Origin of the sequence: Anaeromyxobacter sp. SG64 (assembly GCF_022690745.1) — a bacterium.
In the GTDB taxonomy this organism is placed as follows: domain Bacteria; phylum Myxococcota; class Myxococcia; order Myxococcales; family Anaeromyxobacteraceae; genus Anaeromyxobacter; species Anaeromyxobacter soli.
In genome coordinates this window covers 1-57671 of the sequence record NZ_JALCZB010000018.1, presented here as the reverse complement: position 1 = coordinate 57671, position 57671 = coordinate 1, and the positions used below count along the sequence as shown (strand labels likewise).

Sequence of the window (57671 nt, the reverse complement as noted above, 5' to 3'; positions counted from 1 at the left end):
CGTACCGCTGGGCCGAGGCCGACCTCGGCGACGGCGCCTCGGTCGAGCGGGTTCTCCGCGAGTTCGGCGCCGAGGCGGTGCTTCACGCGGGGGCCGCGACCGACGTGGACGCCTGCGAGCGCGACCCGGAGCTCGCCTGGCGCGTGAACGTCGGGGGCAGCGAGCAGGTGGCCCGCGCCTGCCGCGCCCTGGGCGCGCGGCTCGTGGCGGTCTCGACCGACTACGTCTTCGACGGCACCGCCGGCCCGTACTCCGAGGACGACGTGCCGAACCCGCGCGGCGTCTACGCGCGCACGAAGCGCTGCGGCGAGGAGGCGGCGCTCGTGCTCGTGCCGGACTGCGCCGTTGCGCGCGTCGCGGTCGTGTACAGCGGTCGGCCGGGGGCGAAGGCCACCTTTGCGACACAGGTGGTGGAGAAGCTCTCCCGCGGGGAGAAGGTCCACGCGTTCTCGGACCAGCTCGTCTCCACCACGCTCGCCGCGAACGGGTCGGCGATGTGCCTCGAGCTGCTGCTCGAGACGACCTACCGGGGCGTCCTGCACACGAGCGACGCCACCGTGCTCGATCGGGTGGAGTTCGCGCGGCGGGTGGCGAGCGAGTTCGGCCTCTCGGGCGAGATCGTCCCGGTGAGGACTGCAGACGTGAAGCTGCTCGCCCCGCGGCCCTTGCGCGGGGGCCTGCGCACGGAGCGCGCGGCGGCGCTGCTCCGGACGAAGCCCCTCATGATCGACGAGGCGCTGCGGCGCTTCCACGAGGAGTGGCGGCGGCGCGGCTTGGCCTGAGCGGCCCTCCCGCTACCCGTGTCTCGACACCGCCGGCCCGGCTCCCGCGCGCTGCTCGCGCGCGGCGAGCTCCAGGTCCGACACCATCATGAGCCGGACGAGCTCCTTGAAGGTCGTCCGGGGCTTCCAGCCGAGGTTCTTCTCGGCCTTGGAGGCGTCGGCGAGTAGGAAGTCCACCTCGGTGGGTCGGTGGTAGCGCGGGTCGATCTCGACGAACTCGCGGTAGTCGAGGCCCACGTGCCCGAACGCCTCCTCGCAGAGCTCGCGAACCGAGTGCGACTCGCCTGTGCCGATGACGTAGTCGTCGCCCTCAGGCCGCTGGAGCATGAGCCACATCGCCTCGACGTAGTCCTTGGCGTATCCCCAGTCGCGGCGGGCCTCGAGGTTGCCGAGATAGAGTTTCTTCTGAAGGCCGAGCTTGATGCGCGACGCGGCTCGCGTCACCTTGCGGGTGACGAACGTCTCGCCGCGGCGCTCCGACTCGTGGTTGAAGAGGATGCCGTTCGAGACCGGGATCTTGTATGCCTCGCGATAGTTCACGCCGATCCAGTAGGCGTACACCTTGGCGCAGCCGTACGGGCTACGCGGGTAGAACGGCGTCTTCTCGTTCTGCGGCGGCGGCGAGGCGCCGAACATCTCCGACGATGACGCCTGGTAGACACGCGTGTCGTTCAGGCCCAGCTCGCGGATCGACTCCAGCAGCCGCACCGCCCCGAGCCCGGTCACCTCGCCCGTGTACTCGGGCACGTCGAACGAGACCTTCACGTGGCTCTGCGCGCCGAGGTTGTAGATCTCGTCAGGGCGAAGCTTCTTGAGCAGCAGGTTCAGCGACGACGAGTCGTTGAGATCACCGTAGTGCAGGAAGAGCCGACAGTCCGGGGTGTGCGGGTCCTGGTAGATGTGGTCGATCCGCGTCGTGTTGAACGACGACGATCGGCGGATGATCCCGTGGACCTCGTATCCCTTGTCGAGGAGCAGCTCCGCGAGATAGCTGCCGTCCTGCCCGGTGATGCCGGTGATGAGCGCCTTCTTCACTGCCATTGCCCCCATTGACTTAGAACCGCGCGTGCAGAGCCTGTCGAAGCACCAACGTCACGACAGGTTCTTCTCGTACCATTCCACCGTCTCGCGCAACCCGTCCTCGAACGGAATGCGAGCCTTCCACCCGAACTCCCGCTCCGCCCGAGAGGTGTCGAGCATCCGCCGCGGCTGACCGTCGGGCTTCGACGTATCCCACACGATCTCGCCATCGAAGCGGCACAGGCGGGCGACCAGGGGCACGAGGTCCCGGATCTTGATCTCGAACCCTGCGCCCAGATTCACCGGGTCGCTCTTGTCGTACTTCTCAGCAGCCTCGACGATCCCCTCGGCGGCGTCCCGGACGTGGAGGAACTCGCGCGAGGCTCCGCCGGTTCCCCACACGACGATCTGCTTGTCTCCGCGCTCCCGCGCCTCGACACACTTCCGGACGAGCGCCGGGATGACGTGCGAGGTGTGGAGATCGAAGTTGTCGCGCGGGCCGTAGAGGTTGACCGGGAACAAGACCGAGGAGTTGAACCCGTACTGTTGCCGATAAGCCTGGCTCTGTACGAGCAGCATCTTCTTCGCGAGCCCGTACGGTGCGTTCGTCTCCTCCGGATAGCCGTTCCAGATGTCGTCTTCCTTGAACGGCACCGGGCAGAACTTGGGGTAGGCGCAGATGGTGCCGAGGGCGACGAGCTTCCGGAGGCCGACCTGACGTCCCACCTCGATGAGCTGAACGCCCATCATGAGGTTGTCGTAGAAGAACTTCCCCGGGTTGTCCCGGTTCGCCCCGATGCCGCCCACCCGCGCCGCGAGGTGGATGACGAGCGTCGGCTTCGCGTCCGCGTAGAGCCGCTGCACGTCCGGCATCTGGACGAGGTCGTAGTCGTTCGAACGGGGGATGAAGATCTCCCTCGTTCCCCGTCGGCGGAGCTCCTCGACCACGACGCTGCCGAGGAAGCCGGCGCCACCAGTGACGAGGACGCGCTCCGTGGACCAATCGTGTCGCATAGGGCGCGGAGAGTAGAAGCTGAGAGGCCGTCCGTCAACGCCGCGCGGCGGCGATACGGCCGGAATCACTCGCCTTGTTTCGCGAAGCCGACGATCTTGCGGCTGACTCGATCATCGGACCGGACAGCCTCCTTACGCACGCTCGCTTGGGACGACGTATCACGCACGCACGAGGGAATCGCCCCCCATCCATGGCAGCGGCGCCCCGTGCGTTGCAGAGGCGCGCCGGATGAACGCACCGACTACCTCAGTACGTCAGAGTGGTATCGCCGATGGCGGGAATGAGCCCCCAGCCGATGGCTCCCATGAAGCCACCTCGGGACTGGTCCACGTTTGTGACGGTCAGTGACTGATTCGTGTCGGTGCGCCTGACCGTGATCTCCGTCGGTGTGACGTCGAAGCGGAGTGGGATGGCTTGGTCCGCCGCGATGGAGCTCCAGACGCTCGTCTTTAGGATCGAGTAGGAGCCCGCGGCGACGCGCACCAACTCAACGGTTCCATTGAGTCGGTGCGTGAAGTAATACCCATTGGATGTTGCAGACCCGACGATGGACGTATCGTTGTCTGTACTCCAAGCGAAGCGGAAGCCGACGAACCGCGTTTGGTCCTCCCCTGCTGCGATGATCTTGAGAGTCGTTGTGATGGTTTGAGTCGCTGGACTATCAGCAGAACGGAGTGGCACACCCAGGAGGCTCGTGCTCGACTCAGTGAACGCGTCATAACTGAAGGTGACGAATCCATTCTTGACCGTCCGTGACGCATTAGAGGCGGTGGAGTAGGACGGCCACCCGGAACCAGCCAGTGTGTCGGGCACGTGGGCCGTCGTCACGCCGGTGGGCGTCCGCCGGTTCGCAAACGCCATGACGTATTGAGGATCGTCGGCGATGATGCCATCCACACCCATTCCGAGCATCCGCTCAGCATCCACCACGGAACCGACGGGCCAGACGAACACCTTCAACCCCGCGGCGTGCAGAGCTGCGACGTATTGCGCAGAAACAGACGCGAAATGCACCGCGACGGCCCACACTCCCATGTTCGCAGCTGTTGAAGCAGAGATCAGCTCACTTTGCGTCAGGATAGTACGTATCGATGGGTCAGTCCTCCTGACTGTCGCCAGGTCAGCGTCGTTGAAGGAGGTCACCGCTACGGATGGCTGCAGACCGTACTTGACGATGAGGTTCGCCATGGCAACTGCCGTCGTGTAGAAGCCGGGACGTCCAGTGACACTCTGCCGGGGCCCCGACTTCACCTCTGCGAGCAGAAGGGTCGTCGGTCCGTAGCAACTCAGGACGTCTTCGAACGACGGGATGGGCTGTGGTGAGAATACCTCAGGGTAATAGACCTGTGACGCATCGAGTTGCCGCAACTCGTCCGCGGAGTAGGTCCAGGCATCTCGGTTCGTGGTCACACCCGTAGTCCGGTCCGGGGTGGCATCGTGAAGAATCATCGGTACGCCGTCGCAGCTGATCGTCACATCGGTTTCGATCGGAATTCCGATCGACGCCGCATAATCGAACGCAGCACGGGTGTTCTCAGGGGCGGCGACGTTCGTCGACCCGCGATGTCCGACGATCCAGGGGGTCGGCTCAGAGGACCAGTTCCGCGCGTTGATGGCAGCAAATCCCGGCCCCAGCTCCTGCGCGACAGATGAGGTGAGCGCCTGAGGCGGCGCGCCACAGGCCGGTGGGGCGGGTTCCGAGGGCTGACACATGGGCCATGGCTCGACCGAGCGAATCGCTCTAGGATCGCAGGAGAAGAGCAGAAGGCTGCACGCCAGGGTGATGAGCGTCATCCGCATGGATCGCTCTTCGAAGCTAAGCGCCACGGCGCTGGCGACCGCACGGCCGAGGCCGGAGGCACGCGGGGCCGCGGCCAAGCGAGTTCCGGATCTCTCGCGCCGGTCGGTGCAGGGCCCAAATCGGGACAGCCGCAGAGCTTGAAGGAACGCTCGAGAGTGGGCTTTTTTTTCCATCGTTGAATGCGCTCGCTACGATGCAGGACCGCGGAACGAATTTCTCGTACACACGAATGCGCCGAGCGCGCATTTGCTCACGAACCGGGGGGGTTCGTTGACTACTATCAAGAACTTGGCCACAGCTCTCCTCGCGAGCGTGGTGACCATACTCGTCTCAGGGTGCTCCGGCGAGACATCGAACGGGCTTGTACGACTTCCGGGCACGATCGACGTTCGAGTGGATACGGCCACGGGGGTCGATGTCGAATACGTCGACGTGGCCGCCGCGCCTGCTCGAGCATCCTTTCGCCTGCAGCGCAACCCTGAGGACGGCTCGTTCTTCGGGGTTCTCCAACTTCCTGCGGGGCAGCAAACGCTCACGGCGACAGCGTACGGACTCGACGATGCGGTCGTCGCATCGGGCACGATCACGACGACTGTGGTGGCAGGGCGGACTTCGATCGTACGTCTCACGCTCTACACGGAGGTGCCGCCCGCACCAGACCATGGGCCGATCATCACTTCGCTCATGGTCCCAAAGACTGCGGTGCTGGTTGGAGAACAACTGGCGTTGTCGGCAACTGGGATCGATCCCGACGGAGACCCCGTCTCCTGGCTATGGGAATCGAGTTGCCCGGAACGGCTGCTCACGCCGACCGAACCGAGCACGCTTTGGTCAGCGATACAACCCGGCACCTGTATCTTCAATGTCACGCTGACCTCGAACGGGTTGAGCGACTCGGTGACCTTCAGTATCGAGAGCGTGGTGGGCGACGGAACGGCTGACGTGACCGTGGCCGTGCTTCGCCCGTCCGTTGTTACGGGCATTCGTCTCGAGACGGACCCCGTTTGCGATGTCGCCCGGAGCGCACTGGACGCCACGTGCCGCGCGAAGGCTGCCCCTGGCCAGCGAGTTTCGGGTCAGGTGGAGATCGCCCTCGGTGGCTCGTCACACCCTTCCTGGATCGAGGTCTTCGATGATTGCGGCGGCTCCACAGAAACGAGCTCGCTCTCGGTGAGCGGAACGGTTGGGACTGAGAACTTCACGTGGACCGCGCCGCAGCTCAGCGGAGTGGTGTGCCTCCTGACGGGGCGAATCGTGGACGCCACCGCGGATCAGATGGCGGTGTCGGTGCTCGTGGACACCCCAACCGTCTCGGAAACTTTCGCGATGGATGACGTTCGGATTGCGTCGTATCGCGATGGAAAGCGAGCTGCAGCATCATACACGTGGGATGATGGCACGGCCTCCAGCTTTGCAATCGCAGCGCTTTTTGAGTCTTTGGGAATGCGCGCGTCCTTCTACATCATCCCAGGCGCAATCACCGACGCGACGTGGGCCAGATGGAGAGACGTTCTCGCCCGCGGGCACGAAGTCGGAAATCATTCCATGACTCACATCAATCTCGGCAATACAAGTTCCGAGGAGACGATTTCTTACGAGATCGAGGGCGCGCAGCGCCTCATCGAGGAAAAGCTCGGAGCTAAGCCAGATGTCTTTGTTTTCCCCTACAGCAGCTACAACGCGCTCTCCGCCGAAATCGCGCTGAGATCTCATCTAGCAACCCGGAACGCGGGGCCATTTGTCGCGGGTTACGGGTACAGGGTTTTGCCTGTAGACAGCGGCTCGACGACGGCTGCGGTCAATGCTGCGCTCGCCGATGCAATCACTGCGGGTGCGTGGTTCGTCACAGCAGGACACGGGATGGATGGAAACGGATTCCAACCCGTTACGTCGCAGTTATTGTCGGAGCACCTTGCATTCGTCGCGGAGAGGCAGTCGCAGGTATGGGTCGATACATTCCGGAATGTTGCGCTGTATAGGATCGCTAGGGAGCGCCTCAATGTTCGCATCGCTGCAATCTCCGCTCGCGCGGCTGCTCTGTGGCTAGACGGGATGCTCGACGCGCCTCTTGGGGCGATACCGCTGACCGTGGAGCTGCCGTTTCTCCGCATTCCGGGCGCCATCCGGGTGCGAGACGCGCTCGGTCGCGAACTGCCGTTCGTAGTGGCGAATGGAGTATTGCGGATGGAACTGCGACAGGGCGAGGAGGTCCTGGTCGAGATTGAGGATTAGCTCTACGACCTAGCGTGCCCGTGCTAGCGGTGTGCGATGCCGCGGCTGTGCGCTCCCGTCGCAAGTCGTTCCAGCCATGGTGGCGGTGGTTCGGGAGTTCCGCACCGCACCCAGTGCCCATGCCTGCTTCGGCGTGAATCGTTGCAGGTGAGAGGACATGGTTGCTGCTTGCGTTGAGCGGCCGAGCGCACCCTTGCCCGCCATGAAGTCGCTCTCGGCCCGAGATTCCGGGTACACTCCGCACCCCGGCACGGCCGATATGCGCGTCATCTCAACCAAGTTCCTGCCGTTACTGCTCCTGTTCGCCTCGTTGCTGCTGTTCCGCTCGCGCTCTTTCGCCGAGGCGACAGAGATCGACCTCCTGACAGTCCACAAGGTGATCGCGCTGCCGTTCGCGATCCTGTTTGCCGGAGGGTATCTCGTCCTGCGCGGGCCACCGCGTCGCTGGCCGGCGGCCCTCTCCTTTCTTGCCGTCTACATCTGCGTTGGGATCATCTCGACGGGCTTGACTTCTCGCTCACCCTATTCCCTGTGGAAACTGAGCGAGCTGGTCATGGTGCTCGTGGTCGGCCTCTACGTGCTTCGCATGTCACGCTCGCGGCCAGAGTTCGCCTCCGAGGCGTATGAACTCTGGCTCAAGTTCCTCGGGGTTCTCGTCGTCGCCGCCCTGGTCGGCGCACTGATGTTTCCCGGCGATGCCCTCAAGGCTCCATTGACGGAGGAATCGCTCGAGCTTTACGGGAAGCCGATCCTGCCGATTCAGCTGTTCGGCGTGCTCCTCACGGTGAATCCGAACAGCCTCGGCGCGATGGCTGCGATCTTGCTCGTAGTGGCGATGGCACGCTTCCGTGACTCGTGTTCTGGAACACGCCGTGTGTGGCGCATGCTCTGGATTGGGGCGTTGGTGGCGGTGCTGGTACTGGCGCAAAGCCGCACCGCATGGATGGGATTGGGAGCTGCCCTCGTTGCGGGCATCTGGCTCGCTCGGCGCGCTAGCCGGGCCGCAAAGGCGCTGGCGCTTGCCTCTCTTGCCGCCTCTGCGACGTATGCATCCGCCTACATCTATGCATACATGACGAGGGGTGTTTCGACGGAGCAACTCTCCAATCTCAGCGGGCGAGCCGCATGGTGGAGCGCTGCTTTTCAGGCTTTTCTGGACGCTGACTTCTTGGGAAAGACGTTTGGCCTCGGGTTCATGGTCGCGAATCGTACGATTCTGTCGACGCAGTTTGGATCGGATGCCGGGTCGCTGCACTCCGACTATGTCGATGCCCTCGTGTCGACAGGCGTAGTGGGAACCATCGCGCTGATTATTGCTGCGTGCGCGTTTGCCCTCTCGGTGCGCAACGCATCGCCGTATCAGCGGGCCGAACTCGCTGGGATCGTATGCATCCTGGGGGTGAGATCTTTCACGGGAACCACGTTCGCGATCCACAACCACTTCTTGCCCGCGCTCGTCTTGATACCTGTCCTGACCGAAGCGATGCAGAAGGCGCGAACACGCGTACGTGCCGCTTCCTTGCCCGATTCTTTCCCGGTGCCCCGCGCGCAGGTCTAGCCAGTCATGTCCGTCGCTTGGCCCATCGTCTGGCGCGTCCACGCAAGTACGTGTTCACTCCTCGGCTGAGAGCACGAAGTTCGACGCTATTCGCAGGTGCGTTCCAATGCGCCGTGCCCGAGCTTTCTGCGCCTCGCGCGCCTCCGGGGTGAGTGCCCCTCGCTGAAGGATGGCGTGCACGTCACCCACGATGAATGGCGAATCGAAATCGAGGACATGACCGGAAAGCGAGTCCACGAGATCGGGCACGACCCCGTTCTCGATGGTGGTGATCGGGACCATGCCACACGCCATGGCCTCGTGCACGACGAGAGACCAGTTGTCCTCTCTCGTCGGGAGCAGAAGGTAATCTGCTCCTCGGTAGTAGTCGTACACCTCGTGAGGTGGTACGTGGGCAATGTGGTTTACATTGGGCGACCCCACGGCGAGCACGGTACTCACCTGAGTGCCAGTTCCGATGATCGTCCACCTGATGGTGGGTGCGCCGGCCAGTCCCTTCAATATGCGAACCAGACGGTCGACCCCCTTTCTCTCGATCATGACCATCACGATGAGGACGTGCACCGTTCGATGCTCACGCGTTGAGGCATCACCAGGCGGCGAACAAATGAACTTATCCGAATCGCGGCGCGATGCTGCAAACCGTGATTTCCTCGGCACGTAAGGAAGCAGGTTTCCGACTGAGATCTTGCCCCGATACCCGAGCCCGACCGTGAGCAACCGTACGGTGCGCGAACCGTTCGCAACGATCTTGTCGACGAACCAACGCAGATAGAGGCTCTGATAGTGCCTCTTGAGCGCGGACGCTCGGATCTCGCTCGTTTCGGTGCGTTCGTACGAGACGACGATGCGGGTCCCGAAGAGCAGCCGCAGTACGGGAGAGAGTGCAGACCAGCCGCCTACCCCTTCCTGGATCACGACCTTTGGTCGCAGGGCCAAGCACCGGAGAAAAAATCCAGGCGAGGCGAGCACATTGAACCAGCGCGACCGATAACCCTGAACGGCTCGCAGGGCGAACGTGCGGAACTGTTCCACTGGGACCATCTCGCGAAGGCGATCGACGGACGTGTTGATCGGCTGATCCCTGTCGACCGCGAGGAGAAACTTCATCCCGAGCTTCTTGTATCCGCGCGCCATGCCGAGGATGGTCGGCACGCGATACAGTCGCGGGAAGCGGTTGGCGTAGATCGCTACGTTTCGCGGTGGAATGAGCATCTATAGGTCGCCTCCAGACTCGAGCGGTGAGCGCGAAGTGCGCCGCACCTGGGCCCAGAGGATGATCGCTAGGAGGATTTCGCCGACGGCCGATCCCAAGACTGCCCCCGGGCCCGCCCAGACGCGGACGAGGACGAGCGTCGCCACGAGCGCCGCAGAGGCGCTGAGGGCGTTCGTGAGCATGACCGCGCGGAACTGCTTCATCGCGTAAAAAAGGTTCGCTGCCCCGTCCCTCAGGAGTGTGCACACGAGCACCACGCACCACGCAGCGACAAGCGCCGTCATCCCTGAGTACTTGGGACCGAGGATCACCGGTACCATGGTGCCGGTTGATAGGGTGAGCACCACCGCATAGAGGACGGCGAACCCCAGCGACGCCAGCGTTACACGGCTCGCGACGCGGACCGCGTTGCGTGGATCCTGGGCGCGGTGCTCCGCGAGCCTCGGCATGATCACCTGGTTGATTGCGGGGGTCAGCAGGAGAAAAGGCGAGATCAGCAGCCGCGCGGCATTCGCGCGCCCGACGCCCTCGGCTCCAAGCGAGGCCAGCGTGACGTACGCATACCCCTGCGTCTGCAGCCAGCTGACGGCGACGCCTCCGAGCGCCCAGCGCCCGTGTCCCCAGGCCTCCCTCGCATCCTCGACGAGGGCGGCCCATCTGACCGCTCTCAGCGGTAGCTTTGCCTTCCACAGGCCGGCGAGCACGCCGGACGACTGTGACAGCGCGAATACGAGCAGCGCACCCGCTGCATCGAGCTCCCAGCGAAGCAACCATGCGCCGCTCAGGGCGAGCGCGAGCGTCGCTGCAGCCACACCGTTCACGACGAGGGCATCCGTCTCGTCTCGGCTCGTGTACGCGAATCGGATGAAGAAGTCCTTCAGCAGGTAGCACACCGAAGCCAGGGCGACCGCGAGCGCGAGCCCCAGCGCTGGTGCGCGATCGCCCAGCGCAGCACGAAACGAGGAAGCTGCGAGCGCGACCACGAGTAGGGTTGTCCCGCACGCCAGGGCCAGGGCCACCATCATGCGCGCGGCATAGTGGCGTCGGTCCTCGACGGGTCGATCTGGGAAGTGCACGACCATCTGGGTGATGATCGCCGCGTTACCGACGCCCGCGTAGAAGTAGCAGATCGACATTCCGATGCCGTAGGCACCGTAGTCCGATGGGGAGAGCCACCGAAGCAGGACGAACGCGATCGCGAAGCTCGTCGCGCTGCTGAGCGCCTGGTTGAGCACGCTCGTCGCGAACGGCCTGGCACCGATGCGCACCGACCGCCCCGCCTTCGAGGCAGCCGACAACCAGAGGGAAATCATCGAAATGGCGAGGAAGATTGCGGGTTACGGCCAGCTTCTCGGTCGCGCAGTATAGCGGCGCGTGCCGAGCGAGGGAAGTCCGGTAGACTCTGCCGTTCTGCCGTTCCTCCCGCCACGATGGCGGCCTCCCAGCAAGGAAGAGACGTGCGACCGTTCGCGAAGTACGTGTTCATCTCGAGAGAGATGCCATCGGAGACGGTCGTGGGCGGCATCGCGACGTACTACTGGCACCTCTTGAGCACGCTCGGCTCGGAGCAGCAGGTGTGGATCACGAGCTCGGCGTCGGACCGGTTGCCGGAGAATGACCGTGCTGTCGTGCATCGGTTCCGTGCGGAGCACATCAAGAGGCGGCTCAGCCTCCTGGAGCGGGCGCTTCAACCGGTTCGGTTCGCATGGTTTCGGGTGGCCGTGGCTTTCACGGTCTTGCGCTACATGGCGCACGGGCGGCTCCACGTCGAGACTCCCGAGTACGGAGCGGACGCGATCGGACTCGTGTTGCTGAAGTGGCTGTTCCCGCGGCGTCTCCACCTACACGTTCGCGGACACGGTCCGTCCGGTTGGAATCGGGCGAAGGGCGAGATCGCCTGGCGCCACTGCGGCAACTTCGGAAAGCTCTACTACCCGCTGGAGCAATGCCTTCTCCGAGCGGCGGACGTCGTGAGCACGCCGACCGAATACATGGCCACGATCCTCTCGCGCGCACCTGGCATGGTCCGCCAGCGCGCAGTGGTCGTCCCGAACCCGTTCTCGACGAGCCTCGTGAGGGAAGTCGCGGAAGCGTCGAGAGCGACGCGGACGCAGCGCGAGCTCTCGGGGAAGGCGCTCGTCTTCCTCGGAACCTGGATGCCGGCAAAGGGATCCGAGGAGTTCGAGAGACTCGTGACCGCCTGGGACATCCCTCCGACGGACGTGCTGGTCCTCGGGAGCGATCCCGGTCGTACCTGCCCATTTCCGCGGAGCGTTCTCCCGTACCGCACGTTGCTGGGATACCTGTCGGCGGAACGCCCTCGTGTCTTCGTGGGCGGGCTCCACGAGGCTTTCGGTTACGCGTTGCTCGACGCGGCTGCGCTCGGGGCCCGCGTGATCACCCGGGACACTCCTGCCACACGAGAAGTCGGAGCGCACTTCGACGTGCAAGGACTCGTCTTCTTCAGGAAGATCGAAAACCTCGTCGCTGACGAGCGTCCTCTGGAGAAGATGCCCTTCGCGTCGGTCGGGGCGACCATGGAGGGCGACCTCTACTTGCGGGCCATCCTCGAGCGGTCCTCCGCGAGGGAAGCCGCGCTTCTACAATCGTGAAGTGGAACTGGGCTCGCCTCTTTTCGGCACCGCGGGTCGTGTGCACGCGCCGTGGCTCCCCGCTCGCCTCGAGCTGCAGACCTGGCGCGCCCTTGATGCCGTCCTGTCGCGACTGCTACATGTGACGCCGATGTCGTCGTGCCTACGTCGCTGCGGGTCGTGCGCTACGGGCCCTCAGTGAGCGCGCCCGTCGAACAGGTGATCTCGAGGTGTCCAGCTCATGAAAACGGTCATCACCTATGGAACCTTCGATCTGTTCCATGTGGGCCACCTGAAGTTGCTCGAGCGGCTCAGAGCCATGGGCGACCGCCTGATCGTCGGCGTCTCGACCGACGAGTTCAACGCGCTCAAGGGCAAGCGCGCGTTCATGCCATACGAACATCGCGCTGAAATCGTCTCTTCGATCCGATACGTGGATCTCGTGATTCCCGAGCGCGACTGGGACCAGAAGGCCCGAGACGTGCGAGAGCATTCCGTCGACGTGTTCGGGATCGGCGACGACTGGGCAGGCAAGTTCGACTTCATGAGGCAGCACTGCGACGTCGTCTATCTCCCGCGCACGCACGGGGTCTCGAGCACGTCGCTGAAGAGCCTCGCGCGCGCGTTCGACAAGGACACGCTCGCCCGACTCGCCGAAGCGCAGGTCATCATCAACGACCTGCTGAAGGATTTCCGCGGAGACTAGGAGCGGGGGTCATGAATCCGAAGCTCAAGAGTCTCGCGCATCGCCTCGGCGCTCCGGTGTGGTGGCTTCTCGGCCGGGTCATTCCCAAGGACCGCGACGCAATCGTCATCAATTCGTTCCCGGACTTCGATGACACCACCCGCGCGCTCGCCAACGCGCTTCGGGGGACGCGGCGCAAGCTCTTCGTGCTCACGGTTCGGCGCGGCGCCGTCGCTCCTGCGTGGCTCGCGGGCGTGAACGCGACGGTCACGTACAGATATAGCGCGTACGGTGTGTGGTTGTACCACCGCGCCAGACTCGTGCTGTTCACACACGGCTGCTTCTCGGCGTGGCCGCTGTCTCCGGCACAGATCGTCGTCAATGTCTGGCACGGGATGCCGATCAAGAAGATCGGTCTCCTCGACGGGAAGAGCTCCGGCGAGATCCCTCGCTTCCACTACACGATCGCGGCGGATGAACGGTTTCGATCGATCATCGCAGGCGCATTCGGCGTCAGCGCCGACCGCGTCCTCGTTGCGGAGCACCCGCGCCTCGACGTGCTCCGGAGCTCATCGCGCGACATGGGTGGCTCCCTCCCGCCACATCAACGGCTCTTGGTTTGGTTGCCGACTTATCGTGCTTCCGTCCACGGAGACGTGCGCGTCGATGGGAAGGAGTCAGCGGACATCTTCGCGGGCGGGGTCGATCTGAGTCGGATAGACGCTCTCTGCGCGGAGCATGGTGCGTTGTGTGTCGTGAAGCCGCATCCGATGGCGAGGGTGCGACCCGAGGCGTTCGCGCGCTACGGGTCGATCCTGCTGCTGGACGACGCTTCCCTGGCTGCGAGAGGAGTGTCGCTTTACCAGCTCCTCGCCGCGTCTGATGTCCTCATCACCGACGTGTCCTCGGTGTACTTCGACTACAAGGTGCTGGGTCGCCCCGTCATTCTCTACTGCGCGGACCTCCAGAGCTATGGTGCGAGCCGAGGCTTCGTTGCGCCCATCGAGAGCCTCGTGACGGACGAGATCATCGAGTCCGAGGAGCAGCTCGTGGGGAAGCTCCGGGAGTATCTTCGATCGAGCGAACGGACCGCGATCGGGGACTCCGCAGCTCAGGCTGACGGCGCGACATCTTCCCTGCTCGGCAGGGTCGGAGCGTGATGGCGCCAACGTCACGTGGCGTGCACGACGAGCGGCGTTTGAAGATCCTCCTCGCCCATAACTTCTACGGATCGGCGGCGCCGTCGGGAGAGAATCAGGTGTTCGAGCTCGAGCGCGCAATGCTCGCTCGGGCTGGGCATGACGTGCGGACGTATGTGCGCCATAGCGACGAGATCCGCGGAGCCGGCGGCTTCGGGCTCGTGAAGGGGGCGGTACTCACGCCGTGGAATCCCGCCACCGCGCGAGGCGTCCACCGGGCGCTGGCGCACTTCGCTGCAGACGTCGTGCACGTCCACAACACGTTCCCGCTCATCTCTCCCGCGATCTTTTCCGCCGTCGGCACCGGCGCGGCGCGGGTCCTCACCCTTCACAACTACCGGCTCTTCTGTTCATCGGCGATTCCTTTGCGTGATCACCGGACGTGCACCGAGTGCCTCGACGGCCGTTCGGTCATGCCTGCCGTTCGTCACGCGTGCTACCGCGGCAGCCGGCTCGCGACGCTGCCGCTCGCGTTGAGCGTGGCACTCCACCGGGCGCTTCGAACGTGGGAGCGGCACGTCGACGCGTTCATCACGCTCACCGGGTTCCAGCGCGACCTCATGATTCGCGCAGGTCTCCCGGCGGAGCGGGTCTGGGTGAAGCCGAACTTCTATCCGGGCGCGCCGGTGTCCACGCCGTGGTCGCAGCGGCGCGATTGCGTCGTGTTTGCGGGGCGGCTCTCGGAGGAGAAGGGAGTCGCTCTCCTCATCGACGCGTGGGGGAGATGGGGAGCAGCCGCACCCGAGCTCCGGATCGTCGGGGATGGTCCACTGCGAAAGGCGCTCGAGGCCCGAGCGTCCACAGGCGCGGGACGCATCACCTTCCTCGGGCAGGTTCCCGCCTCCGCGTCGGAGGAGGAGATCGCCACGGCGAAGCTGCTCGTTCTGCCCTCGATCTGCTTCGAGGGTTTCCCGATGGTGCTGCGCGAAGCCTTCGCCTTCGGCACGCCCGCCGCGGTGTCCGACCTCGGGCCATTGCCGCGCATCGTGCAGCACGGCCGCACCGGCCTCGTCTTCCGCTCTGGGGACCCGGCAGCCCTGCTCGCTGCCGTACGCGCAGCCTGGGAGCAGGACGACCTCGGACGGATGTCCGACCTCGCGCGTAGAGAATTCGAGGAGAAGTACGCCGAGGCCGCGAATCATCAGCAACTCGTGGCCATTTACGAGCGGGCCATGGCCCTTCAGAAGGATCGGTTGAGATCGTGAGTGAGGCCTCCCTCGAGAACGTCGCCGGCTACAGCGTCTATGCGAAGGGGCTCGTCGCCTGCGCGAACGAGATCACGGAGGCGATCGCGCGCGGCGAGCGGGCGCGCTGGCTCGCCTGCCTGAACCCGCACTCGTTCGCCGTCGCGCTCGACGAGCCGGCGTTCGAGGCCGCGCTGCGGGATGCCGACTGGCTCATCCCGGATGGCGCGGGGATCGTGCTTGCGTCGAGGCTTCTGCAGGGCGCCGTTCGTGAGCGCGTCACCGGGGCTGACGTGTTCCACGGGGTGAACCAGCACCTGAACGACCGCGGAGGCGCACGGGTGTTCTTCATCGGCTCCACCGAGGAGACCCTCGGCAGGATCCGCGAGAAGATGGCGCTCGACTATCCGAGCCTGCAGGTCGTCGGTACGTATTCTCCGCCGTTCAAGCCGGAGTACTCCGAGACGGAGCTGGACGAGATGGTCGCGGCCATCAACGCCGCCAAGCCGGACGTGCTCTGGGTGGGCATGACCGCTCCGAAACAGGAGGTCTGGATCCACCGCCTGCGTGATCGCCTGGACGTGAAGTTCGCGGCGGCGATCGGCGCCGTGTTCGACTTCTACACCGGACGCATCAAGCGCTCGCCGGCGGCGTTTCAGCGGCTCGGGCTGGAGTGGCTGCCTCGGCTCCTCCAGGAGCCTCGACGGCTGTGGCGTCGCACCTTCGTGTCCGCGCCGATCTTCCTCGGGCACGTGGTGCGGCAGCGGCTTCGCTCGCGGTCCGAACCGCGACCGTGAAGAACGTCCCCCGGCGTGTACCGCGGCCGGGTGACGCAGTTGCCTTCGCCGGCTCTTGCCCTGCGCTATAACGCGCGAAAATCGCCCGGGCGGAGCGTCGACCGTTCACGCTCGCTCGCTTTTTGTACCGTGTCCCCGGGCCCCCCTATGGCGCTTGTCTGCCCGCATGCTAGAAGGGCGTTTGCACCGCTGGTGCAGGTGCACCGAGGCGGGAGCAGCAGCAAGGCCGGGGGGCCGCGGCACATGATCCAGATCAGGAATTACTGCGCGGACGCCCTGTTCGCGGTCAAGGACACGCGTTGGAGGCGGGCATGAGAGCCGCCGCCCTCGCCTTCATCGCGTCCACCGCCACGGGCGCGGTCCTCACTCCGCTCGTGCGCGAGCTCGCGCACCGGCACGGCCTGCTCGATCACGCCCTCACCTCGCGCAAGATTCACGGCAAGCCGATCCCGCGGCTCGGGGGGATCGCCATCGCCCTGGCGTTCTTCGCGCCGCTCCTCGCGCTCCTCTTCGTGAACAGCGAGGTGGGCCGCCAGTTCTACGCGATGCCGCGCCGCGCGTTCGGCCTGTTCGCGGGCGGGCTCGCCATCGCCTTGCTCGGCGTCCTCGACGACCTCAAGGGCGCGAACGCCAAGACCAAGTTCGCGGTGCAGTTCGCGGTCGCCGGGCTCATGTACTGGCTCGGCTACCGCATCGACGTCATCGCGAACCCGTTCGGCGCGGACATCCCGCTCGGTCTCCTGGGTCTCCCGTTCACGCTGCTCTGGATCGCCGGCGTCATCAACGCGCTCAACCTCATCGACGGCCTCGACGGCCTCGCGGGCGGGGTGGCGCTCATCGCCGTGGTCACCACCTGCGTCGTCGCCCTGCGTGGCGGCGCGCCGCTCATGCTGCTCTTCACGGCCGCGCTCGCCGGCGCGGTGCTCGGCTTCCTCTTCTACAACTTCAACCCCGCGACCATCTTCATGGGCGACACGGGCTCGATGTTCCTGGGGTTCGTGCTCGCCACGACCGCCATCCAGACGAACCGGGCGTCCTCCAGCGCGGTCGCGATCATCGTCCCCATCATCGCCCTCGGCATCCCCATCGCCGACACGCTCCTCGCCATGGCCCGGCGGGCCGCGCGGGGCGCGCCGCTCTTCTCGGCCGACCGCGGCCACATCCACCACCGGCTCCTCGCCCTCGGGCTCGGCCACCGGCAGACGGTGCTCGTCATCTACGGCGCCTCCGCCCTGCTCGGCGCCGTCGCGGTCTCGGTCGCCTACGCGTCGGCATCGCAGGCGATCTGGTTCCTCCTCGCGCTCGCCGCGGTCGGCTACCTCGCCCTGCGGCGCCTCGGCTTCGTGAGCGTGAAGCTCGAGGACACGCAGCGAATGCTCGTGGACCGCAGGCGTAACCTCGAGCTGCGCGGGGCCATCCGCCGGCTGGGCGCGACGCTCCGGGAGGCGCGTGGGCTCGATGACGTCTGGACCGCGCTGCAGCTCGCGGCGGCGGTCCTTGGCGCGCGCGCGGTCGCGCTGCACCTCGCGGACGACGCGGCGAACGCGGACGCGTATACGCACGGGTTCTACTCGCCGGCGGCGAACGAGCTCTTCCGGGCGCGCTACGGGGTCTTGCCCGAGCGGCCGGGTGACCGGCACGTGGAGCTCGGCTGGGACGACGGGAGGACCTCGATCGACCGGGACACCGAGATCGCCGTCGAGCTCCTCTGCGAGCACCTCGCCGACGCGCTCGAGCGCATCGACCGGCCTGCGACGCTGACGCCGCTCGACGGCCTCCGGCGGGTGGTGGGGTTCAGGCGCTGACCGATCTTCGCTCACCCTTCGACGAGGGTGAGCGGATCCTCCTTGGCTCGCGGTCGGACCTCGTTCATCCGCTCGCGGTGAGCCGGTCCAACCGCGAGCGGACGGTGTGGCGAGGGCGAGCGGAGGCGTTCCGGGTTATGACTCCCGCCCGATGCCCGCCCGCCCGCCCACCTCCGTCCTCCGCCGCCTGGGCGGCCTCCTGCGCGAGGAGCTGCCGGCGCTCTCCCTCGGCACCGTTCTTCTCGTCGCCGGCGCGGCGCTCGCGCTCGTGTACCCGCAGGGCATCCGGCTCATCGTGGACGGCGCCATCGCGGGGAAGGATCCGCGCGCGGTCACCCGGGCGGCGGGCGTGCTCGCGGTCATCGCCGTCGTCCAGGGTCTCGCGATAGCGGGGCGGCACCTCCTCTTCTCGCTCGCGGGCGAGCGTGGCGTGCGGCGCGTGCGCGAGCGGCTCTACCGGAGCCTCCTCGATCAGGAGATCGGCTTCTTCGACGCCTCCCGCACCGGCGAGCTCATCTCCCGCCTGGGCACCGACTCCGCCACCATCCAGAGCCTCGTCGCGGCGAACGTGTCGATGGTCTTCCGCCACGCCATCACCGCGCTCGGCGGCATCGGGCTCCTCTTCGTCACCTCCCCGCGGCTCACGGTGGTGATGCTGCTCGTCGTGCCGCCCATCGCGGTCGGCTCGGTGTTCTACGGCCGCAAGGTCCGCGCGCTCGCGCGCCGCTACCAGGACGCGCTCGCCGACGCCTCCCACGTCGCGGAGGAGTCGCTCTCCGCGATGCGCACCGTGCGCGCCTTCAACGCCGAGCCCGCCGAGCGCGGCCGCTACGACGCCGCCATCGCCGCCTCCTACGACGCCGCACGACGCCGGGCGCGGGCGGGCTCGCTCTTCATGGGCGGGGCCTCGGCGGGCGTCTACCTCGCCATCGCCGCGGTGCTCGGCTACGGCGGTCAGCTCGTCGCGCGCGGTGACCTCACGCCTGGCGCGCTCACCGCGTTCCTCGTCTACACGCTCCTCATCGCCATGAGCCTCGGCGGCCTCGCCGATCTGTGGGCCGAGGCGATGAAGGGCATCGGGGCCGCGGAGCGGGTGTTCGCGCTCATGGACCGAGTGCCGGAGATGCCGGTCGCCGGCGGCCTCCGGCCTTCGCGCTGTGACGGGCGGATCGCGCTCGAGGGCGTGCGCTTCTCCTACCCGAGCCGCCCCGACGTGGAGGTGCTGGGCGGGATCGATCTGCTCATCGCACCGGGCGAGGTGGTCGCGCTCGTCGGCCCCTCCGGCTCGGGCAAGTCCACCGTCGCGGCGCTCCTCGGCCGGCTCTACGACCCGCTCGGCGGGCGGCTCACGCTCGACGGCCACGACCTGCGCTCCCTCGATCCCACCTGGCTGCGGGCGCAGATCGGCGTCGTCCCGCAGGAGCCCACGCTCTTCTCGGCCTCGGTGGAGGAGAACGTGCGCTACGGCCGGCCGGACGCGACGCATGAGGAGGTCGTGGCCGCCTGCCGCGCAGCCCACGCCGACGCCTTCGTGCGCGGGTTCCCGGAGGGCTACGCGACGCGGGTGGGCGAGCGCGGCCAGCAGCTCTCCGGGGGTCAGCGCCAGCGGCTCGCCATCGCTCGCGCCGTCCTCAAGGACCCGCGCATCCTCCTCCTGGACGAGGCGACGAGCGCCCTCGATGCGGAGTCCGAGGCGCTCGTGAAGGACGCGCTCGCGCGTCTCATGACCGGCCGCACCACCGTGATCATCGCCCACCGGCTCTCGACGGTCGCGAGCGCCGATCGCGTGGTGGTGATCGAGGGTGGCTTGATTGTGGAGTCGGGCCCGCATCGCGAGCTCGTCGCGCGTGGCGGCCTGTACCAGCGGCTCGTCGAGCGTCAGCTGCGCGCGGGGTAGACGCCGGACGGAAGGGCCGGTACCCTGCACGTCCAGTCCGGGGGGTGCCGGACGGGCTGTCCATGTCGGGCCGCAGGGGTCCCGCTCGTCCTGCGCCAGCCGGGGACGGCGATCCGGAACAGGGCGTGCCGTTCTTCGCGGCCAGACGCTCCAGAAGTGAACAGATGCTCGACCGAGTCCTGATCGTGTGCGTCGGCAACATCTGCCGGAGCCCCATGGCGGAGGCCCTCCTGCGCGCGCGGTTCGCGGCGCGGGGGCGCGGCCGCGTGGAGTCGGCGGGGCTCGGCGCGCTCGAGGGACGGGGCGCCGACCCGATCGCGGTGGCCCTCCTGGCGGAGCGCGGGATCGACCTCACGCCCCACCGGGCCCGCCAGCTCACCCCCGAGATGCTTGCGGCGTCGGACCTCGTGCTCGTGATGGAGTCGGGCCACCAGCGGCAGATCGAGGCCATCGCGCCCTCTGCGCGTGGTCGCGTGCACCGCATCGGAAAGTTCGGAGGGTTCGACGTGCCGGATCCGTACCACCTGCCCCGTGCTTCCTTCGAGTCGGCCCTGGCGCTCATCGAGCGCGGCCTCGAGGACTTCGATCGCGCGTTCTGGAGGGTGCCGTGAGCACGCTCGCTCGCCCGGCCGCCCTCGGTCTCGCCGCGCTCGGCCTCCTCGCCACGGGCTGCCGCTCCATCGCTCCCGGCCTCCAGTTCAAGCCGGACAAGCTCGAGGCGCGCGGCACCGCCGAGCAGCCCATCGCGATCGTCCCCATCTCTTCCAAGGTGCTCGTCGAGCAGGCCGAGGCGCGCGTCCGCGCCGCGAGCGCACGCCCGAAGGACCCGCTCGCAGACGAGGCCGCCAGCTGGCAGTACCGGATCGCGCCGTTCGACGTGCTGTCCGTCATCGTGTGGGATCATCCGGAGCTCACCATCCCGGCCGGTGAGTTCCGCGCGGCGGAGACCTTCGGCAACGCGGTGCAGGCGGACGGGACGATGTTCTACCCGCACGTCGGCGTGATCGACGTGGGCGGCAAGACCCTCCCCGAGGTCCGCGTCCTCATCGCCGAGCGGCTGCGCAAGTACATCGAGAACCCGCAGCTCGACGTGCGCATCGCCGCGTTCCGTGGGCAGCGCGTGGAGGTGACGGGCGAGGTGGTGCAGCCCACGACGCTCCCGATCAGCGACGTGCCGCTGCGCGTGCAGGACGCCATCGCCGCCTGCCGCGGGCTCGCGCCCGGCGCCTGGACGCGGGGCGTCGCGCTCACCCGCGAAGGCCGCACCTACCGGCTCGACCTGCAGGCCTTCTACGACGAGGGAGATCGCTCGCAGAACTGGCTCCTCAAGGACGGCGACGTGCTGCACGTGCCCTCGCGCGAGGAGAACAAGGTCTTCGTGCTCGGCGAGGTGATGCGCCAGTCGTCGAAGCTCATGGCGCGCGGCCGGATGACGCTCGCCGAGGCCATCGGCGACTCCGAGGGCTTCTCGCCGGTGTCGTCGAACCCGGGAGAGGTGTACGTGTTCCGGGGCCGCTACGACGCGCCGCGCGTTTACCGGCTGAACGCCTCGAGCGCCGACGCCATGCTGCTCGCCACCCAGTTCCAGCTCGAGCCGCTCGACGTCGTCTACGTGGCGCCGTACGGCCTCACCAACTGGAACCGCGTGGTGACGCAGATCCTCCCGACCATACAGGGCATCTGGCAGAGCGTCGATCTCGCCAACCGCGGCCAGAACGTGCTCCAGGGGAACTAGTCCAATGTCGAAGCACGGAGACGTGGCCCTGGAGGTCGTCCCGAGGTCGGCGCCGCCGCCGGAGGAGCTGCCGGCCGCCGACGTGGGAGATGAGGACGAGGTCTCGCTCCGCGAGTACCTCGACGTGATCGTCGCGAACCGCTGGCTCATCGCGGCGGCCACCGCCGCCGCGGTCCTCATCGGCGGCGCGTACGCGCTCCTCGCGACGCCCGTCTACCGCTCCGACGTGCTCGTCCAGGTCGAGCAGAAGAAGGGTGGCTTCGGGTTCGATGACATGAGCGACATGCTGGGCGAGAGCTCGCCGGCAGAGACGGAGATCGAGATCCTCCGGTCGCGGGCGCTCGTGGGCGCAGTCGTGGACGAGCTCCGGCTCGAGCTCGTCGCGCGGCCGCGCCGCTTCCCGCTCGTGGGAGGCGCCTTCGCACGCACCTACCGGGGCGAGGAGCCCCGCGGACCGGTCCTCGGCCTCGGAGCGTTTGGCTGGGGCGGCGAGCGGATCGCGCTCGGCCGCCTCGAGCTCTCGCCGGCGCTCGCCGCCGAGGAGCTGACGCTCGTCGCCGGCGAGGGCGGCGCCTACCGGGTGGAGGGTGAGGACGGACGCGCGCTCGCCCAGGGCAAGGTGGGCGAGCAGGTCTCGGGCGGCGGGCTCGAGATCTTCGTCGCCGATCTGCTCGCCAGGCCGGGGACGGAGTTCCGCATCTCGCGCCGCCCGCGCGACGAGGTCGTGGAGGGGCTGCAGCAGGACCTGCGCATCTCCGAGAAGGGCAAGAAGACCGGCGTGCTGCAGCTCGCGCTCGAGGGGCCGGATCGCGCCGGGATCGCCGCGATCCTCGACTCGCTCTCGCGCAAGTACCTCCGGCAGAACGTCGAGCGTAAGAGCGCCGAGGCGCAGAAGACGCTCGAGTTCCTGGATGAGCAGTTGCCCGCGCTGCGCTCGAAGCTGGAGGGCGCGGAGGTCGAGCTCGAGCGGTACCGCGCGCGAGACGGGGCCGTGGACGTCACGCTCGCCACCCAGGCCGCCCTGCAGCGCGTCGTCGAGGTCGAGAAGGGCATCTCCGAGCTGCAGGTCGAGTACGCGGCGCTCCGGCAGAAGTTCACGGAGAGCCACCCGGTGCTGGTCGCGATGCGAGACAAGCTCTCCCGGCTCGCGGAGGAGCGCGCGCGCATCGACCGGCGCATGAAGGACCTGCCCGAGGCGGAGCTCGAATCCGCTCGGCGGCTGCGCGACGTGAAGGTCGCGAACGAGCTCTACCTCACCCTGCTCAACCGCGCCCAGGAGCTGAAGGTCGTGAAGGAGGGGACGGTCGGAAACGTCCGCATCCTCGACGCGGCCATCCTCCCCGCGAAGCCCGTCGCGCCCCGCAAGGCGGTGGTGGTGCTCCTCGCCCTGTTCCTCGGCGCCGCCGCTGGCGTCGCGATCGCCTTCGCGCGCCGCGCGCTCGATCAGGGCATGGAGGACCCGGAGGCGATCGAGCGAGCCACGGGGCTCGGCGTGCACGCGAGCATCCCGCGCTGCGAGGGGCACGCGGAGGGCGAGCGTCGTGCCATCAAGGAGCGCCGCGCCGTCCCCGTGCTCGCCGCCACGGATCCGGCGAACATGACCGTCGAGGCGCTTCGCAGCCTGCGGACGAGCCTCCAGTTCGCCCTCTTCGAGGCGCGAAATCCGATCGTGACCATCGGCGGTGCGGCGCCGGGCGTCGGCAAGTCGTTCGTGACGGTGAACCTCGCCCACCTGCTCGGCGAGTCCGGCAAGCGGGTCGTGGTGGTGGACGCGGACCTGCGCCGCGGCTACCTGCACCGCCACCTCGGCGTCCCCCGCGCGCCCGGGGTCTCCGACGTCCTCGGCGGGCAGCTCTCGCTCGACGAGGCGCTGCGCGAGACGGGGAGCGAGAACGTCCGGTTCCTCTCGACCGGCCGGATCCCCCCGAACCCGGCGGAGCTCCTCGGGAGCGAGCGCTTCCAGCGCCTCCTGGCCGAGCTCGCGGGCCGCTTCGACGTGGTGCTGGTTGATACGCCGCCCATCCTTGCGGTCACCGACGCGGCGCTCATCGCGCGTCACGCCGGCGTGAACCTGCTCGTGCTGAAGTGGGGCGCCCATCCCCTCCGCGAGGTGGTCGCGGCGCTGCGCGGGTTCGGCCGTGCGGGCGCGCGGGTGCACGGGATCGTTCTGAACTCCGTCTCGGTCGAGCGGGGGCTCGGGCGGGGGAGCGCGTACCACTATCAGTACCGGTACGCGGCGGCGTCGAGTGAGGACGACGACTAGCGTCTTCCCGCCTCATCGCGCGCTGCGCTGCCCGTCACCGCGGAGGCGGCAAGCGGTCGCCGCCTAGGGGCGCGCGCTTCATCCCTCGATCCGAGCTGACCTTAGCTGCTCGCCGGCCGGTGGGTACGACTCGTCGAGGAGTGGGGGGCCGTCTACGGCCAGGCGTTCACGGTGAGGAAGAGGGCCTCGCCCTTCTTCTCGCCGGTGACCTGGTGCACGATGCGCTGGCCCTTCTGCACGGTGAGGCGCGACTGGGTGTTCCGCGAGGTGAGCGCCACCTCGAACGTCACCGTGTCGCCGTGCCGCTCCTGCAGCGTGAGCGCGGCGCTCTCGCCGCCCGGCAGCTCGACGAACTGCGTCCGGCCGCGCTCGAGCTCCATCCGGTGCTCGCTCACCTGATCCCATCGGACGTAGGCGAGCGGCGAGAGCTGGCGGCGCAGGTCCTCGAGGCGGGGATCGACCTTGGCCGGTCCCTGCCGCGAGCCCTTGATGACGCGAACCCTGACCGGCACCTCGGCGTGGGCGGCCGTGGGCAGGCCGGCGCCGATCGCGAGGAGGGCGCCGAGGGTCGCGGCGAAGAGCGTGCGGGTCACCGGGTCTCCTGAAGCTTCGCAGGCTCGCTCGTGCTGAGCCTGTCGAAGCACGAGCGGCGGCATCGAGTCACGAGTGCTCCCCGTCGTCGAGCAGCACCACCGGGCCGTCCGACGTCTGCAGCACCATCGTCACCTCGCCCTCGGTCGAGAGCTCGAGGGAGGCCACCTGGCCGAGCTGGCCGCCTTCGAGGCGAACGTACACGACGAGCGCGACCGCCGCCAGAACCGGCACGAGCGAGGCGAGCGCGGCCCGCGGGTGCGCCCGGAACCACCCGAGGAAGCCACGCCGGCCGCGCGCGGGCGCGAGCCCACGCGCGGCGCCGACCCGCGCCATCACCTGGTCCACGAACGGCGCGAAGTCCCGGGCGTTCGCGCGTGCGAGGAGCGACTCGCCTACGAGGCCGTCGAGCGCGGCCAGCTCCGCCGCGGTGGCGCGGCAGCTGGCGCAGCCCTGGAGGTGGAGGTCGAGCGCGCGCCGCTCCTCCTCCGTGAGCTCTCCCGGGCGCGCGCCGAGCATCGGGGCGTAGCGGACGCAGTCCATCATGGCGCCGACTCCTCGTCGTCCCCTGCGCTGCGCTCCGCGTAGCCGCGCAGCGCGGTCTGCATCTTCTTCCGCGCATGGAAGAGCCGGCTCATCACCGTGCCCTTGTGGATCCCGAGGCGCTCGGCGAGCTCCTCGTAGGAGAGCCCCTCCACCTCGCGCAGCACGAGGATGGTCCGGTGCTTCTCGGGCAGGGTCGCGAGGGCGTCCTGGATCTTCTCCGCCATCTCGCGGCGGAGCACGTTCTCGGCGGGATCGTCCCCCAGCGTCGTCGCGAGGATGCCCTCGCCGCCGCCGGTCAGGTCGCTCTCGCGCACCTCGTCAACGTCCTCCTTCTGCGAGACGCGCTCGCGCCGGACGGCGTCGATGGACAGGTGCGTCGCGATGCGGAAGAGCCAGGTCGAGAACGACGACTTGCCCTCGAACGCGCCCAGGTGCCCGTGGACCCGCACGAACGCCTCCTGGGCGACGTCCCAGGCGAGGTCCGAGTCTTTCACGATGCCGAGCGCCACGGCGTAGACCTTCCTCTGGTAGCGGACGACGAGCGCGCGAAAGGCGGCGGGATCGCCTGCCTGGGCCTTCGAGACCAGCGCGAGGTCGTCAGCTTCCATCGGTCGGACGGCTGCTCCGGGGTGTAAATTCAAGCGGAGGGCGAAAACTAGCACACCCTGGACGGCGCGCTCCCAGAGAGGTGCGCCGCACACCTGCCCCGTGCGTAACACCGCGGGGGCACCCCGGACCTGCCCGCGTTATCCTCCCTGAACCCGCCGGGCCGAGGGCGGGCGCTTCTCTACGAAAGGGCCGATGACCGTCGCGTACGGTGACATCGCGCGCGTCCTCGACGGGGCGCGGCGCCGACAGCTCCGCATCGTCCTGCTCGCCGCGCTCGGCTTCGGGCTCGCGGCCGGGCTCGCCGTGCTGCTCGCGGGGGCGGTGGCGCTCTACCTCGGCGCACGCATCGGCATGCGATCCCTGACGCTCGCCGCGGCTGCCACGGCGATCGTCGCCGCCGCCGCGCTCGCGATCCGCGCGCTCCTCCGCACCGCCTGGAGCGCCGAGGCCGCCGCCCGCACCGTCGCGCGCGACGCGCCGGCGCTCCGCTCCGACCTCCTGTCCTCGGTCGAGCTCGCGCGCGAGCGCGAGGCCATCCAGGCGAGCGGGCGTTACTCGGTCGCGCTCGTGGACGCCCACCTCGCGCGGACCGCGGAGGCGGCGCAGGAGGTGGACCTCGCGCGCGCCGTGCCGGATCTCTGGGCGCGGCGGGGAGGGCTCGCGCTCGTCCTCGCGCTCGGCGCCCACGCGGCCGCCTTCCTCCTCGGCGGCAGCCCCCTCGCGCACGCCTACGGCCGCGTGCTGCTCGGCGATCCGCCCGGCACGCCCGCCCCCGCCGCCGACCCGATCACGGGCGATATCCAGCTCACCTTCAAGTACCCCGCGTACATGAAGCGCGAGCCGCGCACGCTCTCCGGCACCGGGGGCGAGATCCGCGCGCCGAAGGGTACCGAGGTCACGCTCGAGACGCGCGCCGACCGCGACGTGAAGCAGGCCGAGCTCGTCATCGCGTTCGACCTCGATCCCGCCGCTCGGGGCCGCGCCGGGGGTGCGCAGCCGGCCGGCGTCGGCGTCAGCGCGGAGAGGCAGCCCCGGACCGGCACGAACGAGTCTGGTCCCGGTAGGCCCGCCGAACGGCCCGCTGGCGCAAAGGAGTCCGCTCGCGGTGAGCCTGTCGAGCCACGAGCGGAGCCGGCGGCAGCGCCGGTGAAGCGCTTCGCCCTGTCCGTCGGCGGCAAGCGCGACCTGCGCGGCCGGCTGCTCGTGACCGACGGCGGCAGCTACCGCTTCCGCTACCTCGACGGGAAGGCGGTCGTCGCCGAGGGACCGCCCATCCCGATCGTCGTGGAGCCGGACGCGTTCCCGGAGGTGCGCATCACCGCGCCGGAGCGCGAGCTGGAGGTGGACGCGAACGCGCGCGTGGCGATCGAGTGGCAGGCCGAGGACGACGTGGGGCTCTCCGAGGCGGCGCTCGTCCTGAAGCGCGCGGGCGGCGCGGAGGAGCGGCGGGTGCTGCGCCGGCAGCAGGGGCTGCGCCGCGACGGTGGGGTGTACGAGCTCGACCTCGTCGCGGAGAAGCTCGGCGAGGGGGAGCGGCTCGACTACTGGCTCGAGGCGCTCGACACGGACACGGTCTCCGGCCCCAAGAAGACCCGCACCGAGACGCACACGCTCAAGATCTACTCCGAGGCCGAGCACCGCCGGCAGGTGCTCGAGAACGCGCGCGCCGTGTTCGAGGAGCTCGTGGGGGTCCTGGGCGACCGGCTGGAGACGCTCGCGGCCGGACCGGTGACGACCGCGGAGCGGCTCGCGCCGGTGCAGGCGCTCGACGTCCGCACGCGCCACCTGCACGAGCGCATGAGCGACGCGGCGCGCGAGATCCGCCGCGACCGCGCCGGCCCGCGGGAGGTCGCCGACGCGCTCACGAACGTCGCGGGCGCGATCCGCTCCGCCGCGGGACGCGTCGCCGGCCCGCGCGGCTCGGTGGCGCAGGCGATCCGCGTGCGCATCCGGCCCGACGCCTCGCTCCTCCGCGGCATGGCCGCGCTCGACGGGCTGCTCGATCAGGAGCTGGAGAAGGGCGCCCTCTACCTTGAGCAGCTCCTCGACAAGCGCCGCGCCGAGGACCTCGTCCGGCTCGCGAAGGACCTCGCGAGCCGCCGCCGCGAGCTCGCCTCGCTCATGGAGAAGTACCGCGCCTCGCCGAGCGACGCGGCGAAGAAGGAGCTGCTCGCCGAGATCGGCCGGATGAAGGAGCGCGTGAAGGACCTGCTCGCGCAGATGGCCGAGCTCTCGAAGGGCTTCAACGACGAGCACATGAACGCCGAGGCGCTCGCCGAGCTCGCGCGCTCGAAGGACCTCGTGGGCGGGCTCGACGAGGTGGAGAAGCTGCTCGCGAAGGGCGACGTCGAGGCGGCGATGAAGGCGCTCGACGCGATGGCCTCCTCCATGGACCAGATGCTCGCCGGGCTCCAGCGCACCGCGGGGCGGCCGGACGAGAAGGCCCAGGCGCTCATGAAGGAGATGCTCGCCTTCAAGGAGCAGCTCGAGAAGGTCAAGGCGGAGCAGGAGGCCACCGCCGGCGAGACGGACCAGGTCCGCGCGGAGTACCGCAAGAAGCTGCAGGAGCGGGTGAGGGCCTCGGAGCAGGAGGTGAAGCGCCTCGCGGAGCTCGCCGGCGAGGCGCGCAAGGACGTGGAGCGCGCGGCGCCGGGGATCTCCTACCGCTCGGAGATGGAGTACGAGCAGTCGCGCGAGGCGCTCTCCGATCTCGAGCGCGCGCTCGGCATGAAGGAGATGGGGGCCGCCTGGGAGACCGCGCAGCGCGCGGCCCCGTCGGTGGAGCGGCTCTCGCGCTACCTCGAGGAGGACGCCGAGCTGTCGCGGCAGCCGGCGCTCGGCACGCCCCGCGAGTCCATCGCCGACGCGCACCGCGCGGTGGACGCGGCGGTGCCGAAGGCGCGCGAGATCCGCGACGCCCTCTCGAAGATGTTCCCCGACCCGCGCTCGGTCCTGCCGCCCGAGGCGCAGAAGCGGCTCGGCGAGCTCGCGAAGAAGCAGGGCGCGCTCGAGCAGAAGGCGCAGGGGCTCCAGCAGAAGCTCGGGGAGCTCATGCAGCAGGCGCCGATCTTCCCGCAGGAGGCGCAGGCGCAGCTCGGCGAGTCGCGCGGCCACATGGGCGAGGCCGCCGCGGAGCTCGGTAACCGCAACCCGCAGCGCGGCCACGGTGAGCAGGCGCTCGCGCTCGACGCGCTCGCGCGCTTCCAGAAGGGGCTCGAGGAGGCCGCGAAGCGCCAGGGCCAGGGCGGCGGGGGCGGGATGGGCTTCCCGTTCCCGTTCGGCGGCGAGCAGGGCGGCGGCGAGGAGTCGGGCGACGGCCGCGAGGCGTCGCGGGAGAAGGTGAAGATCCCGGGCGCGGAGGCCTACAAGGTGCCCGAGGAGTTCCGCAAGGACCTGCTCGACGCGATGAGGCAGGGCGCCCCGGAGCGCTACAAGGGCGAGGTGCAGCGCTACTACGAGGAGCTCGTCAAGTGAGGGCCCTCGCGCTCGCCCTCGTCGCGGCGCTCGTCGCCGGTTCGGCCCCCGCCTCCGCGGCGCCGCCCGCGAAGAACGTCACCCCCCACGCCTCGCCCGCGCGCCCCCCGCGCCCGAAGCTCGCGCTCCCGGAGCGGATCTCCGGCGCGCTGCGCACGCTCGCCGACGAGGACGTCGCGAGCGCCCGCGCCGTGATCGAGCCGCTCTTCGCGGCGAGCCCCGACGAGCCGGCGGTCCGCCTCGCCGCCGGGCTCCTGCGCTTCTACGAGCAGCGCTACGCGGAGGCGGTGCCGCTCGTCGAGTCGTCGGGGCTCGGCGATCCCGCCGGCTACCTCGCCCTCGCGAAGGCCGCGCTCGAGGTCACGAAGGACGACGCCCGCTTCGAGAGCGAGCACTTCGTCGTCGCGTACCCGAAGGGCAAGGACGAGGTGCTCGTGCCGTACCTCGTGGACGCGCTCGAGCGGCAGCGCGCCGCGCTCGCGAGAAGCCTCGCCTTCACGCCGGATGCGCGGCTGACGGTCGAGATCGTGAACGACGTGAAGGAGCTCGCCAAGGTCTCGACGCTCAGCGAGCAGGAGATCCGCACCTCCGGCACGGTGGCGGTGTGCAAGTTCAACAAGCTGATGCTCCTCTCGCCCAAGGCGCTGCTCAAGGGCTACGACTGGCTCGACACCGCCGCGCACGAGTACACGCACCACGTGCTCACGCTGAAGTCGCGCAACCGCGCGCCCATCTGGCTGCAGGAGGGGCTCGCGAAGTGGTTCGAGGACGACTGGCGCGGGGGCGGCGAGCCGATCTCGCCCGTGTCGGCCGCGCTCGTGCGCGAGGCGGTGCAGAAGAACGACCTCGTCTCCTTCGAGGAGATGCACCCCTCGCTCGCGAAGCTGCCTTCGCAGGAGCGCGCCGCGCTCGCCTACGCGCAGGTCGCCCTCGCCATCGAGTACCTCGTGCAGCAGCGGGGCCCGCCGGTGCTGCCGCGCATCCTCGACGCGCTCGCGCGCGGCGAGCCGACCGAGGCGGCGGTGTCGGAGGTCCTCGGCGTGCCGTTCCCGCGCTTCCTCGGCGAGTGGCGCCGCCACATGGGGAGCCGGGCGCTGCCGCGCGGCGGCGAGCACGCGCTCGCCAAGCTCCGCTTCAAGGACGACCCGAAGCAGGCGGGCCAGTGGGCCGAGTGGGCGGAGATCCCGGACGAGCGCGCGCGCGGCTTCGCGCGGCTGGGCGAGATCATGCGCACGCGCGGCAAGTGGACCGCCGCGCGCATCGAGTACGGCAAGGCCGTGCAGCGGGTGGGCGCCCGGGTGCCCATCCTCTCGAACCAGTACGCGCTCGCCGCGATGATGTCCGGCGCGGACGGGGAGGCTGAGCGGGTGCTCCGCGAGGCGCTCGGCTGGAGCCCCGACTACGCCGCGCTCCACGTGCGGCTCGCCCGCATCCTGCTCGCCCGCAAGGACTTCGCGGGCGCGAAGGAGCACCTCCTCGTCGCGAACCGACAGGACCCGTTCGACCCGGACATCCACGCCGGCCTCGCCAAGGCGCTCGAGGCGAGCGGGGACCCGGGCGGCGCCTCGCGGGAAGCGGGCTTTGCGCGGATACTCGCGGACCACTAGCCGGCACGGAGCGGAACAGGCCATGTCCACCACGACCCTCGACACGAGCGCATCGCCCAACCCCGAGGCCGATCTCCAGGCCGTCCGCGAGCTGCACGAGGCGCGGCGGCTCCTCCTCACCGAGATCGAGAAGCGCATCGTCGGCCAGAAGGAGGTCGTGGACTCGCTCCTCGTCGCGCTCTTCGCGCGCGGGCACTGCCTGTTCGTCGGCGTGCCGGGGCTCGCCAAGACGCTCCTCATCTCCACCGTCGCCGACGTCCTCGACCTCTCCTTCAACCGCATCCAGTTCACGCCGGACCTCATGCCCTCCGACATCACGGGCACCGACGTGCTCGAGGAGGACCACACCACCGGGCGCCGCGCCTTCCGCTTCGTCGCCGGCCCGATCTTCGCGAACCTCCTGCTCGCCGACGAGATCAACCGCACGCCGCCGAAGACCCAGGCCGCGCTGCTCCAGGCGATGCAGGAGTACCGCGTCACGGCCGGCGGCGAGACCTACCCGCTCGACCTGCCGTTCCTGGTGTTCGCCACGCAGAACCCCATCGAGCAGGAGGGCACCTACCCGCTCCCCGAGGCGCAGCTCGACCGGTTCATGTTCTACGTGACGGTGAGCTACCCCACCGCGCAGGAGGAGCAGGAGATCGTCCGCTCCACGACCATCGCGTCGCGCCCACCGCTCAAGCGCATCCTCTCGCCCCACAAGATCCGCGAGCTGCAGGACCTCGTCCTGCGCGTCCCCGCCGCCGACCACGTCATCAAGTACGCTGTGGATCTCGTGCGCGCGACGCGCCCCAAGGAGCCGGACGCGCCCGACTTCGTGAAGGAGAACGTCTCCTGGGGCGCCGGCCCGCGCGCGAGCCAGTACCTCGTGCTCGGCGCGAAGAGCCGCGCCATCCTCGACGGCCGCATGGCGGCGAGCGTGGAGGACGTGCGCGCGCTCGCGAGGAACGTCCTCGTGCACCGCGTGATCGCGAACTTCCGCGCCGAGAGCGAGGGCGTGACGAGCGCCGAGATCGTGGGCCGGCTGCTCGAGAAGGTGAAGGGCTAGCGGCGCGATGGCCGACGCGAAGCGCCCCCTCCTCGATCCCGCCGTCCTCGCGAAGCTCGGCACCCTGAAGCTCCGGGTGCGCGCGGTGACGGAGGGCGTGCTCTCCGGGCTCCACAAGTCGCCGCACCACGGCCAGTCGGTCGAGTTCGCCGAGCACAAGGAGTACGCGCCCGGCGACGAGATCCGCCACATCGACTGGAAGGCCTACGGGAAGTTCGACAAGTACTACGTGAAGCGCTTCGAGCAGGAGACGAACCTCCGCGCCTACCTCGTCGTGGACGCCTCCGGCTCGATGGGCTACCGCGGCGATCCCGACCGGCTCTCGAAGCTCGAGTACGCGAGCGCGCTCGCCGCGTCCCTCGGCTACCTGCTCGTACGCCAGCAGGACGCGGCCGGGCTCGTGCTCGTGCAGGGCCACGTCGCGGGCGCCATCCCGCCCCGCGCGTCGGCGAGCCACCTGACGCCGGTCGTCGAGGCGCTCGAGGCGGCGAGGCCCCAGGGCGAGACGCGGCTCGACGCGGCCGTGGACTGGATCATCGAGAACGCGCCGCGCCGCTCCTCGGTCGTGGTCTTCTCGGACCTGCTCGACCCGGACGAGCGCATCGTGAAGAAGCTCGCCCAGCTCGGCCGGCGCAAGCACGAGGTCACGATCTTCCACGTGCTCGATCCCGCCGAGCTCGAGTTCCCGTTCGACGATCCGACCCTGTTCCTCTCCATGGAGGACGCGCGCCAGGTGGAGGCGCACGGTCGCGACGTGCGGAAGGGTTACCTCGAGGTGCTCGGGCGCTGGCTCGAGGAGACGAAGCGGACCGCCGCCGAGGCCGACGTGGACTACGCGCTCTGCCGCACCGACCGCCCGCTCGACGAGGTGCTCGTCCCGTTCCTCGCCCGCCGCGAGCGCAGCGCCGCATGAGCATCGGCTTCCTGAACCCCGCGCTCCTCTGGGGCCTCCTCGCCGCGGCCATCCCGCTCGCGATCCACCTCTTCTTCCGCCGCCGCCCGCGGCCGACGCCCTTCCCGGCGATCGACTTCATCCTCCGCGCCCGGCGCGAGACGCAGCGGCGCCTGCGCATCCGGAAGGTGCTGCTCTTCACCGCGCGCACCCTCCTGCTCGCCGCCGCGGCGCTCGCGATCGCGCGGCCGCGCGCGGAGCGGCCGGGGGAGGCGGCCGCCGCGGTCGTCGAGGGGCCGAAGGCCACGGCCATCGTACTGGACGCCTCCGGCTCCATGCGCTACCGGCTCGGCGGGCGGGCCCTGTTCGAGCGCGCCCGCGCCGACGCGCTCGGCGCCCTCGCCGCGCTCGGTCCCGACGAGCCCGCCACCGCGGTCGTGTGCGGCGCCGAGACGCCCGCCGCCGAACCGCCGGGCTTCGACCGCGCCGCGGTGCGCCGGCTGCTCGAGCAGGCCGAGGCGTGGGCGGGCCACGCGGACCTCACCGCCTGCGTCGGCGCGGCGGTGCGCGCGCTCGCGAGCCCCGCCGCGCAGGCGCGTCTCGGCAAGCGCGTCGTCGTCGCGACCGACCTCGCCGCGAGCGCCTGGCGGCTCGATGTGCCTCCGCCGGTGATCGAGGGGCCGGAGGGGAAGATCCTCCCCGAGGTGACCGTCCAGGACGCCGCGCGCGGCGCGCCGCTCCCGAACCTGGCGGTGGTCGGTCTAGACGCCGAGCCTGATCCCGCGGCGGGCCCCCGCGGCTACCGCGTCACCGCGGCCGTGTCGAGCGCGGGCGGTGAGGCGCGGAAGGACGTTCCGCTCGGGCTCTCCGCCGGGGCCGGCCCCGGCGCGAAGACCGCGATCCGCGCGTTCGTGGATCTCCCCGCCGGCGGCACCGTGCGCAAGACGCTCTCCTATGCCTTCCCGCAGGGCGGCCCGGCCGTGCTGCAGGTGGCGCTCCCGGAGGACGCGCTCCCGATGGACGACGCCCGCGCGGTCGCCCTCGTCGTGCCGCGCGAGGTGAGGGCGCTCGTCGTGGACGGCGCGCCCTCGCCGGTGCGCTACCGGGACGAGGCCTACTTCGTGGAGTCCGCGCTCGCCTCGCCCGCGTCGCCGGTGCGGCCGAAGCTCGTGGACGCGGACGCCTTCCCGGGCGAGGACCTCTCCAGGTACGACGTCGTGCTCCTCCTCAACGTGCGCAGCGTCGGCGCGAAGGCCGCGGAGCTCGAGCGGTTCGTGGAGAACGGCGGCGGGCTCTTCCTCTCGCTCGGCGACGAGGTCGATCCCGAGGCGTACGACCGCGAGCTCGGCAAGCTCCTGCCGATGCCGCTCCACGTCGTGAAGACCGCCGCCTCGCCCGCCGACGGTGCGGCGCGGGCCGCGCGCTTCGCGGACGTGGCCTGGGATCACCCCGCGCTGTCGATCTTCGTGGGCGAGGCGCGCGAGGGGCTCCTCGGCACGCGCACCTACCGCTACGTCCTCGCGAAGCCCGGCCCGAAGGGAGCCCCGGCGACGGTGCTCGCGAGCTTCGACGACGGCGCGCCGGCGCTCGTCGAGGCGCGGCGCGGCCGCGGCCGGGTGCTGCTCTTCACCTCGAGCGCCGACCGCGACTGGACCGACTGGCCGATCCGCACGAGCTTCCTCCCGGCGATGCAGCGCTTCGCCGGCTTCCTGGCGGGCGGGCTCGAGGAGCGGCGCGAGCCGGCGCTCGTGGTGGGCGCGCAGCGGACGATCCGGCTCGAGCCGGGCGAGCGGCTCGCCGGGCTCGTCGATCCGGGCGGGCGGGAACGGGGGCCGGCGGAGCTCGAGCGGATGGGGCTGCGCGAGGGAGAGCGCGGCGGGCTCGTCGTCACGCCGCGCGAGCCGGGCCTCTGGCAGGTGAAGGTGGCGGCGCAGGGCAAGGGCGAGCGGCTCGAGCCGCGCCTCGCGTTCGCCGTCTCGCCCGATCCGCGCGAGTCCGACACGCGGCGGCTCGAGCCGAAGGAGCTCACCGCCTACTTCGGCGGCGAGACGCACGCGAAGGTCGAGGGCGACGCGCAGGCGGCGGGGGCGGGCCGCACGATCCCCCTCTGGTCCGTCCTCCTCGTCCTCGCGCTCGCGGCCTTCTTCCTCGAGGGAGTGCTCATCAGCTGAAGCGAGCGTCGGGCCCGCGGCCCGATCGGCACGGCAGCGCCGCGGAGCGGGCACCTTGCCCGCCGCCCGGCCGTGGCTAGGATGGCGCGGTGATCTCCACGCTCGACCGCGACGTCGCCGGCCTCTTCTGCGTCGGCTTCCACGGCAAGACCCCGTCGCCCGAGGTGCTGGAGCTCGTCCGGCGCGGGGTGTACGGGGTCGTCCTCTTCGGCCGCAACGTGGACGGGGCCGAGCAGGTGGCGGAGCTCGTCCACGCGCTCAAGGCCGCCGCGGGCCGGCCGCTCCTCGTCTCGATCGACCAGGAGGGAGGCCGTGTCGCCCGCCTGCGCGAGCCGCAGGGCTTCACGGAGGTCCCGCCGATGCGCGCGCTGGGCGACGCGGGCGACGCGGCGCTCGCGCGCGAGGTGGGCGCGCTCCTCGGCCGGGAGCTGCGCGCCGTGGGCATCGACCAGGACTACGCGCCGGTCGTGGACGTGGACACGAACCCCGCGAACCCCGTCATCGGAGATCGCGCGTTCTCGCGCGATCCCGCCGCCGTCGCGCGGCTCGGCGTGGCGCTCGCGGAGGGGCTCCAGTCGGCCGGCGTCGCCGCCTGCGCGAAGCACTTCCCCGGCCACGGCGACACGAGCCAGGACTCGCACAAGGACCTGCCCCGCCTCCCGCACCCGCTCGCGCGGCTCGAGGAGGTGGAGCTGGCGCCGTTCCGGGCGCTCGCGCGCGCGGGCGTCGCCTCCGTGATGACCGCGCACGTCGTCTTCGAGGCGCTCGACCCGCGCCGGCCAGCCACGCTCTCGCCGGAGGTGATGCGGCTCCTGCGCGAGCGGGTCGGCTTCCAGGGCTGCGCGATCTCGGACGACCTCGAGATGAAGGCGGTCGCCGAGCACTTCCCGCTCGAGGAGGCCGCGCCGGGCGCGGTCGCGGCGGGGGTGGACGCCCTCCTCGTCTGCCACACCGCGGGCGTGCAGCACCGCGCCATCGATCTCGTCCGCGCCGCCGTCGAGGGCGGGCGCATCCCGCGCGCCCGGCTCGCCGAGGCGCGCGCGCGCGTCGAGCGGCTCCTCGCCTTCGCCGGCCCCGCGCCCGACCCGCGCGGTGTCCTCGCCCGGCTCCGCACCCGGGAGCACCTCGCCGTCGCCACGCGCATCCCGCGGCTCGCGACGGGGCACGACCCGACGCACGTCTGAACGGGATCCCCTCGCGGCGGTCTGCCGGCGATGAACGGCCGATCGGCGCGCCCCCCCCCCCCCCCCCCCCCCCCCCGCGGGGGCGCCGCCGCGGAAGCGGCGACGCCGCTCGCGGCGGCGCACGGGACCCGGCTGTCGGGGTGGGGCATCGATCGGTACGCGCGCACGAGCGCGCGGAGCTTCGCTCGGCGGGGCGGGGGCGCAGCCCCCGTGGATCATCCCCGAGGGGGTCTGCGCGTCGCGGGCCGCCGCTGGCGCAGCGCAGCGCCGCGCGGCCGGTCGCGCCGGCCGGAGCGGGCCGCGATCGCGGGGGGCGCCGTCTTCACCGCGTCCTCGCGCAGCGCCTCGCGGCGCGGGCGGCGCCTCGGCAGCGGGGCCGCGTCGAGCCGCTCGAGCGCGTCGAGCATCGCCTGCCGCATCGCGCCCTGGTGGCGGAGGATGGCGCTCACGTGTCCGGCGGGCAACCAGCGCAGCTCGGCGCCCCAGTGCTCGGCGATGCGCCGCATTTCCGACGGCGGCACGAAGCCGTCGGAGGCGGTGCCGACCACGATGGCCGCCTCGGGATAGACGGGCGCCGGCAGGCAGGTCACCGAGAACTGCGCGGCCATGGCGAGCAGCGCCTCGCGCACGGACTCCTCGCTCTCGCCCTCGCCGGCGAGCTTCGGCCAGGAGGGCACGTGCCGGAGCACCCCCGCGCGCAGGACCGAGTCCGGCGAGCAGGCCGGCGCGACCGGCACCACCGCCACGGGGAACGACGCCGCGGCGCCCACCATCGCCGCGAGCTGGCCGCCCATGCTGTAGCCCGTCACGCCCACCCGCTCGGCGCCGACCGCGTCGCGCAGCCAGCGCAGGAGCGCGCGGCCCTCGAGGAAGGTCGCGGCCGCCATGAGGTGCATGTCGGCGACGGAGCGGACCGCGTGACGGAGCTGCGCCTCCGGACGGCGCGCGCCGTAGTACGCGTTCTCGAGCACCGCCGCGCCGACGCCGTGCGCGAGCAGCGGCTCGGCGAAGCGCAGCCGCATCCCGAAGCCCTGGTCGCCCGAGGCGGCGAGGTGCACGAACACGCCGCGCAGCTCGCCCTCGGGGAGGAGGAGCTTCACTCGCGCCGTGCGCGCGCAGGAAGGCAGCCGCTCCTCCGGGCTCTCGAACGTCCCGTCGCGGACGATCCCGCCGTGCGCGCGCCTGCTCGGTGAGAGCCGGACGTCGATGGGCCGCGTCCTGCGCCGGAGCAGCAGCTCCGGATCGGCGGACGCGCAGATCGCGCGATCACCCCAGCCATCCTCGAAGAAATGGTGCCCCCGGATCGCAACGCCGAAGATGAGATCCAAGAGATGCATGGTCGCGCTCCGCAAAAACGATAGTGCGGAATGCGCCGTCGCGCGCCCCCACGGGCGGCGGGGCGAGCGGTCGATCGCGGGAAGCTGTAATCGTGGGAGGCCCGCGCCGGGACGGACCAAGCGAGCGGGCGAGCGGCGTGGGGGTGGACCGCGGGAGCGAGCCCCGGGCCTCAGCTCCGGTCGAGGATCTTGAGCGCGAACATCCCGACGAGGAAGCCGTACACCGCGTGCTCGGGCCGCTGGGCGTGGTGGACGATCTCGGCGACCGTTCGCGTGCCGTCCACCCTGGGCAGCGTCTCCGCCTCCCAGCGCTCGAGCTCGACCTCGTGCAGCCCGTAGGCCGGCTGCGGGCTCGGGATGAGCCGGTCCTCCGGGCTGAGCAGGCGGAAGAGCCGCTCCGGCTTGTAGAGCTTCTTCACGCCGCGGACGATGAGGTTCGCCGGGTGGAGGTCGATCTTGATCGCCTCCTGGGCGGCCCGGTCGGTGAAGTGCATCCGGTACTCGCCCTCCTCCCAGCCGAACACGGAGTAGACGATCGCCTTCACCTGCTGGGCGAGGTAGTAGAGCTTCTCGGTGTCCTTGAGGAGCTTCATCTCCACCAGGATGTCGCCGGTGCGCCGGCCGGAGCGATCGGCGGCGGCCTGGCACTCCTCGAGCTGGGCGGTGGTGATCTTGCCCACGCGCACGAGGAACGGGCCGAAGCGGTCGGTGACGAGGTTCGAGATGGCGAAGCAGGGCCGCCCCTTCTCGAAGTAGATCGTCTTCTTGACCTTGCCCTTCTGCAGGGTCAGCTCGCCGGTCTGCTGCGCGAGGTGGAAGGCGGTGATGAGCTCGGGGACGTTGTCCTCGAGCCGTCCCTCGGTGCGGGACAGGTCGGGCCCCGGGCGGCTCGGAGGCGGGCGCGGCGGGGCGGGGCGGGGCGGCGGACGCGCGGGGCTCCCCACCGACGCGGCCGTCACCGTCTCGCCGCGGAGCACCGCCGAGACCTTGCCGTCCTCGGTGAGGACCACCTTGCCGGTGAGCTCCATCGGCTCGAGGGGCTCGTCCGCCTCGACCGCGACCTCCACGTCGAAGTCGTTCCCGTGGAGCGGCGGAGGCGCCGGGGTGCGCGTGGGCGCGGGCGTCGTCGCCGGCAGGAGCGCGCGCAGCGCCAGCACGAGCTTGTGCGCCTCGAACGGCTTCTCGAAGTACTCGGCCGCGCCGTGCTGGGTGCGCGCGTCCGTGGCGGCGCGGCCGCCCTTGAACACGCCCGTCATGAAGACGAACGGCACCCTCGCGTTCCGGAGCGCGTGGGCGACGTCGTAGCCCATCATGTCCGGCAAGAGGACGTCCACCACCGCGGCGGCGGGCTTCTCGGTCGCGACCTTGGAGATGGCGGTGTGGCCCTTGCCGACGGCGATGGGGGTCCACCCCTCGGCCTCCATCAGGCGGGCCAGCAGGGAGAGCAGCTCGGCGTTGTCGTCGACGAGGAGGATCTTCGGCCGCACGGTCCCGGCACGATACCGGTGGGGGCACATCGGATCAACGCGTGCGCCGGTGTGGCCGCGCGGCCTACCGGCCGCATCGCTCGCTCCGGAGGCGGGGCACGCGCCGCGCTCGCAGCGAAGGAGAGTCGGCCCCGGCGTCGATCCGACCGCCGGGGCCCGGGCCCCGCCCCGCCCTAGAAGATGACCTGCCCGAAGAGGACCGCCCGATCTCCGGTCCGCACCGCCTTCTGCGATTGATCGAGCTCGTAGTTGGCGATGAGCCGCGCCTTGATGGGGAGGAGGTCCACGTAGGCGCCCACCGTGTAGCGCTCGTTGCGATCGCCGGCGGTCGTGCGGTTGCGGTCGAAGCGCTCCGCCCGGAAGACCGGGCCCACGTTCCAGGGGGTCTTCCCGTACAGCCCCGCGTACCAGCCGCGCGCGAGCGCGTCCGAGCGCGCGCCCGTTGCGGCGGTGAAGACGTCGCGCTCCGACTGGATGAGCTCGGCCGCCGCGAAGAGATACGGGGTGTCGAGCGTCGCGTCCGCGCCGTAGGTCAGGAAGTAGAACGAGGTGTCGTCCACCGCGGCGCCGACGCCGTCGAAGCGGCCGTTCGCGCCGAGGCCGGCGAGCTGACGCCCGTAGCCGTACGATCCACCCGCGCGCACCGTCGTCCTGCCGGCCGCGAGCGAGAGCCCGGCTCGGCCCCACACGTTCTTCTCGTCGAGGTCGTCGCGCCGGCTGGGGCCCGCGCCGTTCACCACCGAGGCGGCGAGGTCCGCGCCGAGCCCGCCGGCGATGCTCCACCGCCCCACCACCCCGAGGCCGAGGTCGCGCGCGTCGGAGCTCGCCGTGAGGCTCGAGGTCGTGGTGGAGCGCGCGAGCGCCGCCACCACGTACGAGCTCGTCACCCACAGGAGCTTCGTGTCGCTCTCCGGCTGCTCGTAGCCGAAGGGCGTCTTCCACTGGCCGGCACGCAGCTCGAGCCCGGGCAAGAGCGAGAAGCCCTGGAGCGCCGCGTAGGCGTCCTTCACCGAGGCGTCGGCGGCGTCGAAGAGGAAGGAGTAGGCGACGTGCGGCGTCACCTCGCCGCGCGCGCCGATGCGGGCGCGCCGAAGCTCCACGGTCGAGGTGTTCGCGCCGGGGGTGGGCGCGTCGAGGCGCGAGGCCTGGACGTTGAGCACGCCGTAGAACACGGGGGAGGTCTTCTCCTGCGCGCGGGCGGGCGGGGCGAGCAGGGTAGCGACGGCCGCGAGCGCGGCGAGCGAGAGGCGGAAGCTCATGGGTCTTCTCCGGGAGGTCTCAGGGAACGCCGTTCACTGACCGGGCGTGTAGATCTGGTCGAAGACGCCGCCGTCGGCGAAGTGCGCGGCCTGCGCCTTCTGCCAGCCGCCGAAGGCGTCGATGGTGACGAGCTCGAGCCTGGGGAAGCGGGCCGCATGGCGCGCCGCGACCGCCGGATCGCGGGGCCGGTAGTAGTTCCTCGCGGCGAGCTCCTGGCCCTCGGGCGTGTAGAGGAACTCGAGGTACGCCTGCGCGAGCGCGCGGGTCCCGTGCCGGTCGGCGTTCCGCTCCACCACCGCGACCGGCGGCTCCGCGAGGATGCTCGAGCGCGGCACCACGATCTCGAACTTCCCCTTCCCGAGCTGCTCTACGGCGAGGAACGCCTCGTTCTCCCAGGCGAGGAGCACGTCGCCGAGCCCGCGCTCCACGAACGTGATGGTGGAGCCGCGGGCGCCCGAGTCGAGCACCGGCACGTTCCGGTACAAAGATTTCACGAACTCGCGCGCCTTCGCCTCGTCGCCGCCGCTCTTCTTCACCGCGTGCGCCCAGGCGGCGAGGTAGTTCCAGCGTGCGCCGCCCGAGGTCTTCGGGTTCGGGGTGATCACCTGGACGCCGGGCTTCACGAGGTCGTCCCAGTCGCGCAGGCCCTTCGGGTTCCCCTTGCGCACGAGGAAGACGATGGTCGAGGTGTACGGCGACGCGCGCTCCGGCAGGCGCTTCTGCCAGTCGGCGGGGAGGAGCCCCCGCGCGGCGATCGCGTCCACGTCGTAGGCGAGGGCGAGGGTGACCACGTCGGCCTCGAGCCCGTCGATGACGGCGCGCGCCTGCTTGCCGGAGCCGCCGTGCGACTGCCGCACGCTGAGGTCCTGGCCGGTCTTCGCCTTCCACCTGGCGGCGAACGCCCTGTTGACCGCGTCGTACAGCTCGCGGGTCGGGTCGTACGAGACGTTGAGGAGCTTCGTCTCGCCGCCTGCCCCGGCCTGCTCCGCGCCCCGCGCGGGCGCCGCGGTGAGCGCGCCCGTGGCTACCGCGGCGAGCGCCGCGAGCCGCCAAAGCTTCGATCCGATTCCATGCATGACGTTTCCCCTCCTGGGGCCTTTCGTTGTGACGGCCGTGTGTCCGTTATAACGGACATCCTAAATAACGGCGGGTCGTCCGGTCAAGCGGATGCTGACCGAGCGGCCGCCTTGATGGCTGCGGGACGCTTGATCGCCACCGACGCCCCGGGAGCGCGCGCGCCTGCCTGAAGGGGACACGTGCCGGTGCCGTCCCGGCCGGCGAGGTGTCGGGATCTCCCCGTCCAGCCTCCCGAGGGGCGCGCCGGACGGGCGTCGCCTGGCCGACCCACCGCACGTAGGTTTCGCCCGGAGGTCCCGATGCGGGCGAACGTGCTCCTGGCGGTGGTCGTTCTGTCGGCGTGCGGGAATCCAGGCGCGAAGGACGGCGTCGGGACCGGCAGCAGCCGCCTCTCGGACGCGGACGTGACCCGCCTCACCTGCGCGAGCGCGCCGGAGCTACCCGCTCCGGCTACCACCGGCGGGTCGTGCGCGGGGATCACCGTCCCGGCGCTTCCCCCCGCGATGACCGCGAGCCTGCCCGCCTTCGGCGCGGGCGCGGTGTGCACGGCGGCCGCCGCCGACGGCACGGGCGCGGTCGCAGCGGGCCTGCTCTACGGGCCGACGTACGCCACCGGCGCATTCGCGGTCTGGAGGGCCGACGGCACGCAGGCCTGGTACGCGGCGGATCCCGCGAAGCTCTTCGGGGGCGCCGAGGTGTTCGGCGGGCCGTCCGGCTTCCTCGCCTACCGCCACGCCTCGGGCGCGGCGACCTTCACCGCCGACGGGCGGACGACGCCGGTCTCGGCGGATCCATGGCCATCCGGCTTCACGCTCCTGCAGCAGCGCTCGGGCTATTCGGGGCCCTACGCGGTCGGGCCGGACGGCGCGGGCGGCGCGCTCGTCGTCTCCGCCGGGCCGGGGGACGCGGAGGGTGAGAACGGGATCTACGCGGCGCGCTTCGACGCCCGCGGCGCGCTGCGCGCGTTCTTCACGGTCGAGGTCTCGCACCGCGAGGCGGACGCGCCGGTGCTCCGCTCCTCCTCCGCCCTCGCCGTCGGCACCGATCCCGCCGGGCACATCCTCGTCCTCTGGTCGGGCGTCACGCCGTGCGCGCCGGGCGCGGTCGCCGCGCGCTGGTTCGATGCGGACGGCGCGCCGCTCGGGCCGCCGTTCGACGCGGGCGTCGCCGCGCCGGGGACGCTCGTCGCGCTCCTCGACGGGAGCCTCGCCCTGCAGGACGGCGCGGGCGCGTTCGTGCGCCGGTTCGAGGCGGGCAAGCTCGCCGGCGGTCCCGTCCCCGCGTGGCTCGCCGCGGCGGGCGGCGCCGCGCTGCACCGGGTGCTCGCGGGTCGCGCCTACGCGCTCGCGCGGAGCGGCCCCGACGGGAGCGGGGCCTGCGCGCAGACGCTCGAGATCGTCGCGCCGGACGGCGAGGTGTGCGGCACGCTCGCCCTCCCGGGCGCGGCGGCCTGCGAGCGCTTCCCCTGGCGCGCGCCGCCCGCGCCGTGGATCGGCCCGGACGGCACCCTCGTGCAGGAGGTGGCCGGCACGCTCGAGAGCGAGGCCGCGTGCACCTGGCGCTTCTGGCCCGCGGCGCTGCGCTGAACGTCAGCGCGCGGTGTCGTCCGGGAGCGGCGCCCCGCCGTCCGGCAGCGCACCGCGCGGGCGCAGGAAGAGCACCGCCAGCGTGAGCGCGGCCGCGGCGGCGACCACGCCGGCGATGGCGCGGGAGAGCGGGACCCCCGCGTCCTCGTGCAGTGCGGCCACGAGGGTCGGCGTGACCGCGGCGACGAGCGCGCCCACGTGGTAGGCAACGCCCATCGAGCGGGCGCGCACGTGCGGGGGGAAGAGCAGCGTGAAGAGCATGGGCGTCACGCCGGAGGTGCCCGCCCCGAGCACGCCGGCGAGGAGCGCACCCGCCCACAGGAGGCCGGGCGCGAGGCCGACGTGGAGCGGCAGCGCCGGCAGGAGCAGGACGAGCGGAATTGCGAGGGCGGGGACCACGCCGGCGCGGCTCGCGAGCCAGCCGCAGCCCACCGCGCCCACCATCATCCCCACGTTGAACAGCGTGACCAGCCCGGCGACGTCGCCGGGAGGCCGGCCGAGCTCGCCCTGCAGGAGCGCAGGCCACAGCCCGGTGAGGCCGTAGTAGACGGAGAAGCTCATCCCGAGGAGCGCGCTCGCCCAGGCGATCCGCAGGAGCACCCCCTCGCGCGCGAGCTCCGCGAGCGAGGTCCGCGGGCGCTCCCGCGCCGCGCGGCGCCACTCCGCGCTCTCCTGCACGAGGAGCCGGATCGGGATGACGAGCAGCGCGGGAAGCGCGGCCAGGAGGAACAACGGGCGCCAGCCGAAGGCCGGCACCACCCACGCGTGCGCGACGCCCGCGAGGATGAAGCCAACCCCCCAGCTCCCCTGGAGCAGGCCCGACGCGATCCCGCGGCTCCGCACGGGCCAGCTCTCCATCGCGAGCGCGGCGCCGGCAGTCCACTCCGCCCCCATCCCGAACCCGAACAGCGTGCGGAAGACGAGCACCCAGCCGAACGACGGCGCGAAGGCGACCGCGCCGTCGCACAGCGCGAACCACGCGATCGAGATCATGAGCGGGAGCTTCCGCCCGACCCGGTCGGCGAGCGCGCCGGCCGCGAGCCCGCCCGCGAGCCGCACGAGCAGGGTGAGGGTGATGCTCCCCGCGGTCGCGACGTAGGTGACGCCGAACTCCTTCGCGATGTCGCGCATGGCGAGGAGGAAGATCGTGAAGTCGAAGCCGTCGAGCACCCAGCCGAGCCAGGCGGCGAGGAACGAGAGCCACTGCGGGCGGGTCGGCTCTCGCCACCAGGCGCCGCGGCCCGGAGGGCCCCTCCTGTGCGCTGGCTCCGGGAGGGCTGGCGCTGCGAGCCTGGGGTGCGTGGCCATGGGGCCAAGGCGCATAACCGGAGAGGCGGGCCGGCGTCAAACGCCTCCGCGCGCCGGCGCCGTCGACGGAGCGTACGACGTCGACGGTGGGGACGCGCCGCGGTGGGCGGGGACGGCGGGAGCGGCTGAACGACGGTAACGACTGGAGAACGCGCCGATGGAGCTGAGAGAGCTGAAGGTGATCGTCACCGGTGGTGCGCAGGGGATGGGCGCCCACTTCGTCCACCGGCTCGCCGAGGCGGGCGCGGTGGTCGCGGCGGGCGACGTGAACGAGGCGAAGCTCTCCGAGCTCCCCGCGGCCGTCCACCGCCGCCGCCTGGACGTCTCCGACGAGGAGGACGTGAAGGCGTTCGTGGCGTGGGCGGCGCAGGCGATGGGGGGCCTCAACGCGCTCGTGAACAACGCCGGAATCATCCGTGACGGGCTGCTCGTGAAGCGGGATCGCGCCACCGGCGAGATCACCACGCTCCCGCGGGCGGACTGGGACGCCGTCATCGGCGTGAACCTCACCGGCGCGACGCTGATGGCGCGCGAGGTCGCCGCGACGCTGGCCAGGGCCGGCACGCGCCCGGGGGTCGTCGTGAACATGTCGTCCGTGGCGCGCCACGGGAACCGTGGCCAGTCGAACTACGTCGCGGCCAAGGCCGCCCTCGCGGCGAACACCGTCACCTGGGCGCGCGAGCTCGCGCCGTTCGGCATCCGTGTCGGCGCGATCGCGCCGGGCATGATCGAGACGCCGATGACGCAGGGCATGAACGCGAAGGCCCGCGACGCGCTCGTCGCGGCGATCCCGGTCGGCCGCATCGGCACGCCCGAGGACATCTGGAGGGCGCTCCGCTTCATCGTCGAGTGCGACTACTTCGACGGACGGTGCGTGGACGTGGACGGCGGCCTCGCCATGTGAACCGCCGGACACGGCGTGGGCGGCGTCGCTCCCGGCGCGTTCACCGCACGAGCACGCCGTCGAGCCCCGCCGTCGCGTGGAAGGCGACGTTCGGGATGCGCGCGCTCCCGTTCGCGATCGGGACGCCGGCGTAGGCGCCGACGACGCGTCCGCCGACCGTGAGCCGGAGCCGATCGGTGCCGAGCGGCAGCCGCCCCTCGATCCCGGCGGACAGCGACGGCCCGGCGAGGTGCAACCCGAGGCCGAAGAGACCTCGCCCCTCGTCGAGCGCCTGCCCGCGGACGGTGCTCTCCGGGTGCGCGAGGACGAGGCCGCCGCCGAGGCGCGTCCAGACGCCACGAGCGACCTCGATCCCGTAGGACCCGACGAGCAGGTTGAAGCCGTGGGAGACGGAGAAGTCCTGCACCTCGGGCGGCGGGTTCTGCAGGTAGATCTTGTGGTGCAGGAACTCGAGCGAGATCTCGCGCCCGCCCTCGCGGCGGAAGCCGCCGATGCCGTAATAGATCGGGTTCTCGAACGGCCGCGTCGCCCAGCGGGCGCGCAGGTGCAGATCGGGCTCGCCGCGCTGACGGATCGTGAGCGGCGTCCGCAGGTTCAGCGGCCCGCCGACGAGGAGCTGCACGCCCCACTCCGCGCCGGCGGCAGGCTCCGCGGTCGCGAGGAGGGCGGCGGCGAGGAGGAGCTCTGCGCGCCCGGTCAAGGGTGCGCGGCGGCGGGCTCGCGCGCGAGGAGTGCCGCGAGCTCGGCGACCGCCCCGGTGCGCCGCGCGATGCGGGTCGGGTGGAAGCCGCAGCCGGCGAGGACGAGGTCTTTCACGGCGCCGGCCGGGGACCGGACGTGCGCGACGATCGCGGCCGGCTCCTCGGGGCCGGCCTCCGGCCCGGCCGCCTCGAGCTCCACCCACAGGGCCTGGCCGGGCGGCTGGGCCGAGAGCCAGGCCCGCATCCCCGCCGCGTACTCGGCGCGCTCCTGCGGCGGTAGGTAGTCGCGCATCACCGTCTGGTAGGCGAGCACGAGCGCGCCGCGCTCGGCGGCGGAGAGGACGTCGAGCCGCGCCGGCACCGCCGTGGCCGCCACGGGGGCGAGCACGGGCGCGTCCGGGCGTCGGAGCGCGAGCCGGTAGGCCCCGAGCGCCAGCTCGAGCCGGGCGAGCCGCTCGGCGTCGGTGGGCCAGATGCACGCGCGGATCCACTCCGCGTCCTCCGGCCTCGTCGCGTCGAGCGGCGCGGGATCGAGCCCGAGGCGCGTCACCGCGGCGACCCCCTTCGCGACCTCGAGCGGAGCGCCCGCCTCGTCCGTCCAGATCGCGGGCAGCGCGTCGGCGACGAGGTTCAGGCCCGCGCTCGCGCCGACGTCCACGAGCGCCAAGGGGCGCGCGCCGTTCGAGAGCCCCGCGAGCGCCGCGGGCCACAGCCACGCGACCGCCCGCGAGGTGTCGTTCGTCTGGAGGCTCCGCTCCGCGAGGGTGTCGAACAGCCGCTCGCGCGTGCCGTCGAGGGCGGCGCGCAGCGCGTCGACGGTGACCGCGGCGGCACTCGGCGCGGGCGCCGCGAAGGCGGCGAACAGCGGGTGGCCCTCGCCCTCCTTCATCGCATCGTGGCGCAGCGCGGCGAGGAGCAGGAGCGGCCGCTCCCAGTAGACGTGGAACGTGCGCCGCTCCCACGCGGCGGCCAGGAACCGGGCCGCAGGACCGGCGAGCGCCTCGGGCAACAGCTCGAGCGCCCGGACGTACGGAGCGCACCGCTTCACCGCGCTCCCGCGTACGCGCTCGAGCTCCTCGAACAGCCCGTCGATCCCGGTCCGTCGCGCGCCCATGCCGGCCTCCTCCGATCCCCATGCTGCGGACGGTCGGCCGATGTCGCCTCCCCGGTGGAGGGGGAGCACGGGCGACAGCAGCCACTCAGCCGGGCGGCGGTGCGTGCGCCCGGAGGGCGGCGAGGCGGCGGCGGCGCGGGCCCGCCGCGGCGAGGTGCAGGGCCGCCACGAGCGACCCGAGCGCGAGGCACAGGAGCCAGAGCGCCCGCGCGCCGAAGCGCGTCAGCACCTCGCCGCCGACGAGCGGCGAGAGCGTGAAGGCGACGCCCCACGCCATCGAGAACGCGCCCTGGTAGCGACCACGCAGCGCGGCGGGCGCGAGGTTCGCGACGAGCGCGTTCGCGGTCGGGAACCCCACCACCTCGCCCACCGTCCAGAACAGGACGCCGGAACCATACACGAGGAGTGGACCCACCGCCTGGCCGAGGGCCGTGCCGACCGCGGCGTTGACCCCGAAGCCGAGGCCGAAGAGGAGCGCGGAGAGGGCGAGGAGGTTGGCGCCGTCCCGCCGCTGGAGCGCGGGCCCGAGGAGCGGCTGGAGCAGCACCACCCCGAACCCGTTCATCGCCATGAGCAGGGAGAAGCCCTTCGGGCCGATCCCGTGGGCCGCCATGTCGAGCGGCGCGGCGAGCTGGAACTGGAGGAACACCACGAGGCCGAGCAGGTGGAGCAAGAGGAACGTGACGAGCTGCCCGTCGCGGAACGCGATGGAGAGGCCCGCGAGCGGCGAGTGCGCCTGCGCCCCCGCCGGCCGGGTCTCCGGGACGCGCAGGAAGACGAGGGCGGCGAAGGCGAGGCAGGTCGTGGCGTCGGCGAGGAAGAGCAGGAGGAAGCTCCGCTCGGCGACGAGGCCGGCGAAGGCGAGGCTGATGCTCCAGCCGAGGTTCACCGCCCAGTAGACGAGCCCGTACGCACGGGTGCGGTCCTCGGGCGGCACGAGGTCGGCGATCGCCGCGTTCATCGCCGGCCGGTAGAGCTCGCTCGTGGCCGCCGCGAGGAACGCGAACAGCCCGAGGAGCCAGGGCGCGCGCAAGAAGCCGATCGAGCCCACCGCGAGCGCCCCGAGGCCCAGCGAGAGGAGCATGGTCGCGCGCCGGCCGATCGCGTCCGCGAGCGTTCCGCCGAGGGGGCCGGCGACGAGCACGCCCACGCCGAAGAGCGAGACGATCCGCCCCGCCGCGCTCGGGGAGAGGCCGCGCTCGCGCACGAGGTACAGCGCCAGGAAGATCCCGACGAAGCTCGCGAGCCGGTTCACGAGCATGCCGGTGAAGAGCATCCAGAACGTCGCCGGGAGGCCGCCGAGCGCGTGGGAGAGCCTGTTCCGGAGGGAGGCCAAGGCGCGAGGTGTAGCAGAGGGAGGCCACACCGTCACCCCGCGTGCGGCCCGCAAAAGAGAACGGCCGCCCTCGCGGGCGGCCGTGACTTGCCGGGGGGTGTAGGGGGGCAACGCCCCCCTACGTAGACACCGTCGAAGTCTGAGACATCTGACGCGCGCGCGCAGCGCGCGCATCAGATGTCGAAGTAGAGGGCGAACTCCATCGGCGAGGGGCGCATCCGGACGGGGTTCACTTCCTTGTCGTACTTGTACTGGATCCAGGTCTCGATCACGTCCTCGGTGAAGACGTCGCCCTTGAGCAGGAACTTGTGATCGCGGCGGAGGCACTCGAGCGCCTCGTCGAGCGAGCCCGGCATCTTCGGGATGTCCTTCAGCTCCTCCGGCGACATGCCGTAGATGTCCTTGTCGAGGGGCTGGCCGGGGTTGATCTTGTTCTCGATGCCGTCGAGGCCGGCCATGAGCATGGCCGCGAACGCGAGGTAGCCGTTCGAGGACGGGTCGGGCGAGCGGAACTCGATGCGCTTCGCCTTGGGCGAGGGCGAGTACATCGGGATGCGGATCGAGGCGGAGCGGTTGCGCGCCGAGTAGGCGAGGTTCACCGGCGCCTCGAAGCCCGGGACGAGCCGCTTGTAGGAGTTCGTGCCGGGGTTGCAGAGCGCGGCGAGCGCCGGGCCGTGCTTCAGGATGCCGCCGATGTACCACATGGCGAGATCCGAGAGGCCCGCGTAGCCGTCGCCCGCGAAGAGCGGCTTGCCGCTCTTCCAGATCGACTGGTGCACGTGCATGCCCGAGCCGTTGTCGCCGTAGAGCGGCTTCGGCATGAACGTCACGGTCTTGCCGTGACGGCGGGCGACGTTCTTGATGATGTACTTGAACCACTGGAGGTTGTCGGCGCACTTCACGAGCGACTCGAAGCGGATGTCGATCTCCGCCTGGCCGGCCGTGGCGACCTCGTGGTGCTGGCGCTCCACGTGGATGCCGACGGACTCCATCACCCGGCACATCTCGGTGCGGAGGTCCTGCTGCGAGTCGGTCGGGGCGACCGGGAAGTAGCCCTCCTTGTAGCGGGGCTTGTAGCCGAGGTTGCCGCCGGCCTCTTCACGGCCCGTGTTCCACTGCCCCTCGCCCGAGTCGACCTTGTAGAAGGCGTGGTTCACGCCGTGGTCGTAGCGGACCTCGTCGAAGATGAAGAACTCCGGCTCCGGGCCGAAGAACGCGGTGTCGCCGATGCCGGTGGACCTCAGGTACTTCTCGGCCTTGATGGCGATGTTGCGCGGGTCGCGGGAGTAAGGCTCCTTCGTGATCGGGTCGACCACGTTGCAGATGAGCGAGAGCGTGGGCTCCGCCATGAACGGGTCGATCACCGCGGTCTCGGCGTCCGGCATGACGAGCATGTCGGAGGCGTGGATCGCCTGCCAGCCGCGGATCGAGGAGCCGTCGAACCCGAGGCCGGCCTCGAAGACCTCCTCGGACAGCTCGTAGAGCGGGATCGAGAAGTGCTGCCAGATGCCGACGAAGTCCATGAACTTCAGGTCGACGTAGGTGGCCTTTCTCTCCTTCGCGAGGTCGAGGGCCTGCTTCGGCGTCATCTTCGGCATCGGGTCTTCTCTCCGTGAGTCGGTGGGGGGAACGGGCGGGGGGATAGCACGCTGCATGCCACGCCCCGGATCGCGAAGGCAGCCCTGATCCAGGCGGGGCCCGCCTCCTCCTGCGTGCCCGCTGGGCAGCGTGCTGCCCGGATCTCGGGCAGCGGGCCGCAGTCTGCCCCGTTCCCGGGCGCCGTTCCACGAGGGCCCGGCGGGCGGGCGCCTTCCCCGGGGCCGCCCTCGGCGAGTCCGGGCAGGCGGGCGGACGGCTACTTCGCCTTCATCCCCAGCGCGCGCATGCGCTCGCGCAGGGTGTTCCGGTTCATGCCGAGGAGCTCCGCGGCGCGGAGCTGGTTGCCGTTCGTGCGCGCCAGCGCGGCGGCGAGGAGCGGCGCCTCGAGCGTGGCGAGGGCGGCGTGGTAGCGGCCGCCCTCCGGCGCGGGCGCGTCGAGGATCGTCTCCACGAGGCCGTTCAGGCCGCGCTCCTGGCCCGCCGCGACGGGCAAGAGGCCGGCGAGGTCCTTCGCGCCGAGGCGCGGACCGGCGAGCTTGAGGAGCGCGCGCTGGACGACGTTCTGCAGCTCGCGCACGTTGCCAGGCCAGGGGTGGCCCGCGAGGAGCGGCTCCGCGTCGCGCCCCAGCGCCACCGGGCGCCCCTTCAGCTGCTCGCCGTACTTCGCGACGAAGTGGCGGGCGAGGAGGATGACGTCGCCCTCGCGCTCGCGGAGCGGCGGGAGCCGGATCGGCACCACCGCGAGCCGGTAGTAGAGGTCGCGCCGGAAGCGGCCCTCCTCGACGGAGCGCGCGAGATCGGCGTTCGTGGCGGCGACGATCCGCACGTCCACCGCGAGGGGGCGGGTGCCGCCGACGCGATCCACCTCGCGCTCCTGCAGCACGCGCAGGAGCTTCGCCTGCAGCTCGATCGGCATCTCGCCGATCTCGTCGAGGAAGAGCGTGCCGCCGCTCGCGAGCTCGAACTTGCCGGGCCGACGCTCCACCGCGCCCGTGAAGGAGCCCTTCTCGTGGCCGTACAGCTCGCTCTCGATGAGGTCCTTCGGGATCGCGGCCATGTTGACCGTGATGAAGGGCCCGCGCGAGCGGGTCGAGTTCGCGTGGACGGCGCGGGCGACGAGCTCCTTGCCGGTGCCCGACTCGCCCATGAGCAGGACGGTCATCTCGGTGCGCGCGACGCGCCCGATCTCCTTGTAGACCTCGATCATCGCCGCGGAGCGGCCGATGAGGGTCTCCGGCAGCGCGATCTCGCTGTAGCGGCGCGGCTCCGCGTTCGCGTCGAGGTGGCGCTCGAGCCCGCCGGGCTCGGCCACCTCGTGGCCGTTCGCGCCCTCCGGCTCGGCCGCCGCGAGGTCCCGCACGAGCTTCTCGACGCGGGCGAGGTCGAACGGCTTGCCGAGGTAGTCCGCGGCGCCGCGCTTCATCGCCTCGACCGCCGAGCGCATCGTGTCCTCGGCGGTCATCACCACGATGAAGGGGGAGTCGGAGCGCCCGCCGATCTCGCCGAGCAGCTTGAACCCGTCGTCCCCGGGCAGCCGCACGTCGAGGAGCACGAGGCCGACGCCGTTGCGGCCGCCGCCGAGCGCGCGGAGCTTGTCACGCGCCTCCTCGGCGCTGCCCGCCTCCTCGAACGGCACGCCCGCGCGCTCGCACGTGCGCGCGAGCACGAACCTCACGGAGGGTTCGTCGTCGACGATGAGGACCTTGCGCACCACGCCTCCGGTCAGGATCTGCCGCCTGGCTTAAGCAAGGACGGGGCCAGCGCGCCACCCGCCGGGCGGTCGCCGCCCCCTCGCGCGCCCTCAGACGTCGAGCGGCACGTAGACGTTCGCCTCGGCGCCTCCGGCGGCGCGGTTCTTCACCTCGATGCGGCCGCCGTGCGCCTCGACGATGCGGCGCGACACGGCGAGGCCGAGCCCGGTGCCGTGCGGCTTCGACGTGGCGAACGGCGTGAAGAGCCGGGGCAGCATCGCCTCGGCGATGCCCGGGCCGTTGTCCTGGACGGAGATGCGCGCGAGCGGCCGGGTGCGCCCGCTCGCGGCGCGCAGCCGGAGCGAGGAGGCCGCGGTCTCGAGCACCACCTGGGCGCCCGCCCGGCCGGCCACCGCGTCGAGCGCGTTGCGGACGAGGTTCAGCATCACCTGGGTGAGCTTCTCGGCGTCGCCGTGCAGCTTGGGCAGCGACGGGTCGTAGCGCTCGACGAACGTGACCTTCTCGGCGCCGGGGATGCCGCGGGCGAGCACGAGCACGTCCCCCACCACGTCGTGGAGGTCGACCGGCCCGGTCTGCAGCGCCGCCGGGCGGGCGAGGTCGAGCAGCTCGCGCACGAGCCCGTCGACGCGCTTCGCCTCCCGCGCGATCACCGCCGCGTACTCGCGCGCCGGGCCCTCCGCCTCGCGGGCGAGGAGCTCGGCCGAGCCCTGCAGGCCGGCGAGGGGGTTGCGGATCTCGTGCGCGAGGCCGGCGGCGAGCGCCTCGAAGTCGAGCGCGCGCTCGGAGGCGCGCGGCACGCGCAGCACGATCACCGTCCCCACGCAGGCGGGGCCGTCGAGGAGCGGGCCCGCCTCGACCGACACCGCGACGCCCGGATCCTGCGGGCTCGGGTAGTCGATCGACTGGCTCTCCTGCGAGATGCGCACGCGCTCGGAGAGGATCGCGAGCTGCGCGCCGCCGGGGAGCGCGCGCACCGGCAGGTCGACGGCGCGCTCGCGGCTGCGGCCGAAGAGCTCCTCCGCGGCGGGGTTGAGGTGCACCACCCCGCCGTCGGCGCCCACGATCACCACCGCGTCGGCGATCGAGTCCACCGCGGCGCGGGCGAGCGCCGCCGGCAGCGGGGGAGCCTTGCCGTTCCGGGACAAGCTCCCGCCTACAACGCCTCGTCGCCGCGCTCGCCGGTGCGGATGCGGATGACCTCTTCCACGGGCAGCACGAAGATCTTGCCGTCGCCGATGCGGCCGGTCTTGGCGGCGCGCTCGATGACCTCGACGACGCGGCCGACGAGCTGGTCGGAGACGACGACCTCGACCTTCACCTTCGGCAGGAAGTCCACGACGTACTCGGCGCCGCGGTACAGCTCCGTGTGCCCCTTCTGGCGGCCGAAGCCCTTCACCTCGGTGGCGGTCAGGCCGGCGACGCCCACCTCGGAAAGAGCCTGCTTCACCTCGTCCAGCTTGAACGGCTTGATGATCGCCTCGACCTTCTTCACGGCGCACCCCTGTGGGTAAGTGTCTGTTTTTCCACGCTACGCCCGGCCCTGGCCGCCGGTCAACGCGCCCGACGGAACGGCTCCCGCCTGCTCACCCTGCGGGCGTGCTGCCTGGAATTCGAGCAGGCTGCTGCACGAGAACCAGACAGCAATCTTCTCACCGGCTTCGCTTCCTCGCGCGTCCCACGCAGAGACGGCCGAGTGCAGAGCTTCGACCGTTCGAGCGAGGGCCACGGGAGCCTGGGCTGCAACCGTCAGGCCACGCCCCGCCGCGCTCCCGGCTACAATCCGCGCCCGATGTCCGGCCCTCTCCTCGCGCTGCTCGCCGTCGCCGCGCTCGCGGTCCTCACCGCCCTCCACTACGCGTTCTGGCAGTGGCGTCTCGCCGCACCGACGGGCGAGGACGAGGTCGTCCCCGCGCGCACGGGCGACGGCTGGACGCTCGCGCTCGGCCGGCGCCGCCCGCGCGGCCCGGCGCGGCGCCCGCCGGTGCTGCTCGTCCACGGCATCGCCATGAACCGGCAGGCGCTCGACTTCGGCGTGGAGCGCTACTCGCTCTCCGCGTTCCTCTCCCGCGCCGGCTTCGACTGCTTCGCCCTCGACCTCCGGGGCCACGGCGGCTCGCGCCGGGGGCCGACCCGGCGCTGGGACCTCGACACCTACCTGCGCGAGGACGTGCCCGCCGCCCTGGACGCGATCCGCGACGCCACCGGCGAGGCGCAGGTCCTGTTCGTCGGCCACAGCCAGGGCGCGCTCCTCGGGATGGCCGCCTGCGCGCTCTTCCCGGAGCGGGTCGCCGCCCTCGTGGCGCTCGCCGCGCCCGCCCACTTCGACGTCCAGGAGCGGCTCCGCGCGGTGGTGAAGCTCCGCCACCTGCCGCTCGGCGGGTTCCTGCGGCTCGGCTCGCGGCTGCTCGCGCCGTTCTCCGGCTACTGGCACCCCGCCGCGGCAGATCTCGCCATCAACATGCGGAACGTCGAGCGGCCCGTCTACCGGCGCATGCTCGCGAACGCGATCGAGAACCTGCAGCCCGGCGTGCTCGCCCAGTTCGCCGCCTTCGTGCGGGAGGACTCGTTCCGCTCCATGGACGGCAGTCGCGACTACCGCGCGCTGCTCGCGAGCGCTCGCCAGCCCGCGCTCTTCGTCTCCGCCGAGAAGGACGGGCTCGCGCCGCCCGCCGTGGTCGAGGCCGCCTTCCGGCGCTGGGCCGGGCCGAAGCGCTACTGGAGCTGCGGCCGGGACTACGGTCACGGCGACGTGCTCCTCGGACGGAACGCGCCGGAGGTGGTGTTCCCGATGGTGCGCGACTTCCTCCTCGAGCAGAGCGGCGCGCTTCCCGCCGAGGGCGGCGTGGCGGGGCGGTCGTCTGCCGCGCCCGGGCCGGGGTAGCATCGCCCGGTGCGCCTCCGCTTCGCCCTCGCCGCGCTCCTGCCCGCGCTCCTCTCCCTCGCGGTGATGGCGCTCGTCGCCGACCGGCTCGCCCGCCGCGCGCTCGACGACGAGCTCTCGGCGCGCCTCGTGGTGGCCGCCCGCGCCGCCGCCGCCGCGCTGCCCGCCGACCGCGTCGCCCGGCTCGAGGCCGGCCAGGAGTCGACCCGGACGTACGGCCACATCCGCGCGCGCCTCCTCCCCGTGGCGCGCGCGACCGGGACGCGCCTGTTCGTGGTTCGCCCGGACCGGACCGCGCTCGTGGACTCGGAGGGGCGGATCCCCATCGGCGAGCCCGTCCCCGCGCTCGAGCGAGATCGCTTCGAGATCGCCGAAGCCGCCGCCGGGCGGGCGATGGCGAGCCAGATCCTGTTCGAGGGCTCGGATGGGCGGCTCTACAAGACCGGCTACGCCCCGCTCGCCGACGAGGCTGGCAACGTCCTCGCGGTGGTGGGCGCGGACGGCAACGCCGCATCCTTCGTGACGCTGCGCCGCTTCCGCCGGCTCCTCGGCACGGTGGCCATCGCCGGCGCGGTGCTCGGCGCGCTCGTCGCCGCGCTCGCGTCGCTCTCGGTCACCCGCCCGCTCACGCGCCTCACCGAAGCGGCCCGCCGCATCGCGCGCGGCGACCTCGAGACCCCGCTGTGGCGACGGGAGCGGCACGACGAGATCGGCACGCTGCGCGACACGCTCGAGGAGATGCGGCGGGCGCTCCGCGCGCGCGACGAGGAGCGCGAGACCCTGCTCGCCGGGATCGCCCACGAGGTGCGGAACCCGCTCGGCGCGCTCGACCTCTTCGCCGGGCTCCTCGCCGAGGAGCTCCAGGGCGGCCCGCAGGCGCCGCACGTCTCGCGCATCCAGAGCGAGCTCGCCGCGCTCTCCAAGGTGGTCGAGGAGTTCCTCGACTACGCGCGCGCCAGGCCGCCCCTGCGCGAGCCGGTGGACCTGCGCCTCCTCGTGGCCGAGGTGGCGGACCTCGCCGCCCCGCTCGCGGCGCAGCGCCAGGTGTCGGTCTCGTTCGACGGCGAGGGCGAGGCGAAGGCCGACCGCGAGCAGCTCCGGCGCGCGGCGGTGAACCTCGTGCGAAACGCCGTGGAGGCCGCGCCGGCTGCGAGCGAGGTGGAGCTCGTGGCCCGCGCCGCCGACGGCGAGGCGACGATCGAGATCCGCGATCGCGGGCCGGGGCTCGCCCCGGACGCGCGGGCGAGCCTGTTCCGGCCGTTCTTCACGACGAAGGAGAAGGGCACCGGCCTCGGCCTCGCGCTCGCGAAGAAGGTCGCGGACGCGCACGGCGGGACGCTCGCGCTCGAGGAGCGCGAGGGGGGCGGCACGGTGGCGCGGCTCGCGATCCCCGCGGAGCCCACCGCCACGCGGACGCTCACCGGCCGCGCCCACCGCGGGGCCGGAGCGGCGCACGGCTGAACGTCCTCGCTGCGGCTCACTCGGCGAGCACGCGCTCGCCGTCGCGCAGCCTGAGGAGCGCGACGTTCCCCGCCCCGTCCACCCGCAGGTCGACGAGGGCCTTCCCCCGGCGCGCGCGCAGGGCCTCGTCCACCGCGGCGCGGCGGCTCTCCGGGACGTAGAAGCGCCCCGCCGAGACGATCTCGAGCCCGCGCCGCGTCATCACCGCGCGGAGCGCCACCCGCCCGCTCGCGCTCCGCGGCGGCGGCTCGCGCGCGACGCCCACGGCGCGCCAGGCGGGCACGGCGTGCTCCACCACGACGAAGGCCGTGTCGCCCGGGGCGAGCTTCGCCTCGACGAGCCCGGGGGGCGACTCCGCGGCGTAACGGAGGGTGGCGTAGTAGCCGGAGAGGACGTCGAAGGGATCGAAGGGCACGGTCTCGAGCGTCACCACCGTGCCGTCGAGGCGCGCGCGCACCTGGCGGAGCGGGATCGCCGCCAGGATGGCGACCTGCAGGGCGAGGACGGCGGCGAGCCGCAGGGGGCTACGCGAGCGCATGGTCCACCTCCTCGCGCTGGGCGCGGCGCCGCTCGAACGCGACGCCGGCCACGAGGACCAGGACGCCGCAGGCGATGAACGCGGCGCCCTTCAGCCACAGGCGCGTCTCGATCTCGAGGAAGCGGCTCGCCACGAGCACGCCCGCCACCGCCATGCCCTCCCAGAACGGCCCGCGCGCGAGCCAGGACAGCCCGCGCACGATGCGGCCGATGGCGAGGAACGCGAGGGCGAGGTTCGCGACGAGGGTGGCCCCGCGGCCGGCCTCGAGCGAGAGCCCCGCCACCACCGCCAGCACGGTCGCGGCGAGCAGCATCGCCTCGCCCCGGGCGAGCGGGTCCACGTCGTCGCGCCGGAGCCCCGCGGCGAGCGCGGCGCCGGCGGCCGCGAGGAGCGGCACGACCCCGAGCGCGAGGTCGCGCGTCACGCCCTGCTCGAGCCGCAGGTGGCTCGCCAGCTCGTGGAACGACAGGAGGTAGGCCGCGCCGTAGAAGGCGAGCCGCCCGAGGAGGCGGGCCGCCGCGCCGAGCGGGAGCCGCGCCGGATCGCGCACGACGAGGGCCGCCGCCGCGAGCGCGGCGCCGAGCGCAGCGATCATGGGGAGGACGGCCGCGTCGGCGTGGAGCGCGTCGAGCGCGCTCGCGAGCGTGAGCGCGACGCCCACCGCGCCGACGACGAGGAGCGCGCGCGAGCGCGCCCGCCAGGCGAGGCCCGCGGCCGCCGCGGCGCCGGCGTGGCCGAGCGCGATCCCCCAGAGCCCGTGATCGGAGGCGAGCCCGGGCCCGAAGAGCCACAGCCCGCCCACCGCGGCGAGGAGGAGCTGCGGGACGCTGTCGTAGAGGAGCGCCGCCGCGAGCGCTCCCACGGTGAAGGCGCCGAAGGCGCCCCACCAGGCGCCGGAGACCTGGAAGATCTGGGCGACGAGCCCGATGCTCGCGCCGAACACGAGCGTGCCGAGCACCGTGAGGGCGTGGCCGAGCCGCTCCGAGCGGCCGCTCTTCCACAGCCAGAAGCCGGCGCCGTGCGCCGAGGCCATCGCGACGCCGAGCGTGGCGAGCTTCGCGGCGGCGCTCATCGCCTCCCAGTGCCAGGCGACGAGCGACACCACGCCCGCGCCGACGAGCAGCGCGCCGAGCACGTACACCGCGAGGAAGCTCGGCCCGCCCGGCTCCGCGCGGGCGAGGTCGTAGCGCGCCGCGAGCGCGCGGGCGGCCTCGTCGCTGACGAGCCCCTCCGTGCGCCAGGCGGGGAGCTCCCGCCGCAGCCCTTCGCGGAACCCCCGGGATGTTCGTTCCATGGTGGCCCCCTTCGCGGAGGCGAGCGTACCACCGCGGGAGCGGGCCCGGCGTGCGATGGCGCCGCCCGCTCCCTGCGCGCGGCCGCGCACGCGCGCCTCAGCGCGCGGGATTCTGGACCGGCACCGGCGCCGCGCCGCAGCGCCCGCGCAGCCGCTCCGCGCGCTCGAGCCACG

45 protein-coding genes (1 of these 45 running past the window's edge) are annotated in these 57671 nt (G+C 71.5%); 23 read left to right on the top strand and 22 right to left on the bottom strand.

Annotated features, from left to right (window positions below; genetic code table 11):
• Positions 1-782, top strand: partial view of an SDR family oxidoreductase gene (locus MNZ29_RS08065; RefSeq protein WP_242354760.1) — the 3' portion only. Its footprint begins 124 nt before the window's first position; only the last 782 of its 906 coding nucleotides appear in the window; its start codon lies beyond the left edge, outside the window; it ends in the stop codon at positions 780-782.
• Positions 783-794: 12 nt separating this feature from the next.
• On the opposite strand, the gene gmd is transcribed toward MNZ29_RS08065, so the two are convergent.
• From gmd to MNZ29_RS08050, 3 genes are all read right to left on the bottom strand, one after another.
• Complete coding sequence (gene gmd / locus MNZ29_RS08060) at positions 795-1817, bottom strand: GDP-mannose 4,6-dehydratase (RefSeq protein ID WP_308197051.1); 1023 nt, start codon at positions 1815-1817, stop codon at positions 795-797.
• Positions 1818-1874: 57 nt separating this feature from the next.
• Positions 1875-2816: a GDP-L-fucose synthase gene (locus tag MNZ29_RS08055; protein WP_242354756.1), complete on the bottom strand. Its 942-nt coding sequence runs from the start codon at positions 2814-2816 to the stop codon at positions 1875-1877.
• Between the two features lie 247 nt (positions 2817-3063).
• A complete protein-coding gene (locus tag MNZ29_RS08050) occupies positions 3064-4617 on the bottom strand; it encodes a glycerophosphodiester phosphodiesterase (RefSeq protein WP_242354753.1) in 1554 nt (517 codons plus the stop codon).
• Positions 4618-5011: 394 nt separating this feature from the next.
• Between MNZ29_RS08050 and MNZ29_RS24905 the strand changes: the two genes are divergently transcribed.
• Both MNZ29_RS24905 and MNZ29_RS08040 read left to right on the top strand, forming a co-directional pair.
• A complete protein-coding gene (locus MNZ29_RS24905) occupies positions 5012-6850 on the top strand; it encodes a polysaccharide deacetylase family protein (RefSeq protein WP_242354751.1) in 1839 nt (612 codons plus the stop codon).
• 202 nt (positions 6851-7052) lie between these two features.
• The gene (locus MNZ29_RS08040; protein WP_242354770.1) at positions 7053-8408 is read left to right on the top strand and encodes an O-antigen ligase; all 1356 of its coding nucleotides are present in this window, start codon (positions 7053-7055) and stop codon (positions 8406-8408) included.
• Positions 8409-8462: 54 nt separating this feature from the next.
• Here MNZ29_RS08040 and MNZ29_RS08035 read toward each other — a convergent pair whose 3' ends face one another.
• Positions 8463-9623 carry a glycosyltransferase gene (locus tag MNZ29_RS08035; protein WP_242354749.1) on the bottom strand — a complete coding sequence of 387 codons (1161 nt, stop codon included), beginning with the start codon at positions 9621-9623 and terminating at the stop codon, positions 8463-8465.
• The gene (locus MNZ29_RS08030; protein WP_242354747.1) at positions 9624-10937 is read right to left on the bottom strand and encodes a lipopolysaccharide biosynthesis protein; all 1314 of its coding nucleotides are present in this window, start codon (positions 10935-10937) and stop codon (positions 9624-9626) included.
• 144 nt (positions 10938-11081) lie between these two features.
• Between MNZ29_RS08030 and MNZ29_RS08025 the strand changes: the two genes are divergently transcribed.
• The 10 genes from MNZ29_RS08025 to MNZ29_RS07980 all read left to right on the top strand — a co-directional run bounded on the left by MNZ29_RS08025 (position 11082) and on the right by MNZ29_RS07980 (position 23780).
• Positions 11082-12236 (top strand): glycosyltransferase, encoded by a 1155-nt coding sequence (locus MNZ29_RS08025; RefSeq protein WP_242354745.1) that lies wholly within the window; start codon positions 11082-11084, stop codon positions 12234-12236.
• A gap of 220 nt (positions 12237-12456) precedes the next feature.
• Positions 12457-12921, top strand: a complete 465-nt coding sequence (gene tagD / locus MNZ29_RS08020; RefSeq protein ID WP_374110797.1) for a glycerol-3-phosphate cytidylyltransferase — start codon at positions 12457-12459, stop codon at positions 12919-12921.
• A gap of 11 nt (positions 12922-12932) precedes the next feature.
• Positions 12933-14060 (top strand): CDP-glycerol glycerophosphotransferase family protein, encoded by a 1128-nt coding sequence (locus MNZ29_RS08015; RefSeq protein WP_242354744.1) that lies wholly within the window; start codon positions 12933-12935, stop codon positions 14058-14060.
• Between the two features lie 38 nt (positions 14061-14098).
• Complete coding sequence (locus MNZ29_RS08010) at positions 14099-15304, top strand: glycosyltransferase family 4 protein (protein WP_242354743.1); 1206 nt, start codon at positions 14099-14101, stop codon at positions 15302-15304.
• On the top strand, positions 15301-16080 hold the full coding sequence (locus MNZ29_RS08005) for a WecB/TagA/CpsF family glycosyltransferase (protein ID WP_242354741.1): 780 nt from the start codon (positions 15301-15303) through the stop codon (positions 16078-16080). Before MNZ29_RS08010 ends, MNZ29_RS08005 begins: the two co-directional genes overlap by 4 nt.
• Positions 16081-16391: 311 nt before the next feature.
• Complete coding sequence (locus MNZ29_RS08000) at positions 16392-17885, top strand: glycosyltransferase family 4 protein (RefSeq protein WP_242354739.1); 1494 nt, start codon at positions 16392-16394, stop codon at positions 17883-17885.
• A 151-nt stretch (positions 17886-18036) separates the two neighbouring features.
• Positions 18037-19782, top strand: a complete 1746-nt coding sequence (locus MNZ29_RS07995) for an ABC transporter ATP-binding protein (RefSeq protein ID WP_242354736.1) — start codon at positions 18037-18039, stop codon at positions 19780-19782.
• Positions 19783-19946: 164 nt separating this feature from the next.
• On the top strand, positions 19947-20393 hold the full coding sequence (locus MNZ29_RS07990; RefSeq protein WP_242354734.1) for a low molecular weight protein-tyrosine-phosphatase: 447 nt from the start codon (positions 19947-19949) through the stop codon (positions 20391-20393).
• Positions 20390-21517, top strand: coding sequence for a polysaccharide export protein (locus MNZ29_RS07985; protein ID WP_242354732.1), 1128 nt, complete (start codon positions 20390-20392; stop codon positions 21515-21517). Before MNZ29_RS07990 ends, MNZ29_RS07985 begins: the two co-directional genes overlap by 4 nt.
• Positions 21518-21521: 4 nt before the next feature.
• Entirely contained in the window at positions 21522-23780 is a 2259-nt protein-coding gene (locus MNZ29_RS07980) for a polysaccharide biosynthesis tyrosine autokinase (RefSeq protein ID WP_242354730.1), read from the top strand.
• 152 nt (positions 23781-23932) lie between these two features.
• Here the strand turns inward: MNZ29_RS07980 and MNZ29_RS07975 are convergent, their stop codons facing one another.
• From MNZ29_RS07975 to MNZ29_RS07965, 3 genes are all read right to left on the bottom strand, one after another.
• Complete coding sequence (locus tag MNZ29_RS07975; protein ID WP_242354728.1) at positions 23933-24373, bottom strand: hypothetical protein; 441 nt, start codon at positions 24371-24373, stop codon at positions 23933-23935.
• 67 nt (positions 24374-24440) lie between these two features.
• A complete protein-coding gene (locus MNZ29_RS07970) occupies positions 24441-24917 on the bottom strand; it encodes a zf-HC2 domain-containing protein (protein WP_242354726.1) in 477 nt (158 codons plus the stop codon).
• The gene (locus tag MNZ29_RS07965) at positions 24914-25525 is read right to left on the bottom strand and encodes a sigma-70 family RNA polymerase sigma factor (RefSeq protein WP_242335557.1); all 612 of its coding nucleotides are present in this window, start codon (positions 25523-25525) and stop codon (positions 24914-24916) included. Before MNZ29_RS07965 ends, MNZ29_RS07970 begins: the two co-directional genes overlap by 4 nt.
• Positions 25526-25718: 193 nt before the next feature.
• Between MNZ29_RS07965 and MNZ29_RS07960 the strand changes: the two genes are divergently transcribed.
• The 6 genes from MNZ29_RS07960 to nagZ all read left to right on the top strand — a co-directional run bounded on the left by MNZ29_RS07960 (position 25719) and on the right by nagZ (position 35902).
• Positions 25719-29000, top strand: a complete 3282-nt coding sequence (locus MNZ29_RS07960; protein ID WP_242354724.1) for a DUF4175 family protein — start codon at positions 25719-25721, stop codon at positions 28998-29000.
• Complete coding sequence (locus tag MNZ29_RS24900; RefSeq protein ID WP_242354722.1) at positions 28997-30607, top strand: peptidase MA family metallohydrolase; 1611 nt, start codon at positions 28997-28999, stop codon at positions 30605-30607. Before MNZ29_RS07960 ends, MNZ29_RS24900 begins: the two co-directional genes overlap by 4 nt.
• A 22-nt stretch (positions 30608-30629) precedes the next feature.
• Positions 30630-31655 carry a MoxR family ATPase gene (locus tag MNZ29_RS07950; RefSeq protein WP_242354721.1) on the top strand — a complete coding sequence of 342 codons (1026 nt, stop codon included), beginning with the start codon at positions 30630-30632 and terminating at the stop codon, positions 31653-31655.
• A gap of 7 nt (positions 31656-31662) precedes the next feature.
• Complete coding sequence (locus tag MNZ29_RS07945; RefSeq protein WP_242354719.1) at positions 31663-32568, top strand: DUF58 domain-containing protein; 906 nt, start codon at positions 31663-31665, stop codon at positions 32566-32568.
• Positions 32565-34718: a BatA domain-containing protein gene (locus tag MNZ29_RS07940; RefSeq protein ID WP_242354717.1), complete on the top strand. Its 2154-nt coding sequence runs from the start codon at positions 32565-32567 to the stop codon at positions 34716-34718. Before MNZ29_RS07945 ends, MNZ29_RS07940 begins: the two co-directional genes overlap by 4 nt.
• Positions 34719-34807: 89 nt before the next feature.
• Entirely contained in the window at positions 34808-35902 is a 1095-nt protein-coding gene (gene nagZ / locus MNZ29_RS07935) for a beta-N-acetylhexosaminidase (RefSeq protein ID WP_242354715.1), read from the top strand.
• A 215-nt stretch (positions 35903-36117) separates the two neighbouring features.
• On the opposite strand, the gene MNZ29_RS07930 is transcribed toward nagZ, so the two are convergent.
• The 4 genes from MNZ29_RS07930 to MNZ29_RS07915 all read right to left on the bottom strand — a co-directional run bounded on the left by MNZ29_RS07930 (position 36118) and on the right by MNZ29_RS07915 (position 41062).
• Positions 36118-37239, bottom strand: coding sequence for an alpha/beta hydrolase family protein (locus tag MNZ29_RS07930; protein WP_242335535.1), 1122 nt, complete (start codon positions 37237-37239; stop codon positions 36118-36120).
• Between the two features lie 170 nt (positions 37240-37409).
• On the bottom strand, positions 37410-38726 hold the full coding sequence (locus MNZ29_RS07925; RefSeq protein WP_242335532.1) for a response regulator: 1317 nt from the start codon (positions 38724-38726) through the stop codon (positions 37410-37412).
• 173 nt (positions 38727-38899) lie between these two features.
• Positions 38900-39985: a porin gene (locus MNZ29_RS07920; protein WP_242354713.1), complete on the bottom strand. Its 1086-nt coding sequence runs from the start codon at positions 39983-39985 to the stop codon at positions 38900-38902.
• A 33-nt stretch (positions 39986-40018) separates the two neighbouring features.
• A complete protein-coding gene (locus MNZ29_RS07915) occupies positions 40019-41062 on the bottom strand; it encodes a sulfate ABC transporter substrate-binding protein (RefSeq protein WP_242354712.1) in 1044 nt (347 codons plus the stop codon).
• A 300-nt stretch (positions 41063-41362) separates the two neighbouring features.
• Here MNZ29_RS07915 and MNZ29_RS07910 point away from each other — a divergent pair, with 300 nt between their 5' ends.
• Complete coding sequence (locus MNZ29_RS07910; protein WP_242354710.1) at positions 41363-42649, top strand: hypothetical protein; 1287 nt, start codon at positions 41363-41365, stop codon at positions 42647-42649.
• Between the two features lie 3 nt (positions 42650-42652).
• On the opposite strand, the gene MNZ29_RS07905 is transcribed toward MNZ29_RS07910, so the two are convergent.
• Positions 42653-43957 carry an MFS transporter gene (locus tag MNZ29_RS07905; protein WP_242335517.1) on the bottom strand — a complete coding sequence of 435 codons (1305 nt, stop codon included), beginning with the start codon at positions 43955-43957 and terminating at the stop codon, positions 42653-42655.
• Between the two features lie 157 nt (positions 43958-44114).
• Between MNZ29_RS07905 and MNZ29_RS07900 the strand changes: the two genes are divergently transcribed.
• Entirely contained in the window at positions 44115-44861 is a 747-nt protein-coding gene (locus MNZ29_RS07900; protein ID WP_242335514.1) for an SDR family oxidoreductase, read from the top strand.
• Positions 44862-44901: 40 nt separating this feature from the next.
• Here MNZ29_RS07900 and MNZ29_RS07895 read toward each other — a convergent pair whose 3' ends face one another.
• The 7 genes from MNZ29_RS07895 to MNZ29_RS07865 all read right to left on the bottom strand — a co-directional run bounded on the left by MNZ29_RS07895 (position 44902) and on the right by MNZ29_RS07865 (position 52815).
• The gene (locus MNZ29_RS07895) at positions 44902-45561 is read right to left on the bottom strand and encodes a hypothetical protein (protein WP_242354707.1); all 660 of its coding nucleotides are present in this window, start codon (positions 45559-45561) and stop codon (positions 44902-44904) included.
• Positions 45558-46676, bottom strand: coding sequence for a DUF2332 family protein (locus tag MNZ29_RS07890; RefSeq protein WP_242354704.1), 1119 nt, complete (start codon positions 46674-46676; stop codon positions 45558-45560). Before MNZ29_RS07890 ends, MNZ29_RS07895 begins: the two co-directional genes overlap by 4 nt.
• A gap of 85 nt (positions 46677-46761) precedes the next feature.
• Positions 46762-48012, bottom strand: coding sequence for an MFS transporter (locus tag MNZ29_RS07885; protein ID WP_242354702.1), 1251 nt, complete (start codon positions 48010-48012; stop codon positions 46762-46764).
• 173 nt (positions 48013-48185) lie between these two features.
• Positions 48186-49610, bottom strand: coding sequence for a type I glutamate--ammonia ligase (glnA, locus tag MNZ29_RS07880; protein WP_242335500.1), 1425 nt, complete (start codon positions 49608-49610; stop codon positions 48186-48188).
• A gap of 257 nt (positions 49611-49867) precedes the next feature.
• On the bottom strand, positions 49868-51322 hold the full coding sequence (locus MNZ29_RS07875) for a sigma-54 dependent transcriptional regulator (RefSeq protein WP_242335497.1): 1455 nt from the start codon (positions 51320-51322) through the stop codon (positions 49868-49870).
• Between the two features lie 90 nt (positions 51323-51412).
• Positions 51413-52468: a nitrogen regulation protein NR(II) gene (locus MNZ29_RS07870; RefSeq protein WP_242354700.1), complete on the bottom strand. Its 1056-nt coding sequence runs from the start codon at positions 52466-52468 to the stop codon at positions 51413-51415.
• Between the two features lie 8 nt (positions 52469-52476).
• Complete coding sequence (locus MNZ29_RS07865) at positions 52477-52815, bottom strand: P-II family nitrogen regulator (RefSeq protein WP_012099225.1); 339 nt, start codon at positions 52813-52815, stop codon at positions 52477-52479.
• 297 nt (positions 52816-53112) lie between these two features.
• Here MNZ29_RS07865 and MNZ29_RS07860 point away from each other — a divergent pair, with 297 nt between their 5' ends.
• On the top strand, positions 53113-54204 hold the full coding sequence (locus tag MNZ29_RS07860) for an alpha/beta fold hydrolase (protein WP_242354698.1): 1092 nt from the start codon (positions 53113-53115) through the stop codon (positions 54202-54204).
• Positions 54205-54213: 9 nt separating this feature from the next.
• On the top strand, positions 54214-55665 hold the full coding sequence (locus MNZ29_RS07855) for a PAS domain-containing sensor histidine kinase (RefSeq protein ID WP_242354696.1): 1452 nt from the start codon (positions 54214-54216) through the stop codon (positions 55663-55665).
• A 16-nt stretch (positions 55666-55681) separates the two neighbouring features.
• Here the strand turns inward: MNZ29_RS07855 and MNZ29_RS07850 are convergent, their stop codons facing one another.
• Positions 55682-56203: a GDYXXLXY domain-containing protein gene (locus tag MNZ29_RS07850; RefSeq protein ID WP_242354694.1), complete on the bottom strand. Its 522-nt coding sequence runs from the start codon at positions 56201-56203 to the stop codon at positions 55682-55684.
• Entirely contained in the window at positions 56190-57497 is a 1308-nt protein-coding gene (locus MNZ29_RS07845) for a DUF2157 domain-containing protein (protein ID WP_242354692.1), read from the bottom strand. Before MNZ29_RS07845 ends, MNZ29_RS07850 begins: the two co-directional genes overlap by 14 nt.
• Positions 57498-57671: the final 174 nt, after the last annotated feature.

What these genes read in the sequence shown, in the direction of transcription:
- MNZ29_RS08055 (WP_242354756.1), bottom strand. Translation starts at nt 2,816, where the DNA reads ATGCGACACGATTGGTCCACGGAGCGCGTCCTCGTCACTGGTGGCGCC.
- MNZ29_RS08050 (WP_242354753.1), bottom strand. Translation starts at nt 4,617, where the DNA reads ATGCGGATGACGCTCATCACCCTGGCGTGCAGCCTTCTGCTCTTCTCC.
- MNZ29_RS08040 (WP_242354770.1), top strand. Translation starts at nt 7,053, where the DNA reads ATGAAGTCGCTCTCGGCCCGAGATTCCGGGTACACTCCGCACCCCGGC.
- MNZ29_RS08035 (WP_242354749.1), bottom strand. Translation starts at nt 9,623, where the DNA reads ATGCTCATTCCACCGCGAAACGTAGCGATCTACGCCAACCGCTTCCCG.
- MNZ29_RS08030 (WP_242354747.1), bottom strand. Translation starts at nt 10,937, where the DNA reads ATGATTTCCCTCTGGTTGTCGGCTGCCTCGAAGGCGGGGCGGTCGGTG.
- tagD (WP_374110797.1), top strand. Translation starts at nt 12,457, where the DNA reads ATGAAAACGGTCATCACCTATGGAACCTTCGATCTGTTCCATGTGGGC.
- MNZ29_RS08015 (WP_242354744.1), top strand. Translation starts at nt 12,933, where the DNA reads ATGAATCCGAAGCTCAAGAGTCTCGCGCATCGCCTCGGCGCTCCGGTG.
- MNZ29_RS08000 (WP_242354739.1), top strand. Translation starts at nt 16,392, where the DNA reads ATGAGAGCCGCCGCCCTCGCCTTCATCGCGTCCACCGCCACGGGCGCG.
- MNZ29_RS07995 (WP_242354736.1), top strand. Translation starts at nt 18,037, where the DNA reads ATGCCCGCCCGCCCGCCCACCTCCGTCCTCCGCCGCCTGGGCGGCCTC.
- MNZ29_RS07990 (WP_242354734.1), top strand. Translation starts at nt 19,947, where the DNA reads ATGCTCGACCGAGTCCTGATCGTGTGCGTCGGCAACATCTGCCGGAGC.
- MNZ29_RS07980 (WP_242354730.1), top strand. Translation starts at nt 21,522, where the DNA reads ATGTCGAAGCACGGAGACGTGGCCCTGGAGGTCGTCCCGAGGTCGGCG.
- MNZ29_RS07970 (WP_242354726.1), bottom strand. Translation starts at nt 24,917, where the DNA reads ATGATGGACTGCGTCCGCTACGCCCCGATGCTCGGCGCGCGCCCGGGA.
- MNZ29_RS07965 (WP_242335557.1), bottom strand. Translation starts at nt 25,525, where the DNA reads ATGGAAGCTGACGACCTCGCGCTGGTCTCGAAGGCCCAGGCAGGCGAT.
- MNZ29_RS07960 (WP_242354724.1), top strand. Translation starts at nt 25,719, where the DNA reads ATGACCGTCGCGTACGGTGACATCGCGCGCGTCCTCGACGGGGCGCGG.
- MNZ29_RS07950 (WP_242354721.1), top strand. Translation starts at nt 30,630, where the DNA reads ATGTCCACCACGACCCTCGACACGAGCGCATCGCCCAACCCCGAGGCC.
- MNZ29_RS07945 (WP_242354719.1), top strand. Translation starts at nt 31,663, where the DNA reads ATGGCCGACGCGAAGCGCCCCCTCCTCGATCCCGCCGTCCTCGCGAAG.
- MNZ29_RS07940 (WP_242354717.1), top strand. Translation starts at nt 32,565, where the DNA reads ATGAGCATCGGCTTCCTGAACCCCGCGCTCCTCTGGGGCCTCCTCGCC.
- MNZ29_RS07930 (WP_242335535.1), bottom strand. Translation starts at nt 37,239, where the DNA reads ATGCATCTCTTGGATCTCATCTTCGGCGTTGCGATCCGGGGGCACCAT.
- MNZ29_RS07920 (WP_242354713.1), bottom strand. Translation starts at nt 39,985, where the DNA reads ATGAGCTTCCGCCTCTCGCTCGCCGCGCTCGCGGCCGTCGCTACCCTG.
- MNZ29_RS07915 (WP_242354712.1), bottom strand. Translation starts at nt 41,062, where the DNA reads ATGCATGGAATCGGATCGAAGCTTTGGCGGCTCGCGGCGCTCGCCGCG.
- MNZ29_RS07910 (WP_242354710.1), top strand. Translation starts at nt 41,363, where the DNA reads ATGCGGGCGAACGTGCTCCTGGCGGTGGTCGTTCTGTCGGCGTGCGGG.
- MNZ29_RS07905 (WP_242335517.1), bottom strand. Translation starts at nt 43,957, where the DNA reads ATGGCCACGCACCCCAGGCTCGCAGCGCCAGCCCTCCCGGAGCCAGCG.
- MNZ29_RS07900 (WP_242335514.1), top strand. Translation starts at nt 44,115, where the DNA reads ATGGAGCTGAGAGAGCTGAAGGTGATCGTCACCGGTGGTGCGCAGGGG.
- MNZ29_RS07890 (WP_242354704.1), bottom strand. Translation starts at nt 46,676, where the DNA reads ATGGGCGCGCGACGGACCGGGATCGACGGGCTGTTCGAGGAGCTCGAG.
- glnA (WP_242335500.1), bottom strand. Translation starts at nt 49,610, where the DNA reads ATGCCGAAGATGACGCCGAAGCAGGCCCTCGACCTCGCGAAGGAGAGA.
- MNZ29_RS07860 (WP_242354698.1), top strand. Translation starts at nt 53,113, where the DNA reads ATGTCCGGCCCTCTCCTCGCGCTGCTCGCCGTCGCCGCGCTCGCGGTC.
- MNZ29_RS07850 (WP_242354694.1), bottom strand. Translation starts at nt 56,203, where the DNA reads ATGCGCTCGCGTAGCCCCCTGCGGCTCGCCGCCGTCCTCGCCCTGCAG.
- MNZ29_RS07845 (WP_242354692.1), bottom strand. Translation starts at nt 57,497, where the DNA reads ATGGAACGAACATCCCGGGGGTTCCGCGAAGGGCTGCGGCGGGAGCTC.